This window comes from Streptomyces nojiriensis (assembly GCF_017639205.1).
GTDB lineage: Bacteria > Actinomycetota > Actinomycetes > Streptomycetales > Streptomycetaceae > Streptomyces > Streptomyces nojiriensis.
Window position 1 is genome coordinate 6801030 of sequence record NZ_CP071139.1, and the last position, 56541, is coordinate 6857570.

The window sequence follows — 56541 nt, forward strand, 5'->3', positions numbered from 1 at the left end:
AACCGCTCCGCGTGGACGCAGTTCCGTACCGTCGTCAACGCGCGCTGGTCGCACGGCAACACGGTGCTGCTCGGCGACGCCGCGCACACCGCCCACTTCTCCATCGGATCGGGGACCAAGCTGGCGGTGGAGGACGCGCTCGCGCTCGCCGAAGCGGTGGGCGCCGCACCGGACGACGTCCCGGCCGCCCTCGCCGCGTACGAGGCGGCCCGCCGCCCGGCGGTCGCCAGCACCCAGCGGGCGGCGGCCGCGAGCCGGCACTGGTTCGAGGAGATCGCCGGTTACGTCGACCAGCCCGCCCGGCAGTTCGCCTTCAACCTCCTCACCCGCAGCCGCCGCGTCACGCACGACAACCTGCGGCTGCGCGACCCACGGTTCACGCGGGCCGTGGAAGGGGACTTCGGCTGCCCGGACGGCACTCCCGCGATGTTCACGCCCTTCACCCTGCGGGGCCTGACCCTGCGCAACCGGGTCGTCGTCTCACCGATGGACATGTACTCGGCCCAGGACGGCGTGCCGGGCGACTTCCACCTCGTCCACCTGGGCGGACGGGCCCTCGGCGGGGCCGGACTGGTGATGACGGAGATGGTCTGCGTGTCCGCCGAGGGCCGCATCACCCCCGGCTGCACCGGTCTCTACACCCAGGAACAGACCGCCGTCTGGAAGCGGATCGCCGACTTCGTCCACACCTCGGCGCCCGGTACCGCCCTCGGCGTCCAGCTCGGCCACGCCGGCCGCAAGGGCTCGACCCGGGTGATGTGGGAGGGCATGGACGACCCCCTGCCCGAGGGCAACTGGCCGCTGGTGGCCGCCTCCGCACTGCCCTACCGGCCGGGCGTCTCGGCGCTGCCGCGCGCCCTGGCACGCGCGGACCTGGCCGCGCTGCGCTCCGATTTCGCGGCCGCCGCCGTCCGCGCCGCCGACGCGGGATTCGACCTGCTCGAACTGCACTGCGCCCACGGCTACCTGCTCTCCGGCTTCCTGTCGCCCCTGACCAACCACCGTGAAGACGAGTACGGCGGCTGCCTGGAGAACCGGCTGCGCTTCCCGCTGGAGGTCTTCGACGCGGTGCGTGCCGTCTGGCCCGAGGACCGCCCGATGACGGTCCGCCTCTCGGCCACCGACTGGGCCCCCGGGGGCACCTCGCCCGAGGAGGCGGTGCGGATCGCGGCCGCCTTCGCCGCCCGCGGCGCGGACGCCATCGACGTCTCGACGGGCCAGGTCGTCTCGGACGAGGCCCCCGAGTACGGGCGCTCGTACCAGACCCCGTACGCCGACCGGATCCGCAACGCGCTCGGCGTCCCCGTCATCGCCGTCGGAGCCATCTCCTCCTGGGACGACGTGAACTCCCTGCTGCTGGCCGGCCGTGCCGACCTCTGCGCCCTCGGCCGCCCCCACCTCTACGACCCCCACTGGACCCTGCACGCGGCCGCCGAGCAGTCCTACGAAGGCCCCGGCGCGCCCTGGCCGGCCCCCTACCGTGCGGGCAGCCGCACACCGCCGACGGGCCGCGGCTAGGCCGCGGCCCGTACGTGGAGCCGAGGGGCGAGCAGCGGGCGCCTACGGCTGCGGGATCGGGGTGAACAGTGCGTTGATCGTTCGGTTCGCGTTCATGGTGAGCTGGTAGCTCGGGTTGTTCCCCTCCTGCTCGATCCCGTCCACCGCCCAGGCATCGAACTGGAAGCCGGGGTTGGGGATGGCGGTGACGGTGACCTGCGTGCCGGGGTCGTACGGACCGTACTCGCTGACCCGGACCGTGCCCGCGCCCACGGGGTCGTGCAGCAGGGTGAGGGAGCGGCGGTTGGTCACGAGGGAGGCGCGGTACCCGGCCAGGGTGTCCGCGTTCTGCAGCGCGACGGCGGCGTTGTTGTTCTGGGCGTTGCCCAGGACCTGGCCGTTCCAGGTGCGATCGGGGGTGGAGTACGAGTTGACCACGTTGCACGCCTGGGGGCAGGCGCTGGAGTAGGCCATGAGCGTGCGGTGCTGGCTGTTGGGCGTGATCCAGCCGTAGTTGAACGTGCCCGCGGGGGTGGTGCCGCCCTGGCTGGTGACGGTCAGGCGGTCGTGCTTCATGCCGAAGTTGTGGCCGATCTCGTGCGCGAGGTTCTCCCAGGCCGCCACGGACCCGATGCTGGTGACCGAGAACGCGGCACTGCCGGTCGTCGCGGTCGGGCCCGGGTCGGGCAGGCTCGCCGCGCCGGAGCTGTCCTCGAAGGGCACGGAGGCGAGGAGCGCCACCAGGTCGCCGCCGTACTGGTTGCGCCGGGCGGCGGCCGTGGCGCCGAGGACCGTGTTCGCGGGGTTGCTGATCATGCCGAGCAGGGTGTTCACGTTCTCGCGGGGGAGGCCCGTGGCCGCGGTCTGGTAGGTGTGGACGACGTGCACGCTGGCCGGCACGTTGTCGGTGGCGAGCGCCCTGTTGAGCTGGTTCACACCGTAGGAGATGCGGGACAGGACCGCCTGGACACTGCCCATCACCTCGACGCTGGCCGGCGTGTAGGCGACGACGATGTCGATGGCGGCCGGGTCGTTGGGCGTGGCGGCCCGCAGCCCCGGCTTGTGCGGGTGGTGCGGCTTGTGCGGCTTCTTCGCGGGGACGTTCACCGTGTCGACACCGACCCCGCTGGGCGGCAGTTCGAGGGAGTCGATCTCCTGCAGCTCGTACCAGCCCGGGCGCTCGGCCAGCGGCTGGTACGCGTACTGGCGGAAGCCGATCGTGATGACGCCGGAGAGGGTGACCGGTCCATCGGTGCAGGCCCCGATGGCGGACACGGAGATGGTGTTCTCCGGGTTCTTCGGGTCGTGGCCGCCCCAGTACACCGTGCCGTCCGGCTCCTGGCGCTGGAAGTCCTGCACCGCGGTGAAGCCCTTGCTCCGCCCGAAGAGCGGGAACGTGCGGCGCTCGGGTCTGCCTTCCTTCTGCTCGCCGCACAGCGAACGGAACGCCTTGGCGTCCGTGCGCTGCGCGGCGGAGCGCACCACCCAGGGCTCGTGCTCGTCCCCGCCCGTCCCGGCGGAGGCGGCGAGCAGGAAACGTCGGCGCATGGGAGACGCGTGCCTGTCTGTGGGGGTTCGTCCCGCCCTGTATTCCGTGGCGGGGTCCACGCCACGCCGGTACGGCCGCCCCGCACCGCTGCCGGCCGAGGTTCACTCGAATCGGACACGGCCTACACCTTCGGGACCTGCGTGTTCTGGCAGACGGTCAGGAGCCAGCGGCCGTCGTCGCCCTTGGTCATCACGTAGGTCGGGACGCCCTCGTCCCCGGGGCCGTCGGCCGAGTGGTAGAGCTGGCTGACCTTGACGGCGGCGACGTCCGGGCGGAGGAACTGGAGGTGGGTGACGGTGTAGCTGACCTCGCCGTCCCAGCTCGCGCCGGGGAGGACCGCGCGGGTGAACTCGGAGATGGCGTCGAGGCCGATGAGGACCTTGCCGCCGCCGGTGGTCCACAGGGCGTCGGGATGGAAGAGGGAGAGGAAGGCGTCGGGGTCCTTGGCCCGCTGGGAGGCTTCCACGGCGGCCACCACCTGGTGAATGGCCTCGATGTCAGCGGTCCGGGCTGCGTTTTCGGTCGTCATGCGGATCATCATCGAACCTCGAGCACGCTTGAGGTCAAGGCCCGGTCCGTGGATCGGTCACGCCGGGACGATCTCGGCGCGGTCCTCGACCGGGGTGTAACCCAGGCGCAGGTAGACGCCGTTGCTGGTGGGGTTGGCCAGGTCCGTGAAGAGGAGGACCTCGGTGGCACCGGCCGCGTACGCCGCTTCGCTCACCGCGTGCGTGACCCCGGCGGCGTAGCCGCGGCCGCGGTGCGCGGGCGGGGTGTAGACGGGGCCGACGCGGGAGGCCGGGCCGATCGGGCGGGAGAAGCCGGCCAGCGAGACGGGAGTCCCGGCGTGCTCCCACAGCCGGATCCCGCCGTAGGAGATCCGGTCGCGCAGCACGTCCTCGGAAGGGCTGCCGGGGATGCCCGCCTCCGCCCTGAAGGCCGTGGTCCACTCCAGCAGCAGCGGGAGGTCCGCCCCGGTGGCGGGCCGGGCCCGCCCGGCCGGGGCGGGATCCGGGGCGAGGAGGCCGGCCAGCCGGTACAGGCGCAGCTCCTCGGAGATCCGGGTGGGCCGCCCCCAGGCCTCGGCCAGTGCTTCCGCGTCCGGGCGGCGGGCGTTGAACCCGTGCGCCCCGGCGAGCAGCGGTTCCCCGGCGAGCGCGGCCCCGAGCGCCCGGACCGCCTCCCCGGGCAGCACGCCGAGCACGGCCGGGAACGGCGGGGTGCACAGCAGGCCGCCGGCGACGGCGCCGTCGGCCCCCGTCCACCAGCCGAAGAACGGGGTGCCGTCGCCGTAGGCCCCTGGCCCGCGCCGCCGCAGCCCGTCGGCCGTGGTCAGCAGCAGGGTGTTGGAGACGGGCCGCGCGGCCGCGGCCGGGCCCGCGGCGGCCAGATAGGCCGTCAGGTCCGTGCTGAAGGTCCAGGTCATGCCCCATCCTGGCGCGGCGCGCGGTCCGGCCGCACCCGGATTTCTCACGCCGGCAGCCACCCCGGCCACCACGGCGGCACGTTGTCCGGCCCGCACCGCTCCAGGTTCCCGGGGTAGCCGTCCAGCGTCCCCTTCGAGGCGAAGAAGACGAGCACCACCACCGCGAGCACGAGCAGGACTGGCACGGGCCGCGACCACGGGGGCAGCCGTCGCGAGAGGAAGGCGATCAGCAGCGCGAGCATGGCGCACCCCGGCACCATCAGCACCAGCAGGAAGGTCATCTCGAACCGACCGCCCGCCTCCCAGCCCGCGTCGCAGTACGCGCGGGCGTGGGAGGCGAGTGCGACGGCTGCCCACCCGGCCACGGCCCCGACCAGCGCCGCCGTCACCAGTAGGAGAGCCGTGGCCCGCCGCCCTGGCGGCCTCGCGGGAGGAAGATCGGGATGCGTCACACCACCTCGTGACGCGGTCTCCTGCGCCTACGGTTGCGCGAACCCGGCCCCGATGTCACGCAGCCGCTCGTGCAGCTCGGCGAAGACGGCCGCCGCCCGGTCGCCCGGCCAGTCCGCCGGGAGCAGTTCCCGCGGCAGGCCCGGGTCGGCGTACGGGAGCCGGCGCCAGGTGTCCAGTGCGCGGAGGTAGTCCCGGTAGGCCTCCTCCGGGGTCGGCTCCGGGCCCGAACGGAGCGCGCGCAGGACGGGTTCGTGCAGGTCGAGGAATTGCTCGTGCTGCTTGGCCAGGGCCGCCAGGTCCCACCAGCGGGCCACCGCCTCCGCGGTCGGGGCGAAGCCGAGGTGGGCGCCGCGGAAGAGTTCCACGTACGGGGTCAGGTGCAGCCGTTCCAGGGTGTGCGCGGTCTCCTCCGACAGCCGGGCCGGGGCGATCCACACGCCCGGCGCCACCGCGCCGAAACCGAGCCGGGCCAGGCGCGAGCGCAGCAGGTGCCGCTTGTTCCGCTCCTGCTCCGGGACCGAGAACACCGCCACCAGCCACTCGTCCGACAGCTGCGGGCTGCCGTAGATCCGGCGGTCGCCGTCGTCCAGCAGCTGCCGCGCCTCCTCGGAGAGTCCGTACGCCGCCGAGCCGTCCGCCGCGCGCTCGGGCAGCAGGAAGCCGCGCCGCTTGAGCCGGGACACCGACGAGCGGACCGACGGGGCGTCCACACCGGCCGCGCCCAGCAGGCGGATCAGCGCGGCCACGGGGACCGGGCCCTCGAAGGCCCGCCCGTAGGCTCCGTAGAACGTGACGATCAGGGATCGCGGAGTGTGCTGCTCGACCACGGGTTCACTCTAGATCCTGTCGGGCGGATCGGGCCGGGCGCCGGGACCACGCAGCCGGAAGCGCTGCAGTTTGCCCGTCGCGGTACGGGGGAGGGCGGGGAGGAAGACGAAGGAGCGCGGGCACTTGTGCGGGGCCAGTTCCGCCCGCATGAAGGTGCGCAGGACCTCCTCCGTCAGCACCGCGCCGTCGCGGGCCACGGTGTACGCCACCACGATCTGCCCGCGCCGCTCGTCCGGCAGGCCCACCACCGCCGCCTCCACCACGTCCGGGTGGCGCAGCAGGGCTTCCTCCACCTCGGGGCCCGCGATGTTGTAGCCCGCCGAGACGATCATGTCGTCCGCCCGGGCGACGTAGCGGAAGTAGCCCTCCGGATCGCGCACGTAGGTGTCACCGGTCAGGTTCCACCCGCCCTGTACGTACTCCCCCTGCCGGGGATCGGCCAGGTAGCGGCAGCCGACCGGGCCGCGCACGGCCAGCAGCCCCGGCTCGTCGTCCGGGACCGGGCGGCCGGCCCGGTCCACCACCCGGGCCTCCCAGCCCGGGACGACCCGGCCCGTCGTCCCGGGCCGGATGTCCTCGTCGGCGGCGGAGATGAAGATGTGGAGCAGCTCGGTCGCCCCGATGCCGTTGATGATGCGCAGCCCGGTGCGCTCGTACCAGGCCTGCCAGGTGGCGGCCGGCAGGTTCTCCCCGGCCGAGACGCAGCGGCGCAGGGCCGACAGGTCGTACATGCCCACGTCGTACGGGCCCAGCGCGTCCAGCATCGTCCGGTACGCCGTGGGCGCGGTGAACAGCACGGTCACCCGGTGTTCCGCGAGCGCGGGCAGCAGCCGGCGCGGCACCGCCTCCTCCAGCAGCAGCGCCGAGGCCCCGGCGCGCAGCGGGAAGACGACGAGCCCGCCGAGGCCGAAGGTGAAGCCGAGCGGCGGGCTGCCCGCGAAGACGTCGTCCGGGCGGGGCCGCAGCACGCTGCGGGAGAAGGTGTCGGCGACGGCGAGCAGGTCGCGGTGGAAGTGCATGCAGCCCTTGGGCCGTCCGGTGGTCCCGGAGGTGAAGGCGATCAGGGCCACGTCGTCCGCGGAGGTCGGGGCGGCCGGGAAGGGCTCGGGATGTCTCTCGGCCAGCCGGAGCAGGTCGTCCGGTGCCGTGCCCCCGTACAGGGTGATCCGCAGTCCCGGCACCTCGGCCTTGACCAGGTCGTCCAGCACGTCCGCATGGCACAGGGCGTGCCCCACCCGGGCCATCGCGCACACCGTGGCCAGCTCCTGCGCGCGCTGCTGGGGCAGTACGGTGACGGCCACCGCGCCCGCCTTCATCACCGCGAGCCAGCAGGCGGCGAGCCAGGGGCCGGTGGGCCCGCGCAGGAGCACCCGGTTGCCGGGAACGACACCGAGGTCGGCGGTGAGCGCGTGGGCCAGCCGGTCCACGCGCTCGCGCAGGCCGCCGTACGTCCACACCTCGCCCGCCCCGCTGCGGAAGGCCGGGCGGTCGGCGCCCGCCGGACCGAACCGGGCGATGGTGGCGTCGAGCAGCTCGGCCCCGCAGTTCAGGCGGTCCGGATAGGCCAGCTCGGGCAGATCGAAGAGGAGCTCCGGCCACGTGTCCGCGGGTGGCAGATGGTCACGGGCGAAGGTGTCGGTGTGAGCGGAAGGCTTGAGGTCCAAGGCGGGTCGCCCCCCTTGCAGCGGTCCGGGGTGGGGTGGAGCCGGCCGTGCGGTGGTTCCCCCGGTCACGACCGGAGGTCCTTCCAGGAGCGTATCGTGATGGTGACGGCAGTCAACAGGACGCGATAGATGCGGGGATGTTCGGATGACCGGATTCGCGCTCGGGGTGGACCAGGAGGAGTGGTGCGGGCAGTTGCGCGCACTGGCGGTGCAGCGGCTGCGGCCACTGGCCGAGAAGGGGGAACCGGGGCGGGTGAACCGGCCGCTGCTGGCGGCGCTGGGGGAGCTGGGCCTGCTGGAGCGGGTGTTCGCCTCGGGCGCGCTGGAACTGTGCCTGCTGCGGGAATCCCTCGCCTACGGTTGCACGGAGGCCGAGACGGCGCTCGCCCTGCAGGGGCTCGGGGCGTACCCGGTCCTGCGGGCGGGGAGCGAGGAGCAGCGGGAGCGCTGGCTGCCACGGGTGCGCACCGGGCGGGCGGTGGCGGCCTTCGCGCTGAGCGAGCCGGGGGCGGGCTCGGACGCGGCGGCGCTGGCGCTGGCGGCGACCGCGGATCCGGCGGCCGCCGGGGGTGGCTGGCGGCTCAGCGGTGAGAAGTGCTGGATCTCCAACGCCCCCGAGGCGGATTTCTACACCGTGTTCGCCCGGACGGGGGAGGGACCGGGGGCGAAGGGGGTCTCGGCCTTCCTGGTCCCGGCCGACCGCCCCGGACTCTCCGGCGCCCCCCTGGACATGCTCTCCCCGCACCCCATCGGCTCCCTCGCCTTCGACGGGGTGCCGGTCGGCCCGCAGGACCTGCTCGGCGAACCCGGGCGGGGCTTCCGCGTCGCGATGGACACCCTGAACCTCTTCCGGCCGAGCGTCGGAGCCTTCGCGGTGGGCATGGCCCGGGCCGCGCTGGACGCGACGCTCGCCTACACGGCGGACCGGACCGCGTTCGGGGGAACGCTGAGCGATCTCCAGGCGGTGGCGCACCGGGTGGCCGAGATGGCCACCCGCACCGAGGCCGCCCGGCTGCTGGTGTACGCGGCGGCCGGGGCCTACGACCGGGGGGCCGGGGACGTGCCGCGCCGGGCGGCGATGGCGAAACTGCTGGCCACGGAGACGGCCCAGTACGTGGTCGACCACGCGGTCCAACTGCACGGCGCGGTCGCCCTCCAGCGCGGCCACCTGCTCGAACACCTCTACCGGGAGGTGCGGGCACCACGGATCTACGAGGGGGCGAGCGAGGTGCAGCGCACGATCATCGCGAAGGAGCTGTACGGGGCGGCGGTGGCGGGGCGATGAGCCTGGAGCGGATCAACCCGGCGGAGCTGTCGCCCGCGACGGGTTTCTCGCACGCGGTCGCGGCGACCGGTACCCGGCTGGTGTTCCTGGCGGGCCAGACCGCCCTGGACGGCGAGGGCAAGGTGGTGGGCGAGAGCCTGCCGGAGCAGTTCGAGATCGCCCTCGCCAACCTCCTCGCGGCCCTCGCCGCGGCGGGCGGCACGCCGGCTGACCTGGCCCGGGTGACGGTGTACGCGGTGGACGTGGCGGCGTACCGGACCCACGCGGCCGAACTGGGCCGCATCTGGCGGCGATCGGCCGGCCGCGACTATCCGGCGATGGCCGTCATCGGCGTGGTCCGCCTCTGGGACGACCAGGCCCTGGTGGAACTCGACGGGGTCGCGGTCCTCCCGTAACGGCCGGGCCGGAATACCGGCCTCGTCGGCGTTCGAGGCGCGGGTCCGGGCGGAGCCCCGCAGCGGTGCCGCGGGCGACCCCGTCGTGGCCAGGCCGCGGACCCGGTACTCCGTGCGGACGGCCTGAAGGATGTTGCAGAAGGCCCGGTTCGGGCAGGACAGGGTGGTGTTCGAGCTGCCGTTTCACCGTGTCATGGCGAGGTTGTGCATGGTGGTGACGGCCTGGAAGTCACCGGCAATCGTCCGCGCCCGCGAAGACCTACCCGGCGCACACCGCCATGTAGGGTGATCGTTAAGGACAGGTCGCAAGTGCACGTTGACCACGCTGACACTGCGTACCCTCTCCGCGGCTTCCGATCTCGGACCAGCTTTGGAGCCTGTGCACCTCACGGCATGGCACCGATCCAACGGGCTGACGGCTCTTTCGGTACCCGCCCCGGGCTTCAACACTGGCGGTAGACCTCGGTCGCCTGCTCAACGGGTCACGCGGAACTCGCGCGTTGACGCAACCTACTTACCCTGGGGGGCTTGTGAAGATTTTCAAGACTGCTCTGTCAGCTGCCACGGTGGCCGTACTGACTGCCGGGCTGGCCGTATCGTCCGCATCCACTGCTTCCGCCGCCTCGACCGAGTACGACGTCGTCAACCGAGGCAGCGGTAAGTGCCTCGCCGTCGACTGGGCGGCTGAGTACCACGTTCTCGGCATCCAGTGGGGCTGCAACGGCAACCCGGACCAGAAGTGGACCTTGGAGGCCAAGGGCAGCAGTGTCTGGGGCACTTTCTACGAGATCAAGAACGGTGACGGCCAGTGCCTTGGCACGATGTCGGGAGGCACCGGCAACGGCACGGACATCGTTGCGTGGGAGTGCAATGGAGCCGACGACCAGAGGTGGTTCGTCGACCCCGTCGTGAACTCACCGGAGTACCGGACGATTCGCAGTCTGGCGGCCAGGTTCGCCGGCGCCAACAAGTGCCTCGGCATCTACAAGGAAGCCACCCATGACGGCGCGTCGGCCACGCTGTGGGACTGCAACAGCCGGTGGGACCAGCAGTGGCAGCTGCAGCCCTGACCAGCGCGTGTCTCTTCGACAGGTTGGTCAGTTGATCGGATGTGCCTGTCCGATCAGTGATCGCTGATGCGATGCGGGACCGGATCGAGCCGCTGATGGCGGCCGATCCGGTCCGTGGACGAGGGTGGGCCGACCGCCGCCGCACCCTGGAAGCCATCGCCGGGAAGTACCGCACCAACTCGCCCTGGCGTGGCCTGCCGGGCGAGCTCGGTCCGTTCCGGACCGCTCACAAACGGCAGGTTGGTTGGGTGGGCGGTCCGGGATCAGGCGCGGCCGGTGACGTGGCCGCCGTCCACGCGCAGGGCGTGGCCGGTGACGAAGCCGGCGCCCGCGAGGTAGAGGACCGCCTCGGAGATCTCCGAGACCTCGCCGACCCGGCCCAGCAGGGCGAGACCGGCGAAGGAGTCCACGTCCGAGCCCGCGTGCAGCGGGGTGCGGATGATGCCGGGCGAGACGAGGTTCACGCGGATGCCGTCGGCGGCGAGTTCGGCGGCCAGGCTGGTGGTCAGCGCGTGCACCCCCGCCTTGCTGACCACCGGCGCCGAGGACGGGAAGCCCGCCAGCCCGTGGTCCACCAGGACGGTGCCGATGTTGACGATGCTGCCGCCGCGGCCCTGCGCCCGCAGCGCCCGTACGACGGCCTGGGTGGTGAGGTAGGTGCCCTTGAGGTTGCCGGTCAGGAACCCGTCGAGTTCTTCCTCGGTGACCTCGGTGAAGGGCTTGGGAGCAAAGGTGCCCGCGTTGTTGACCAGGACGTCGATGCCGCCGAACCGGTCGAGAGCGGTACGGACCAGGGCCTCGCCGGTACTCGGCTCGGCGATGGCGCCCGCTGCCCAGGCGGTCCGCCCGGGGTGGCCGAGGGCGGCCGCGGCCTTGGCGAGGCGGTCGGCGTCCCGGCCGTTCAGGACGACATTGGCGCCGCTCGCGAGGAAGGCGCGGGCGATGTCCAGGCCGATGCCGCTGGAGGAGCCGGTGATCAGAGCAGTGGTGCTGGTGCTGGTGCTGGTGTTCATGGGGCGTGCGCCTTTCGTGGCGGGTGGGTCCGTCCGGTGACACCAGAAACGTACGAACTCTCAACTCATAACACCACGACGAAAATTGGAGCATGTGATAATCCAGCGTTATGGATGTGGACCTGCGTGACCTGGAGCTCCTGGCCGCCACCGCCGAGGCCGGCTCGCTGACCGCCGCCGCCGAGCGGCTCTACGTGAGCCAGCCCGCCCTCAGCCAGCGGCTCACCCGGCTGGAGGCCCGCCTCGGCATGCCCCTCTTCGACCGCAAGGGCCGCCGCCTGCTCCCCAACGCCGCGGGCCGCCGACTGCTGGTCGCGGCCCGCCACGTCCTCGGCGAACTGGACTCGGCGGCCCGGGACCTGCGCGAGATCCGCGACGGGCGCGACCGGCGGGTCCGCTTCACCGCCCAGTGCAGTACGACCTTCCCGTGGCTGCCGCCCGTGCTCCGCGCCTTCCGCGAGCGCGCGCCGGACATCGACGTGCGCATCGAGACCGTCGCCGACGACGCGCCGATCCCGGCCCTGCTCGCCGACCTCGTCGACGTCGCGCTGGTCACCAAGCCGGACCTGCAGATGGACCGGGTGTCGCTGACCGAGCTGTTCGAGGACGAGATGATGGCGGTGGTGCCCGCCGGCCATCCGTGGGCCTCGCGCGCACACCTGACCGCCCGTGACTTCGACGGCGCCGACCTCGTCCTCTACGACTTCTACGACCAGAAGCGGATCCCGTCGATGCCGCTGCCGATCCCCGTCGGGGCGCGGCCGGCCCGGATCACCACCATGCCGGTGGTGACCGACCTGGTGATCGAGATGGTGGCCGGCGGCCAGGGCGTGACCGTGCTGCCCAACTGGGTGGCCGCCCCCTACGCGGCCTCGCACGGCCTCGCCCTCGTCCGTATCGGCGCGCGGCCCCTGACCCGTACCTGGTTCTGCGCCACCCGCACCGGAGCGCGCCCACCCCATGTGGAGGCCTTCGTCGAGGAGCTGACCGCCCGGCTCACCACCCCGCACAGCGTCTGAGCCCGGTCTTCGACCTTCCGGATACTGCGGGTGCTGCTCGCTGGAACAAATTGCGATGCGCACCGGAAGCAAGTTGGTCACACTCGCGGGCATGACTGCGAAGATCACTCGTATCAACCCCGGGCAGCTGCATGAGACGCCCGGCTACCACCACATCACCGTGGTGGAGGCCGGTCGTACGGCCTACCTGGCGGGGCAGTGCCCTCTTGACCGGAGTGGTTCCCTCGTCGGTTCCGGATCGCTCGAGGTGCAAGTCGACCAGGTTGCCGCGAACGCACTCGCTGCCTTGGCTGCGGTTGATGCCGAGCCGGAACACGTGGTGCGCTCGGTGATCTACGTGCGGAGCGACGACAGAGACGTTCTGGGCGCCGCTTGGCGTCGGCTCACCGACTCGGCTCTCGGGCCGGCGTTCACCACCGCCAGCACGCTGTTGGGTGTTTCGCAACTCGGCTTCACGGGGCAGCTCATCGAAGTGGACCTCACCGTGGCGCTGCCCGACTGAGCCTCTTCGTCTCCGGGTGCCGGGCGTCGCCTCGAACGGGGCGGCTCGCCCGGGGATTCGCCGGACGTGGGAGTGGACTTCATCCGGTCATGTGCTCCGACCAAGGTGCACATGACCACGACGAAGGCCGTCCGAGCGGTGTCTAAGGGGTCTCCAGCAGCCGGCCCATCCACTCCTCGATGCCGGACACCGTGCGCGGCAGCGCGCCCGACATCAGGCGGGCGCCGTTCGCCGTGATGACCAGGTCGTCCTCGATGCGGACGCCGATGCCCCGCAGCTCCGCCGGGAGGGTCTCGTCGTCGGGCTGGAGGTACAGGCCCGGTTCCACCGTCAGGACCTGACCCTCCTCCAGGACGCCGTCCAGGTAGGTCTCCGCCCTCGCCTTCGCGCAGTCGTGGACGTCCAGCCCCAGCATGTGGCCGCTGCTGCACAGCGTGTACCGCCGGTGCAGGTCGCCCTCCGCGTCCTTCAGGACGCCCCACTCCGCCAGCCCCTCCGCGATCACCCGCATCCCGGCCCGGTGGAAGTCCCCGAAGCTCGCCCCCGGGCGCAGCGCCGCGATGCCCGCCTCCTGGGCGGCCAGGACCAGTTCGTACACCTGGCGCTGGACGGGGGAGAAGCGGCCCGACAGCGGCAGGGTGCGGGTGATGTCCGCCGTGTAGAGGGTGTCCGTCTCCACGCCCGCGTCCAGGAGCAGCAGTTTCGTCCCGTTGAGCCGGCCGTCGTTGCGGATCCAGTGCAGGGTGCAGGCGTGGGCGCCGGACGCCGCGATCGTCTCGTACCCGGTGCCGTTGCCCTCCGCCCGGGCGCGCAGGCCGAAGACCCCCTCGATCCACCGCTCCCCGCGCGGATGCGCCAGCGCGCGCGGCAGGGCCCGTACGACGTCCTCGAAGCCCGCCGTCGTGTGGTCGACGGCCAGCTGCAGCTGCTCGACCTCCCACGCGTCCTTCGCCAGCCGCAACTCCGACAACACGGAGGCGAGTTCGGCATCGGAGGCCGCGTCGCGGCCGGCCGGTGAACCGAGCCCGTCCAGGTGTGCGCAGCGGATGCCGGTGAGGCGCTCGGCCTCCGCGAGGTCCGGCCGGCGGCCCACCCAGAACTCCCCGTACCGGCGGTCCCGGTAGAACTCCCCGTTCCCGTCCGCCCGCGGCGAGCGCGGCCGCAGGTACAGCACGGCCTCGTGGGCGTGCGGGCCCGACGGCTCCATGACCAGGACGTGGCCCGCCTGGTCCTCGCCGGTGAGGCCGGTCAGCCAGGCGTACGCGCTGTGCGGGCGGAAGCGGTGGTCGCAGTCGTTGGAGCGGACCTTCAGCTCCCCGGCCGGGACGATCAGCCGCTCGCCCGGGAAGCGGGCCGAGAGCCGTGCCCGGCGGGCCGGGGTGACGGCGTGGCCGGGGACGCGGGCGGAGTCGGGCAGCGGGGTCGCGGCCCAGTTGCCCGCCATGAACCGGGACAACTCCGGGGATACCGGGCGGTCGTGACTGCCCGTGTTGAGGCGGGCGGACGCGTCGGTCACGAGGACTCCCTCAAGAAAGATGCGAACTGGTGGGCGCACAGGTCTTGTCAGTGCAATTTCACATTACTATGTTACAGCTCACATCGCGGCACGTTAACCCCCGTCAAACGCCGTGTGACGCAGGGCAGTTCACGCACCACCCCCCACCTCACCTCTCCAATCAGGAGTTCTCGGTGCTCAAGCACAGAGCTGTGCGCTCTTCCCTCCTCGCCTCCGCCGTAGCCGTGACCCTCCTCGCCACCGCGGGACAGGCCACCACGCAGGCCGCCGAGTTCGCGGCCCCGGCCACCTTCACCGGCGCACAGGCCGCCCCGGCCGCCCCCGCCCCCGGCCCCACGGGGAACCCGTTCGACGAGGTCGACCGCCTGGCCGACCCGAAGGACAACGCCCCGGCGCCGGCCCCGGCCCCCGGCGGGCAGAACATCACCGGGCAGGTCCCCGGCGCGGCCACGGCCGCCGCCGCGCCCGCCGACGACCTGCAGAAGCGCGGCAAGGCGGTCAAGGCGGCCCCCACCGCGAAGAGCGTCGCCGCGGGCGTCCCCTGCACCCTCGACGGGATCACCGGCCTCACCCCCGAGCAGTTCGCCGACTTCCTCGGCGACCAGGCCGTCCTCGCCGACGGCTGTCTGCGCGGGCTCATCTGGACCTGGGACGCCCGCCTGGCACCGGTCATGTCGGACGCGCACGTCCAGGCCGTCTCCCGCCGGATATCCGCCCTGGCCGCCGCCCACGACGGCCGCAACTCCTCCCACTTGGAGGAGATGTTCACGTACCTGCACGCGGTCGCCTACCACGACTACTCGCGCACCGAGATCGACGTCACCGACGCCCCCACCGTCGACGCCATGCGCCGCGCCATCGCCGACTTCGGCGCCGCCGCCCACACCTTCGACGCGACCCCCGTCAACGCCCGCACCCTGCGCGAGGCCCTCTACGCGGGCAGCGCGCCCGGCCTGCGCCAGCACCAGCTCGGCCTCATCAAGAAGGTGCTGGCCACCATGGACCCGGCCCACCCGGCCACCCACCTCGACGCCGGCTGGGCGGGCGCAGCGCTGGCCGCGCTCTCCGTCACCTACCTGGGCGTCTACCCGGGCAACCAGGACGCCGCCTTCCACTCCGCGGTGGCCGCCGACGCCTCCTACCGCGACGCCTTCAAGGCCTTCTCCACCTACACGCACCTCAAGGACACGGGCAACGCCTGGGTGGTGCGCGACGCACTGAGCGAGTACGCCCGCTTCGGTCAGGTCGAGGGCCTGCGGGACCGGGTCGTCGCCGACCTCGGTGCGATGCTCGGCCCCGTCCGCTCCGCCTTCGGCGACGGCAGCGAGCCGTGGGCCAAGGTCGTCTCCTGGCTCAACTTCTACGAGGCCTGCAAGCCGTACGGGGTGTGCAAGGAGGACATCGAGAAGCAGCTGTTCCCCTACACCTACTCCTACGACAACGGCGGCATCAAGGTCCGCACCGCCCTGGACCGGGCCACCGTCGACCAGCTGTACTACGCGAGCAAGCAGGTCAAGTCCCAGTACCACCGCGTGCTCGGCACCGACCAGCCGCTCGCGGGCGACCCCAACTCCACCCTGAACATCGTGCTCTACGCCTCCCGCGCCGACTACGTGAACTACCACCCGATCCTGACCGGCTACGGCACCAACAACGGCGGCATCTACATCGAGAACGGCGCCACCTTCTACACCTACCAGCGCCGCGTCCCCCAGGACTCCTCCCTCACCCTCGAGGAGCTCTTCCGCCACGAGTACACGCACTACCTCAACGGCCGCTTCGCCGTCCCCGGCTTCTTCGGCCAGGGCCCCTGGTACGAGAGCGACCGGACGACCGCCATGGACGAGGGCACGGCCGAGTTCTTCGACGGCGCCACCCGCGACAACGGCATCGCCGTCCGCAAGTCGCTGGTCAAGAGCATCATCAGCGACACGGCCGGCGGCGGCCCGCGCATGAGCGTCGAGCAGCTGCTGAACGCCACGTACGACGGCGACGGCTTCCGCTTCTACAGCTACGCGGGCACCTTCTTCGAGTTCCTGTGGACCGAGAAGCCCACGCTGCTGCGCGAGATGTACACGCACCTGCGGGCCGACGACGTGGCGGCGTACGACGCCTGGCGCCACCGGACGGGGGCGGACACCTACCTCCAGCGCGACTACGACCGCTTCCTGGACGCGCAGATCGCCAAGGTCGACCAGCTCTACGTGCCGAACACCTCCTTCACCCCCAACGACCGGCTGCGCGACGCGGCGCTCGCCACGGTGAAGTCGTCCTTCGCCACGGCCACGTACAACACCCCGGACTGCGTGGAGAACGGCGACCCGGGCAAGCGCCGCTTCACCTGCACCGGCCGGATCACCGCGAACCTGAAGAACTGGCGCAGCGACGACCAGAACTTCAAGGACATGTCGGAGACGGTCGACTACTTCATCCTCGACCGGGCGGGCGCGGCCTCGAACAACCTCGCCGACATGAACTGTTCCTTCGGTCCGGTGGAGATCTGGACCAACAAGGTGGCGGGCACGTCCAGTTACAGCTGTGAGGGTCCCCTCCGCAGCTGACCGGCACCGGCCCGGCGCCCGGGCCGGTCCCGCATCCGAGGGGGGTGCGGGACCGGCCCGGGCATCTGGGCAGGCCCTAAAGAATGTGACATATTACTGCCGTGCTCAAGAGACACTCCCTGGACGCCGTGATCATCGGCGCCGGCGTCGTCGGGGCGGCCTGCGCCTACTACGCGGCCCGCGCCGGACTCTCCGTGGCCGTGGTCGACCGGGGCCCCGTGGCGGGCGGCACCACCGGTTCCGGCGAAGGCAACCTGCTCGTCTCCGACAAGGAGGCGGGACCCGAACTCGACCTCGCCCTGCTGTCCACCCGCCTGTGGACCGAACTCGCCGCGGTCCTCCCGCCGGACATCGAGTACGAGCCCAAGGGCGGGCTCGTCGTCGCCCCCGACGAGCGGACCGTGAAGGCCCTGCGGCACTTCGCGGAGGGCCAGCGCACGGCCGGCGTCGACGCGGCCGAGGTGGCGGCGGACGCCCTGCACGACCTGGAGCCGCACCTGGCCCCGGGCCTGGCGGGCGGCTTCCACTACCCGCAGGACGCCCAGGTCCAGCCCGCCCGGGCGGCGGCCCGGCTGCTGGCCGCGGCGCGCGCGCCGGGGGCGGCCGGAGCCCCGGCCGCCGAGGTGTACCTCGGCGAGGAGGTGACGGAGATCCTGCTGGACCGGGGCGCCGTACGCGGGGTGCGCACGCCGCGCCGCGAACTCCTCGCCCCGGCCGTGGTGAACGCGGCCGGCACCTGGGGCGGCCGCATCGCCTCGCTGGCCGGGGTCACCCTGCCCGTCCTCCCGCGCCGCGGCTTCGTCCTGGTGACCGAACCCCTGCCGAGGGTGGTCCGGCACAAGGTCTACGCCGCCGACTACATCGCGGACGTCGCCAGCGGCTCGGCCGCCCTGCAGTCCTCCGCGGTGGTCGAGGGCACCCCGTCCGGCCCGGTCCTGATCGGCGCCACCCGGGAACGGGTCGGCTTCGACCGCACCCTCTCCACGGAGGCCCTGCGCCGCCTGGCCGCCCAGGCCGCGGCGCTCTTCCCCGTCCTGGCCGACGTCCGGGTCCTGCGCACCTACCACGGCTTCCGCCCCTACCTGCCCGACCACCTCCCGGCGATCGGCCCGGACCCGCGGCGCCCCGGGCTGCTGCACGCCTGCGGCCACGAGGGCGCGGGCATCGGCCTGGCGCCCGCCACCGGAGCGCTGATCGCCGCCGCCCTGACGGGGGCCGAACCGCCGCTCCCCGCCCACCCGTTCCGTCCGGACCGCTTCGCCGCGGACCCGGGCGCCACCGACACCCCTGAGGAGCAGCACTGATGCGCAGCCCCCGCTCGCTGGTCGGCGGCAGCCCGGCAGCCGCGCACGCGATCACCTTCGACGGCCGGGAACTGCCCGCCCTGCCCGGCCAGAGCGTCGCCGCCGTGCTCTGGGGCGCGGGCATCCTCGCCTGGCGGACCACCCGCGAGGGCGGCGCCCCGCGCGGCGCGTTCTGCGGGATCGGCAGCTGCTACGACTGCCTCGTCACCGTCAACGGCCACCCGAACCAGCGCGCCTGCCTGGTCCCGGCCCGGCCGGGGGACTCCGTCACCACCCAGGAGGGAACCGGCCGTGCCGAACTCGCCGTCTGAGCCCGCCGGTCGCGCGGGCCGCGCGGATCCCCCCGCCGCGTCCGCGTCCGCCGCCGGTCCCGCGTCCGCGTCCGCCGCCGGTCCCGCGTCCGCGTCCGCGCCGGCCCGTGCCGATCTCGCGATCGTCGGGGCCGGTCCGGCCGGACTGGCCGCCGCCGTCACGGCCGCCCGCCTCGGGCTGCGGGTCACCCTCCTCGACGCGGGCGACCGCCCCGGCGGGCAGTTCTACCGCCACCCCGCCCCGGGCCTGGGCGCCGCCCGCCCCGAGGCGCTGCACCACGGCTGGGCGGAGTTCGCGACCCGCGAAGCCGCCCTGCGCGCCCACGAGTCGGCCGGCCGGATCACGTACCTCCCGCTCCACCACGTGTGGACGGTCGTCCAGGGCGAGACGCCCGGGACGGCCGGGGCCCGCCGCGGGCCTGCCGCGCCCGCCGCGGAGTGGATCCTGCACGCCGTCGCCGGTCACGCCCCCGAGGAGCGGGCCGCGACGGTCACCGCCCGGGCCGTGCTCATCGCCACCGGCGCCTTCGAGCGGCAACTGCCCTTCCCCGGCTGGACCCTGCCGGGCGTGGTCGGGGCCGGCGGGGCGCAGGCCATGCTCAAGGGCGGGCTGGTGCTGCCGGGCAAGCGGGTGGTCGTCGCCGGGAGCGGGCCGCTGCTGCTGGCCGTGGCCGGGTCGCTCGCCGCCGCCGGAGCCGCCGTGCCCGCCGTGGTGGAGGCCGCCGCCTACACCGGGTACGCGGGCCAGGTCCCCGCCCTGCTGCGCAACCCCGGCAAGCTCGTCGAGGGCGCCGGCTACGGCGGGGCGCTGGCCCGCCACCACGTCCGCCTCCTCACCCGGCACGCCGTCACCGAGGCGCACGGCACCGACCGGGTCGAGGCCGTCACCGTGGCCCGGCTCGACCGCGACTGGCGACCGCTGCCCGGCACCGCCCGCCGGATCCCCTGCGACGCCCTGGCCGTCGGGCACGGGCTGGTGCCCCAGCTGGAACTCGCCACCGGCCTCGGGTGCGCGACCCGCCCCGGCCCCGACGGCACCGTCGCCCTCGTCCTCGACGCCGGGCAGCGGACCTCCGTCCCCGGCATCTGGTCGGCGGGCGAGACCGGCGGCATCGGCGGGGCCCAACTGGCCATGACCGAGGGCGAACTGGCCGCACACTCCATCGCGGGTACGCCGCCCGGAGCCCGCCTCACCCGCCGCCGCGCCCGGCTGCGCGCCTTCGCCGACGCGATGGCCGCCGCCCACCGCCCCGGCGAGGGGTGGACCGGCTGGCTCCGGGACGACGCCGTCGTCTGCCGCTGCGAGGAGGTGCCGGCCGGACCGATCCGCGAGGCCGCCCGGGACCTCGGCGCGCGGGACGCCCGCAGCGTCAAACTCCTCACCCGGGCCGGCATGGGCTGGTGCCAGGGCCGGATGTGCGGCCCGGCCGTCGCGGCCCTGGCCGGGGAGGGGCCCGCGCCCGACAGGCGGCCGCTGTCGTGTCCGGTTCCGCTGCGCCACCTCGCCGAACTTCCTCCCTCCGAGCACTGATCGGGGCGCCGGGGCCCTTGTGGCCACGCCGCACCCGCTAGTAAAATGTCACACACCACACTAGGGAGCTCTCACATGACCCACGCGCACACCCCCGCGCCCCGCACCCGCCCCTGGCACGGAATCATGGTCGCCACCGCGCTCCCGCTGCGCGAGGACCTCACCGTCGACCACGACGCGTACGCCGAGCACGTGGCCTGGCTGATCGAGGGCGGCTGCGACGGCGTGGTCCCCAACGGCTCCCTCGGGGAGTACCAGACCCTCACCGACGAGGAGCGGGCGCGCGTCGTGCGTACCGCCGTCGAGGCGGCCGGCGACGGCGCCCGCGTCATGCCCGGCGTCGCCGCCTACGGCAGCGCCGAGGCCCGCCGCTGGGCCGACCAGGCCGCCGAGGCCGGCGCCGGGTCCGTACTCCTGCTGCCCCCCAACGCCTTCCGGGCCGACGAGGACGCCGTACGCGCCCACTACGCCGAGGTCGCCCGTGCCGGGCTGCCCGTGGTCGCGTACAACAACCCCATCGACACCAAGGTGGACCTGACCCCGGACCTGCTCGCCCGGCTGTACGCCGACGGCTCCATCGTCGCCGTCAAGGAGTTCAGCGGCGACGTGCGCCGCGCCTACGAGATCGCCGAGCTCGCCCCCGGCCTCGACCTGCTCATCGGCGCCGACGACGTCCTGCTCGAACTCGCCCTCGCGGGCGCCGTCGGCTGGATCGCCGGCTACCCCAACGCCCTGCCGCGCTCCTGCGCCCAGCTCTACCGGGCCGCCGTCGCCGGGGACCTCGACACCGCCCTGCCGCTCTACAAGTCCCTGCATTCGCTGCTGCGCTGGGACTCCAAGACCGAGTTCGTCCAGGCCATCAAGCTCTCCATGGACCTCGCCGGACGCCCCGGCGGCCCGACCCGCCCGCCGCGCTTCCCGCTCACCGGCGAGACCGAGGCCGCCGTCCGCGCCGCCACCGAGAAGGCCCTCGCCGAGGGCCTCAACTAGTCATCCGGGGGAACCGCACATGCGCACGCGCCACGTCTACCACGCGGTGGACTCGCACACCGAGGGCATGCCGACCCGGGTCGTCACCGGCGGAGTCGGGGTGGTCCCCGGCGCCACCATGGCCGAGAAGCGGCTCCACTTCATCGAGCACATGGACCACGTCCGGACCCTGCTCATGTACGAGCCGCGCGGACACTCCGCGATGAGCGGTGCCATCCTGCAGCCCCCGACCCGCCCGGACGCCGACTACGGCGTCCTCTACATCGAGGTGTCGGGCCTGCTCCCCATGTGCGGGCACGGCACCATCGGGGTCGCCACCGTCCTCGTCGAGACCGGCATGGTGCCGGTCGTCGAGCCGGTCACCACCGTCCGGCTCGACACCCCGGCCGGGCTGGTGAGCGTCGACGTCCGGGTCGAGGACGGGGCGGCGACCGCCGTCACCCTCACCAACGTGCCCTCCTTCAGCGTGGGCCTCGACCTCAAGGCCGAGGTCCCCGGTTTCGGCACGGTCACCTACGACCTGGCCTACGGCGGCAACTTCTACGCCTTCGTCGAACTCGAGGCCCTCGGACTGCCCTTCGACCGCGCCCGCAGGGACGACCTGCTCGCCGCCGGGCTCGCGGTGATGGAGGCGATCAACGCAGGCCCCGACCGGCCCGTCCACCCCGAGAACCCCTCCATCGCCGGGGTCAAGCACGTCTACCTCGCCGCCCCCGGCTCCGACGCCCACCGCTCCCGGCACGCCATGGCCATCCACCCCGGCTGGTTCGACCGCTCGCCCTGCGGTACGGGGACCAGCGCGCGGATGGCCCAGCTGCACGCCCGGGGCCTGCTGGAGCTCGGCACGGACTTCGTCAACGAGTCCTTCATCGGCACCGAGTTCACCGGCCGACTGGTCGGGGAGACCACCGTCGGCGGCCTTCCGGCCGTGGTCCCCACGATCACCGGCCGGGCCTGGATCACCGGCACCGCCCAGTACTTCCTCGACCCCACCGACCCCTTCCCCGGAGGGTTCCTCCTGTGATCACCGTCCGCACGGTGGACTACCACACCGCCGGCGAGCCCTTCCGGATCGCCGACTGCGCCCTGGACGGCATGCCGCCGGTCCCCGGGGACACCGTCGCCGAGCGCTGCGCCACCGTCATCGGCCCCGGCGGCTCCGGGACGGCCCCGCGCCGGGGCGCGCTGGACGACGTACGGCGCCTGCTCGTGCAGGAGCCGCGCGGGCACGCCGGGATGTACGGGGGGTTCGTGGTCCCGGCCGACGACGACGGCGCCCACTTCGGGGTGCTGTTCTGGCACAAGGACGGCTACTCCACCGCCTGCGGCCACGGCACCATGGCCCTCGGGGTCTGGGCCGTGGACACCGGCCGGGTCGCGGCCCCGGACGACGGGGACGCCCCGGTGCGCATCGACGTACCGTCGGGGCGGGTCACCGCCACCGTCCACCGCGGCGGGGGCCGCACCACCGGGGTCACCTTCCGCAACGTCCCGGCCCGGGTCGGCGCCCGCAAGGTGCCCGTCGCCACCTCGTTCGGGCTGGCCGAGGTGGACATCGCGCACGCCGGGGCCTGTTACGCCGCCGTCCGCGCCCGCGACCTCGGCCTGGACGTCAACCGGGCCGCGCTGCCCGCCCTGGTGCGGGCCGGGCAGGAGATCCGGGCGGCGCTGGCCACCCATCCCGCCACCTGGCACCCGGACGGCCCGCTGCTCTCCGGGGTCTACGGGGTGATCCTCCACGAGGAACGGCCCGACACCCCCTTCGGGCCGCACCAGCGCAACGTCACGGTCTTCGCCGACGGGCAGGTCGACCGCTCGCCCTGCGGCTCCGGCACCTCGGCGCGGCTCGCGCTGCTCGCCGAGGACGGGCGGCTCGGCCCGGGCGAGGACCTGCTGCACGAGTCGGTCACGGGCACGGTGTTCACCGGGCGGATGCTGGACGGCGGGGTCACCGAGGTCACCGGCACCGCCCACCGCACCGGCGAACACGCCTTCGTGGCGGACCCGCACGACGCGCTCGGCACCGGATTCCTCCTGTGACGGGCATCCCCCAGCTCGCCGCCGGACCGATGGCCGCCCTGCTCACCCCGGCGGCGGCCGCCGACGCCCTGGCCGCCGCCCTGCTCGGCGGCCTCGATCCGGAGAGCTGCCCGCCGCGTTCCGCGATCGACGTGCCCGGCGGGGGCGAACTGCTGCTGATGCCGGCCGCGTCCGGCTCGTACGCCGGGGTGAAGATCGCCGGGGTCGCGCCCGGGAACCCGGCCCGCGGGCTGCCCCGGATCACGGGCTCCTACCTCCTCCTGGACGGGCCCACCCTGCGCCCGCTGGCCCTGCTCGACGGTGCGGCGCTGACCACCCTGCGCACCCCGGCGGTCTCCGCCCTCGCGCTGCGCCACCTGGCGCCCGCCGGGCGGCCGCTGCGCCTGGTGCTCTTCGGGTCGGGGCCGCAGGCGTACGGGCATCTGGAAGCGGCCCTGTCCGTGCGGGAGTTGGCCGAGGTGGTGGTGGTCGCCCGCGACCTCGGGGGTGCGGAGCGGCTCGCCGCGTACGCACGCACCCTGGGCCCGGCCGCCCGGACCGGCACCCCGAAGGACGTGGCCGACGCCGACCTGGTGATCTGCTGCACCACGGCCCGCGAACCGCTCTTCGACGGGCACCTGGTCGGGCCGGGCGCCACCGTCGTCGCCGTCGGCTCGCACGAGCCGACGGCCCGGGAGACGGACACCGCCCTCGTGCGACGGGCGGCGGTGTACGTGGAGTCCCGGGCGGCGGCCCTGCGCGAGGCGGGGGACCTCCTGGTCCCGGAGGCCGAGGGGGCCATCGGGCCCGGTCACATCACCGGCACCCTCGCCGACCTGGTGGGCGGCCGGATGCCGGCGGGCGGGCCGCGGAGTTGTCCACAGCTCTTCAAGAGTGTGGGCATGGCCTGGGAAGATCTCGCTGTGGCGGTCGCGCTGTTCGAGGCCGCCGGAGTGTGAGCAGCGCAACGTGACATTGTACGCTGTTGCCCTCCTCGTCGGTGGTGTCGGGGGTCTCGGAGGAAAAGCAATGGGTGACCTGAAGCAGCACAGTCTCATCAAGGCCCAGGAGCGCCTCCGCGACCAGGTCGGCCACGCCCTGCGAGCCGCGCTGATAGCGGGTGAGCTGCGCCCCGGGAGCGTCTACTCCGCACCGGGCCTGGCGGCCGAACTCGGCGTCTCGGCCACCCCCGTCCGCGAGGCCATGCTCGACCTGGCCCGGGAAGGACTGGTCGAGCCGGTCCGCAACAAGGGCTTCCGGATCACCGAGGTCAGCGAACGCGACCTGGACCAGTTCACCGAACTGCGCACGATGATCGAGGTGCCGACCATCGGCCGGATCACGAAGATCGCCACAGCCGAGCAGCTGGAGGCGCTGCGCCCCGTCGCCGAGGAGATCGTCACCAGCGCGCGCGAGCACAACCTCATCGGCTATCTGGAGGCCGACCGCCGGTTCCACCTCTCCCTGTTGGCCCTCGCGGGCAACGACCGGCTGGTGGAGACGGTCGGCGACCTGCGCAAGCGGTCCCGGCTCTACGGCCTGACCGGCCTCGACGAGGCCGGCAAGCTGGTCTCCTCCGCGGAGGAGCACATCGAGCTGCTCGACCTGATGCTGAGCGGCGACGCCGAGGCGGCGCAGGAGTGCATGCTGCGCCACCTCGGCCACGTCCGCTCCCTGTGGGCCCAGGGTCGCGACGAACCGGTCGGCCGCGTCCCCGGAGGCCTCGGCTCCGGCCTTTAGATCCCCCACCTCGCAAGCCCCCTGGGTGGACGCCGCGAATTATCGGGTGTGAACTGTATCCAGGGGTGGAGGTGGATTGGATGAAAGGTCTCCCATTCCAGCTCGAAATCATTGAAGCCGACACCAACTGGATCGTGTCGTGTGCTTCCGAGTACGGTGAAGCGCTGATCCGCGTCCCGGCACCCTATTCCGAGAACGAGCTCCAGTCTGCGCTCTCCCGGGTGGAGATTTCGCTGGCCAAGTCGTACAGTCCCGTGGTCGTTCGGGGTGCGCCCGTATCGGAAAGACCCGTCAGGGAATTCGGGGAACGCCTCACCGAAGCGATATTCCGGGATGACATATTCGTCCTGTTCGACCGGTGGCGCAGCAGCGCCGCCCGCACGCAGGAAAATCCGTTGCGCATCCTGCTGCGGACCAACGGCCCGCATGTCGCCCACATCCCGTGGGAATTTCTCGTCGATCCTTCCCGGGACGACTATCTCGCGCTTCGCGTCCCCGTTGTCCGGTATTTGCGGCTGATGGACCCGGTGCCCCCGCTGCCTCTGACTCTTCCGTTGCGCGTGCTGGGAATTTCGGCACAGCCGCACGATCTGCCCGTACTCGAGGGGGCCCGGGAAGTGCAGCAGGTTTCGCAGGCGCTCCAGCGCTGCAGCTCCGAGAGTGTGGACGTCCACTGGCTTCCCGGGGATAAATGGCAAGACCTGGCGAAGGAGCTTCGATTCGGATCGTGGCACGTCCTCCACTGCGTCAGCCACGGAGGGTTCGACGAGGAAAGAAACGCGGGATACATTCAGCTCTCGGGTGCCGACGGATCGGCAAGGAAGATATATGCGAGCGACTTCGAGCGGTTGATCGCGGACAGTCCCAATCTGCGTCTCATCGTGCTGAATTCCTGTGAGTCCGCGGTCAGCGGATCCGAGGATGTGTTCGCGGGTACGGCCGCCAACCTCGTACGCGCCGGCGTGCCGGCCGTGGTCGCCATGCAGTACGAGATCACCGACAAGGCAGCCCTCGTCTTCGCCTCCTCCTTCTACGAGCGGATCGCCGAGGGAATGCCGGTCGACCGAGCGGTGACCCTGGCCCGTGAGGACGTGAAGATGGATCTGGACAGCCTGGAGTGGGCCACACCCGTGCTGTTCCTGGCATCCGACGAGACCCGGATCTTCTCGGTGCCGAAGACACCGCAGGGCCCGCAGCGTCCGCCACCGCAGACGCCCACCGTCCGGCCGCCCCCTCCGCCCGAACCGCCGCCTCCCGCTCGGCCGCCCCTCCTCTCCCAGAGCTTCCTGCTCGCCGACATCGGCCCGTGCAGCCACCTGGCACTGGGGCCCGCGAACCTCCTTGCGGCTGCCTGCCGCGACGGTGCCGTCCGGGTCCTGAACGCAGTCGACGGCGGAGTGGTCAGACAGTGCATGCCCGTGCAGCGCGAGAACCCGGTACAAGTGGCCTGGGGTCCCTGGCGGCGGAACGTGGCCAGCCGGCACAACGACGGCACCGTCGTCGTCTGGGACCTCCGGACCGAGACGCCGGCACGTGTGATGAACGTGGGCGAAGAGGGCGGTGCCCTCGCGTTCAGTGCGGACGGTCACTGGCTGGCGGTGACCGTCAAAGACCGCGTCTACGTCTACAACGCGTGGGGTGCCCGGGTGCGGGATCTGCCCGCACGGTCGGGGAAGGAGCCGAAGGTCTGGCAGCGAATGGGCGGGCGCGGCAGTCTCGGTCCCCTTGCCTTCGCGCCGGGTGACCGGCACGTCGTGGTCGCGACCGGTGACGGCATGGTGCGGCAGCTGGACGTGCGGGGAAAGCCGGTGGCGACCTGGCGGCACCCGCAGCCCGTGCGATGTCTGGCCGTCACGGCGAAGGCGCTCGCCACCGGATGCGCCGATGGCAGGGTGCGTCTGTGGTCCTGGGACGGTCGTCTCCTGCGGCAGACGGAGCACGGCCGACAGCCTTCCCACCTGGTCTTCGCCACCGACTTCCCGGCACTCGCCATGTCCGACGACGACGGCACGGTGACCCTGTGCGATCTGAAGACCGGTGAGCTGACCGTCGTGGCGGAACTGATGCACCAGCTGGCAGGGCTGGCGTTCCTCGAAGGCGGCAAGGGGCTGGTGACCGGCACCCGAGCGGGACGCATCGCGCGCTGGTCGCTGCCCCGCCGCCCGCAATAGGGAGAGAGTCATGGCAGACCCCGAGGTAGAGATCTTCTGGCCCTCATCTCTCCCCTCCGCTCCGGCGCTGGAGCAGCGGGATGCGTTGCGCGAAGCCGGAGTCACCGCCACCTGCCTGCTGCGGCCCACGCGGAGAGGGGCGGCCGATGCCGTGCTGGTGCTGCTGACGTCCGCCGTCCTGGAGCCGTTCCTCAGTGCGCTGTTCCAGCGTCTGGCGGAAGAGGCCCACAAGGGGCTGAAAGCGTTCGTGGACGGACTGCTGAGGGACGGCCGGGACGGAGCGGTGCCGCCCGAGGGCGTGGTCGTCGAATCGGCGACGGGCGGCCGGGTCACTTTCACGGCGGATCTGCCGGAGCAAGCCTATGAACAGGCTGTCGGCCTGGAGGTCTGTGGTGACCGGTGGATCTGGGATTCCCGACGAGCGATGTGGACTCCGGCCTGAGGGCCGGGTCCGGAGAGGTGTGAAGCCATGGCAGACCGACAGCAACCCCCGCCTCCCGAGGACGAGAACTGGGGCCCGGCGACTTCCTGGCAGGACCCGCTCCTCCCGCCGCAGTCCCCGCAGTCCCCGCCGTCCCCGCCGCCGTACCAGCCTCCCCAGGCCCCGCCCCCTCAGTGGCACGCAGGGCAACCGCGAGCGCCGGAGACGTACTTGACCGGCGCCATCCTCGTCACGCTCTTCTGCTTCCTGCCGACGGGAATCGCCGCCATCGTCTTCGCCTCGCAGGTCTCGGAGAAGTGGAAGGCGGGTGATGCCGTGGGTGCCGCCGAATCGGCACGGAAGGCGAGGCTCTGGGTGATCGTGAGTGTGGTCGCCGGTTGCCTCATGTGGCTGCTCCTCATCGTCATCGGCCTGGCGGCCGACACGAGCACCACCACGTAGACGGCATCGCCGTGAACAGGCTGCGCCTCCTGGCCCTCCGCCTCGTTCCGCGTGCCCCCACGCCGAAGCGCGTCCGCGACGCCTGGCTCGCCGCCGGCGTTTTCGCAGCGGTCGCCGTTGTCGTGGGACGCGCGGATCCCGCACGCCCCGGCCGGTTCCCCAGCTGCCCGTTCCGCGCTCTCACGGGCTTCGACTGCCCGGGCTGTGGCAGCCTGCGCGCTCTGTACCAGCTGCTTCACGCCCATGTGGCGGCCGCGGCGGACTACAACCTGCTGCTGGTCGCGGTACTGCCGTGCGCCGCCTCCGTGTGGCTGCGCGTCGTCACCGGCAGGGCCACTCGGCGCACTGCCCCTCCCTGGTGGGGGCCGCGTGCGATCCTCGTCGTGATCGCGCTGTGGACAGTGGTGCGAAATCTCCCCGTCCTCGGCGGAGCGCTGGCAGCCTGACGGGCGGCGTGGACGGGCGCTCCGGTGGCCTGCGGGCGGCCGGCGCCGGATCAGCAGGGCGGGCGGGCGCCGCCGCGGGCCGGCAGTGGCCGGTCCGCCGAGATGATCGCCGCCTCCGGGCGCGGTACCGGGGTCCCGTCGGGCAGGAGCAGCACCGGCGGGTCCACCACGGCGCCCACGTCGGCCGCCGCGGCGCTCGCGTTCGCCGCCGTGACCCGCCCCCTGGGCTGCGGGGCCAGCACGGCCGTCTCCCGCACGTACGCCACGAAGCTCTCGAAGTCCCGCTGGTGCCGGTACGGCTCCTGGAACTCGGAGAGGGCCGGGTACCCGTCGCTCGCGAGGAGCGTGTACGAAGGGGCCGCGAGCCGGTAGCTGCGGCCGAGGTCCAGCGGGACGCCGTCGATGATGACGTCCGCGGGATCCACCCGGTCCCCGACCGGTCCCCGGGCGTCGAAGCTGTAGCGCACGTTCCGGGATACGGCGAGGGGAGCGAAGCGCAGTTCGCCGCTCTCCGCCGTCGTCCACTGCTCCTCCAGCGCGTCGTGGATCCGCTGCCCGGTCACCCACGCGCTGACGATCGGATCGCCGAACCCGATGGCCCGCCAGGCGCTGCCGAAGGTGACGGTGCCGCCCGACGCCGCGTTGAGGACGAGGTCCCCGGCGATCACCGCCTGGCCGACCCGGGGCGCCGCGGCGACCACGGCGAGCTGGGCCGGGACGTTGGGGTGGATGTTGGCGTCGTTCTCGGGATCGGTGGGCCTGCCGCCCGCCCACAGCGCCCAGTCGGCGGCCAGGTTGCCCATGGTGCTCTCGCCCGCCGTGTTCCGGGTGCGCAGGAACGAGCCGGTCTGCCGCCCGACCGGGCTCCGGTCGCGTGCGGCCGCCTGCCCCGCCCAGTAGGTGACGACCTCCTGCAGCTCCGGATGAGGGGTGATGTCGCGGGTGTTGGGGTGGTTGGTGGACACGGTCAGCTCCCGGACCACCCGGCCGGTGAGCGGGTCGAGCCGCAGGTTGATCTCGTTGATGACCTGGCCGTAGCAGCCCGCCTCGACGAACGGGCGGGGGACGCCGTTCGGGTCGGGGACCATCATGTTGAACCGGGTGTGCCAGTGCCCGGTGACGATCGCGTCGATGTCCGGGGAGACCCGCAGCGCGAGGTCGAGGGCCGGCCCCGAGGGGTCGGCGCCGCTGTTGAAGTCGCCTCCCGCCACCGCCCCGTCGTGCAGGCTGAGCACGATCGCGTTCACGCCCTGGCTCTTGAGCAGTGCCGCGTAGCGGTCGGCGGTGGCGACCTCGTCGAGGGTGGCGAGGCCCGGCTGGTAGGAGCCGGGGAAGCGTTCGCTGCCCACGGCGGTGAGGTGGATGAACCCGATGGGCAGCTCCCGGCCGTCGGCGGTGGGCACCCGCTCGATGTTGTAGGCGGGCAGGACCGTCGTACCGTCCTGGCCCCGGACGAGGTTGGCGCTGTAGTAGCGGAAGTCGGCGCCGTGGAAGCGCAGGCCGGAGGAGTCGGTGAAGGAGGTGTCGCGGCCCTCGACCGGGAACGGGACGCCCTGCTCCATGTGGCGCCGGAGCATGGCGGGCGACTTGTCGAACTCGTGGTTGCCGGCCGTCGCGAAGTCGAGCCCCATACGGTTGAGGGCCTCGATCGTCGGCTCGTCGGCGAAGGCCGCGGCGTCGAACTCCCAGCCGGAGAAGGCGTCTCCGGGGGTGAAGAACAGGGAGTTTGGGTGCCCCTCGCGGAGCCGTTCGAGGTGCGCGGCCATGTACGCGACGCCGCCGACGGTGTAGCTGCGGCCGCCGTTGCCGACGATGACGGAGTTGCTGCCGGGTGCGCCCTGCAGATAGCCGTGCAGGTCGGTGATGTCGAGGAGCTGGACGTCGACGTACTCGGCGGCGGTGGCGGCGTCCCGGGCATCGGCGGTGGCCCGTGCGGGGACCCCGAGCGCGAAGGTGGCCGCCACGGCCCCCATCGCGGTGAGGAAGTCCCGCCGTCCCGGTTCCCGCCGGCCCGGCTGCTGCCGCCCCGGTGCGCGCCGTGAACTCCTGGTCCGCTGCGTGGCCTTGGCCTGCGTGATCACACCCGGCATGTTCCCGTCCGCCGGGCCGGCTGTCGTGCCGACGCGCCGACCGGCGCTTTGGACACGGCTGGATAACGGCGGTACCAACCCCTTGTCAGTGCAATTTCACATTACTATGTTACCGGTCACATCCTAGAGCGCGGCCCTTCACTGGAGTGACCATGACCAAGCGCACCCAACTCGCCCTCGCCACCGCCCTGGTGGCGGCTCTCGCACTCGGCGCCTCGGGCTGCTCCGACACCAAGAAGGGCAAGGACGGCGCCACCGGGGTGAACCCCGCCGCAGCCAACGACGGCAAGATCCTCGGCGGGACCCCGGTCAAGGGCGGCACCCTCACGGTCCTGTCCAACCAGGACTTCGCGCACCTCGACCCCGCCCGCAACTGGACCATGCCGACCATGGACTTCGGCACCCGGCTGCTCTACCGCACGCTCGTCACCTTCAAGGCCGAGCCCGGCAAGGCCGGCAGCGAGCTGGTCCCCGACCTCGCCACCGACCTCGGCACCCCCTCCAACGGCGGCCGCACCTGGACCTTCACCCTCAAGGAGGGCGTGAAGTACGAGGACGGCACGCCGGTCAAGGCCCAGGACGTCAAGTACAACGTCGAGCGCTCCTTCAGCCCCGACCTCACCGGCGGCCCCGACTACGCCGCCCAGTACCTGGCCGGGACCGAGGGCTACAAGGGCCCGCTCCAGGGGCAGCACCTGGACTCCGTCAAGACGCCCGACGACCGCACGATCGTCTTCGAACTGAAGCGCCCGGTCGCCGAGTTCTCCGCGACCGCCACGCTGCCGACCTTCGCCCCCGTGCCCCCGTCCCAGGAGAAGGGCACCCAGTACGACGCCCGCCCGTTCTCCTCCGGCCCGTACAAGATCGAGTCGTACGACCGGGACAAGAAGCTGGTCCTGGTCCGCAACGAGCACTGGGACCCGGGGACCGACACCGTCCGCAAGGCCTACCCGGACCGCTTCGTGGTGGTCATGGGCCTCAAGGGCGGCCAGATCGACGACCGGATCATCGCCGGCGAAGGCGCCGACGCCTCCACCGTCCAGTACGCCGACATGCGCCCCGAAAGCGCCCCCAAGGTGCTCCCCAAGCCCGACATCAAGGCCCGGCTGCTCGCCGAGTCCCAGGGCTGCACGGAAATGCTGCACCTGAACAACTCCCGCGCCCCCTTCGACGACCCGAAGGTCCGCGAGGCCATGCAGTACGCCGTCGACAAGGAGGCCGTCATCACCGCGGGCGGCGGCCCGGCCCTCAACGAGATCGCCACCGCCTACCTGCCCCCGGCCCTCTCCGGCGGCAAGCAGGCCGACGTCCTGAAGATCGCCCCGGCCGGTGACCCGGCCAAGGCCAAGGAACTCCTCAAGGCCGCCGGCAAGGAGACCCTGAAGGTGTCCCTCGCCGTCTCCACCGGCGACAAGGGCAAGGCCGAGGCCATCCAGCAGGGCCTGTCCCGCGCCGGCATCGAGGTCGTCATCGACACCGTCGACCCGGGCGCCTACTACGACGTCATCGGCGACCTCTCCACCACCCCCGACATGACCCTCACCGGCTGGTGCCCCGACTATCCCTCCGGCTCCACCTGGATCCCGTTCGTCTTCGACGGCCGCACCATCAAGGAGAAGGGCAACCAGGGCAACTACAGCCAGTTCCGCGACGAGGCGACCATGAAGCGGATCGACGAGATCAACGCCATGGCCGACGCCAAGGAGGCCAACCAGGCCTGGATCGACCTCGACGCCGCCCTGATGGCCAAGTCCCCGAACGTCCCGCTCCTCCTGGAGCGCAAGCCGCTCCTCGTCGGCACCAACATCGCTGGCGCCTTCGGCCACCCGGTGTGGACGGGCACCATCGACTACGGGACCGTCGGCCTCAAGGACCCCTCGAAGAGCCAGGGCTGAGGGCCCGAAGGATCCCCGCAGCCATGACCACCACAGCACCGGTCCCGGACGGCCGGGCCCCCCTGGCCCCCGACGGCACCGCGGCCCCGGACGCCGCCGCGGTCCGGCCCGCGGCGGCGCCCGGCAGCAGCCCCTGGCAGCTCGCCCGGCGGGAACTCCGCGGCCGCCCCGCCGTCCGCGTCAGCCTCTGCGTCGTCCTCCTCTTCGTCCTCATGGCCGTGAGCGCCCCCTGGCTGGGCGCCCTCGGCGGCTGGTCCCCGAACGAGTTCGACAAGACCGCCATCGACCCCTACCTCGGGGGACAGCCGCTCGGCACCCTCGGCGGGATCAGCCCCGAGCACTGGCTCGGAGTCGAACCCGTCACCGGCCGCGACCTGTTCGCCCGCGTGATCAACGGCGCGCAGGTCTCCCTCCTGATCGCCTTCGCCGCCACCGCCATCGTGGTGGTCGCCGGCACCGCCGCCGGGATCGCCGCCGGCTACTTCGGCGGCCGCACCGACACGATCCTGTCCCGGCTCATGGACCTGACCATGTCCTTCCCCTCGCTGATCTTCATGATCGCGATGCTGTCCGTGGCCAAGGACGTCAACCGGATCGCCCTGATGACCACCGTCATCGGGGTCTTCGGCTGGCCCGGCGTCGCCCGCGTGGTCCGCGGCCAGACCCTCTCCCTCAAACACCGCGAGTACGTCGACGCCGCCCGCGTGGGCGGCTCCGGCCCCTGGCGGATCCTGACCCGCGACATCCTCCCGGGCGTCTCGGGCCCGGTCATCGCCTACACCACCCTGCTGATCCCCGGAATGATCAGCACCGAGGCCGCCCTCAGCTACCTCGGCGTCGGCGTCCGCCCGCCCACCCCCTCCTGGGGCCAGATGATCGCCGAGTCCGTGGCCTACTACGAGACCGACCCCATGTACTTCGTCATCCCCAGCGTCTTCCTCTTCCTCGCCGTACTCGCCTTCACCCTGCTCGGCGACGCCCTGCGCGACATCCTCGACCCGAGGGGCGGCCGCAGTTGATCCTCTACCTCGGCCGCCGGCTGCTCGCCCTCGCCGGCGTGCTCCTCGCCATCGCCGCCGTCACCTTCCTCATCTTCTACGTCCTGCCCGCCGACCCGGCCGCGGCCGCCTGCGGCAAGACCTGCAGCGCCGAACGCCTGGCCGACGTACGCACGTACCTGGGCCTCGACCAGCCCCTGTGGCGGCAGTTCACCGACTTCCTCACCGGCATCTTCACCGGCCGCACCCTGGGCACCGGCCAGTACGCCGTCGCCTGCGACTTCCCCTGCCTCGGCTACAGCTACGAGAACTCGCTGCCCGTGTGGGACCTGCTGATGGACCGGCTCCCGGTCTCCGCCTCCCTCGCCGTCGGCGCCGCCGCGCTGTGGCTGCTCCTCGGCCTCGGCGCCGGGGTCACCGCCGCCCTGCGCAAGGACACCGCCACCGACAAGGCCCTGATGGTCGGCGCCGTCGCCGCCGCCTCCCTGCCCGTGTACTTCACCTCCGTGATGCTCATCTACGGCGTCATCCGCGTCGCCGGCCTCCTGCCCTACCCCACCTACCAGGCCTTCACCGACGACCCGCTCGCCTGGGCCTCGAACCTGACCCTGCCCTGGATCGCGCTCGCCCTGCTCTACGCCGCCATGTACGCGCGCCAGAGCCGCGGCTCGATGATCGAGGCGATGGCCGAGCCGTACATCCGTACCGCCCGCGCCAAGGGCATGCCCGAGCGCACGGTCGTCGTCAAACACGGGCTGCGCTCCGGCATGACCCCGATCCTCACCATCTTCGGCATGGACCTCGGCGGACTGCTCGCCGGAGCCGTCATCACCGAGTCCATCTTCGGACTCCCCGGCATCGGGCGGCTGTTCTACGGCGCCCTGGTCAACTCCGACCAGCCCGTGGTCCTCGGCGTCACCCTGCTCGCCGCCTTCTTCATCGTCGTCGCCAACCTCCTCGTCGACCTCCTGTACGCCGTCATCGACCCGAGAGTGAGGTACTGATGGCCGAGGCCGCTCCGCTTCTCGCCGTACGCGACCTGCGCGTCACCTTCACCACCGGGCGCGGGACCGTCCGGGCCGTCGACTCGATCGGCTTCACCGTCGAGGCCGGACGCACTCTCGGCATCGTCGGCGAGTCCGGCTCCGGCAAGTCCGTCACCTCGCTCGCCGTCATGGGCCTGCACCGCGGCCCGGTCGAGGTCGGCGGATCCGTCGCCCTCGCCGGACGGGAGCTGACCGGGCTGCCGGAACGGGAACTGGCCAAGGTCCGGGGCCGCCGGATGGCCATGATCTTCCAGGACCCGCTCTCCAGCCTCCACCCCTACTACACGGTCGGCGAGCAGATCGCCGAGCACTACCGCGTGCACTTCAAGGCCGGCCGGGCCGCCGCCCGCAAACGCGCCGTCGACATGCTCGGCGAGGTCGGCATCCCGGAGCCGGGCCGGCGCGCCGGGGAGTACCCGCACCAGTTCTCCGGCGGCATGCGCCAGCGCGCCATGATCGCCATGGCCCTGGCCTGCGAGCCCGACCTGCTGATCGCCGACGAGCCGACCACCGCCCTGGACGTCACCGTGCAGGCGCAGATCCTGGAACTGATCGCCCGGCTCCAGCAGGACCGCGGACTCGGCGTCGTGATGATCACCCACGATCTGGGCGTCGTCGCCCGCGTCGCCCACGAGGTGCTCGTCATGTACGGCGGCCGGGCCGCCGAACAGGCCCCGGCGGACGAGCTGTTCGCCGACCCCGCCCACCCCTACACCCGGGGCCTGCTCGACTCGCTGCCCCGCCTCGACACCGCCGACGACGTCCCCCTGCCCTTCATCCCCGGCTCCCCGCCCTCCCTGCTCGCGCCCGCCCCCGGCTGCGCCTTCGCCCCGCGCTGCCCCGTGGCCGCCGCCGGCCCGGACGACCGCAGGGCGCGCTGCTCGGGCGAGCGGCCCGAACCCGCCCCGTACGGAACGCGGGGGCGGCTGGCCGCGTGCCATTTCGCGGGATCCGCCGCGACCTCACCGGGCGGCTCCGCGCCCGGGTTCCCTTCGACCGCCCCGGGGGTGTCCCGATGACCGTCGGAGCCGATCCTTCCGCGAACGCCGCAGCCCAGGGCGCGGCCCGGGCCGCAGCCGGGGCCACCGCAGGGCCCGACCCGGCCGCACCGCTGCTGTCCGTACAGGACCTCACCATGACCTTCCCCGGCCGACGATCCGTGACCGGGCGCCGGGGGGCGCCCGTGCGCGCCGTGGACGGGGTGTCCTTCGACCTGGCCGCCGGCCGGACCCTGGGCCTGGTCGGGGAGTCGGGCTGCGGGAAGTCCACCACCGGCCGGATGCTGGTGCGGCTGCTGGAGCCCACCTCGGGCCGGGTCGCCTTCGAGGGCAGGGACATCAGCCGCCTCTCCCCGTCCGCCATGCGCCCGCTGCGCAAGCACATCCAGATGGTCTTCCAGGACCCGCACTCGTCCCTCAACCCCCGCCAGACCGTGGCCCGGATCATCTCGGACCCGCTGCTGGTGCAGGGCTGGAGCGCGGGGGACGCACGCCGCCGCGCCGCCGAGCTGATGGAGCTCGTCGGCCTGATCCCCGAGCACGTCGACCGCTACCCGCACGAGTTCTCCGGCGGCCAGGCCCAGCGCATCGGCATCGCCCGCGCGCTGTCCACCAGCCCCCGGCTGATCGTCGCCGACGAACCGGTCTCCGCGCTGGACGTCTCCGTCCAGGCCCAGATCGTCAACCTGATGGAACGGCTGCGCGCGGAGCTCGGCCTCGCCTACGTGTTCATCGCGCACGACCTGTCGGTGGTCAAACGGGTCAGCGACCGGGTCGCCGTCATGTACCTCGGCAGGATCGTCGAGATCGGGGACAAGAAGTCCCTCTACGAGGACCCGCAGCACCCGTACACCCGGGCGCTGCTGTCCGCCGTACCGCTGCCCGACCCGGCGGCGGAGCGGCGGCGGGAGCGGATCGTGCTGCTCGGCGACCCGCCGAGCCCGGCCGCTCCACCTCCGGGCTGCACCTTCCACCCGCGCTGCCCCAAGGCGCAGCAGATCTGCCGCACCGACCGCCCGCTGCTGCGACCCGCCGCCTCCCGCGAGGTGGCCTGCCACTTCCCTGGTGACTGACGGGGACCCACGGGAAGAAGAGGAGGGGCCCGGCGCCGACGCCATCGGTGCCGGGTCCGTCCGTTTCCCGGGTGTTCGCGCAGCGTCCCGTAACATCATTCACCGCAAATGATCTAGGGGCGGACATGACATCGAGTAGCGACGGATATGTGGCGAACGCCGCATCCATCAACGGAAGTTCGCATCTCCTCGTGGAACTGGCGGGGCTCTTGTACGCGGGGCGGCCCGACGGCGAGATGACGGTCATGGCCCGGGTGCCCCGCTCGCACCAGGAGGTGTCCACGGCTCTGGACTCTTTCGCGCGGTTCGGCAACGACCAGTACCTGGACACCGTTTCGCTCCTGGCCGCGCTGGCCACCAAGCTGAAGGTGGCGGGCGGCGACTACGCGCAGACCGACCTCGCCACGGAAGGCGCGTTCCGCGCGGTTCTCGACAACGGCCGGTTCATACCGGCCGAGGACAGGTGACCGGCATGACCTACCGCACCGACGTCGAGTTCCTCGAACTGTGCAGTCCTCCCCTGATCGAACGCACCGCCCAGGAGTACCGCAGGCTCCACCTGCTGCTGGACTCCGCCGACTCGGCCTTCCTGAAGGCGACGCGCACCCAGTGGGTGAGTGAAGCCGAAGAGCTCTACGTCAAGCGGCTGGGCGAGGCCGAGAAGCTGGCCACCGCCCTGTCGGGTGCCTTCCGCAGTGTCCACGCCGCGCTTGTGGACTACGCCGAGGCGGTAGGGCGGGCCAAGGGGCGCTACGAGAGCGGTCTGTCGTGCGAGCGTGCCCTGTCCAGGGTCATGGCGCGGGTGGCCAGTCCGGTGACCGAAACCGCGCAGCGGGCCGAGCCGATGAGGCAGTGGGAGGACCTCCGCAAGCGCACCGGAGTCCTCGACTGGCTGGCGGAGATCACGGTCGACGTCGACGAGATCCGTGAAGAGGCGGAGCAGCAGTACAACGGGGCGAAGAACGCCTTCGGCGACGCCGAACGCATCGAGCACGAGGCGCGCAGCACGTGCGTGGCCCAACTCGGCAAGGCCCAGCGCGACTTGCCCGACTTCCGGGGTGACCTGCCCCACCCATCCGTGCTCCTCGCCGGGATGCCCGCGCTGAGGCAGGAGGTGGGAGAGGCCGCACACGACCCCAACGCCGCGCTTCCCGGCGCCGGCCCCCGGGTCGACGGCATCGCCCCGAACGTCGGCAGCGAGACGGTGTCCCCCAAGCTCCGGGAGATCCGGTCCCGGCTGGACGGACTGCCCCCCGCCATGGACCAGAACAAGTGGCTGCCGTCGAATTCGGACGAGGACCGGCGCGAGTGGATCCGCGCCAACCGCGCGCACATCCGCGACGCGGCCGCGTACACGGGCCTGCCCGCCGACATGGTCGCCGGCATCGCCTGGCAGGAGGTGCAGGGCGACCCCAAGTGGGCCGACAACATGGCGGTGAACTACCGGCGGAGCCAATACGAGGTCTGGCCCGAGTTCCAGTGGATGGCGGAGCAGGTCGGACTGCCGGGTGAGGCGGACCAGACGTCCATGGGGCCGATCGCCATCCAGCTGCGTCGCTCCGCGGAGGTCCTCGGCTACGATCCCGAGAACCTCACGCGGGACCAGCGGGACGAGATCCAGAAGGCCACGCAGAACCCGTCGACGAACATCTACATCGCTTCCGAGTACCTCGCCCAGCTCAAGGCGGAGAGCTCGTTCGCGAACGTACCCGCCGACCAGATGACCCCCGCGCAGTACCAGGAACTGGCGGCCCGGTACAACGGCGGCCCGGGCTGGCGTACGGACGACGCCCAGGCCTACGGTCGTGGCTTCGGCATGAACATCGAGGACGCGAGGCGGGCCCTGAATGACTGAGCAGCAGGTACCGGAGCTCACCCGCGGCCATCGGGTGGCGACGGCCGCGGGGGCTGCCGTCCTGCTGGTGCTGCACGCCCTGGCGGGCTTCTTCGTTCTCAATGCGCTGCTCACCGAGTCCGAGGGGCCCTGGGACCGGTCGGTGACGCAGACCGCCCGTCTGATGGCCGGGCTCGGCGTGACGGTGGAGCTCCTGGCCGTCGCGGTCACGGCGGTCTGCGTGAACACGGGCCGGCTGAGCCGCTGGTGGTACGCGCCCGCGACGGCTCTGGTCCTCACCGCCCTGATCCGGATGGTCTTCGCCCCCCGGCCCTGACCGCCCGGCCGGGGCGCGCCCCGCCGGCGGCGGGGCCGGCGGGGCGCAGGGGGCAGTGCTCAGGCCAGTTCCCGGCGGAAGAACTCCAGCTCCAGCGCCATGAGCTTCTCCCGGGTGCCGCCCGGGGTCATGTGGGTGACACCGGGGAGGGCCAGCAGCTGGTGCGGGCGGCCCGCGTCCGTCAGTGCCCGGGACAGGCGCAGGGTGTGGGACGGGTGGACGTTGTCGTCGGCCAGGCCCGTGATCAGCAGCAGCGGGCGGGAGAGTTTCGGGGCATCGGGGATGAGGGAGTCCCGCTCGTACACCTCCGGGTGGTCCTGGGGGAGGCCCAGGTACCGCTCGGTGTACGCCGTGTCGTAGTGCCGGAAGTCGGTCGGCGCGGCCCCGGCGGCCGCCGCGTGGAAGACGTCCGGGCGGCGCAGCACCGCCAGGGCCGACAGGTAGCCGCCGTACGACCAGCCGCGCACCCCGACCCGGCCGAGGTCGAGGTCGCGGTGGCGGGCGGCGAGCGCGTGGAGCGCCGCGACCTGGTCGTCGAGGGTGACGTCGGAGAAGCCGCGGTACATGGCGTGCGTGTAGGCGGGGGAGACGTACGGGGTCCCGCGGTTGTCGATGGTGACCACCGCGAAGCCCTGGTCGGCCCACCACTGGCGGTGCTGGCGGCGGCGCTGGTCGGCGGTGACGTCCTGCATGCCGGGGCCGCCGTAGCCGTCGACCAGGACGGGCAGCCGCCGGCCGGGCACGTGGTCGCGGGGCAGTACCAGGGCGGTGGGGATGCCGCGCTCGGTGACCCGCTCCAGGAGCGCTTCCACCCGGTAGGGCAGCGGCTCGGACAGGTCGGCGGGGGCGAACTCCCGCCCGTCGGGGGTGCGTACGGTGCGCCGCACCCCGTCGGCGTCGGCGGTGGTCAGCAGCAGGGTCCCGGCGGACGCGGACACGGTGTGCACGCCGGGCCCGTCGGCGAGCGGGGTCAGTTCCCCGGTGGCCGGGTCCAGCAGCAGCACCTGCTGCTCGGACGGGTCGCGCAGACCTGCCTCGATCAGCAGCCTGCCCTCGTGGACCCCGGCCACGGCGCGGACCTGGATCGCGTCCCCGGTGAGCAGTTCGCCGTCCACCGCGAGGGCGCGGGCGCCGCCGCCCGGGGTGTCGGCGGAGGTCAGCATCCGCCCGTCCGCGAGGCGGGCCGGGGTGCCGGGGACCAGCGGGTCCACCCACTGGGGGTGCGTGGTGCGGGACAGCTCGCGGGTGCGGCCGGTGGCCGGGTCGGCGGAGAGCAGCAGGACGCATTGCTGGAGCCGGTCCTGGACGGTCAGCAGGATCTCGTCGGCCGACTCCCAGCCCGCGTCGGAGACGTACGGGTAGCTGGCGGCGTCCCAGTCGAGCCGTATCCGGGTGCCGCCGGCGCCGAGCACCCACAGCTGGACGTCGGCGTTGGGCCCGCCCGCCTCGGGGTAGGCGAAGTCCTCGGCCGGCAGCTCCGGGTGCGCCGGGTCGGCGAACCAGCGCCGCTGGAGGGCGGACTCGTCGACGCGGGCGGCCAGCAGGGTGACCCCGTCCGGGGACCACCAGTGGCCCCGGGGGCGGCCCAGCTCCTCGGCGGCGGCGAATTCGGCGAGGCCCCAGCGGGCCCCGTCGTCCGGGCTGATCCGGCCGCCCGGGGCGACGTACAGGACGTCGTCGGCGACGTACGCGGTGCGCGAGCCGTCGGCGTTCGGCCGCGGGTCCAGCGCGGGGCCGGCGGCCGGGATCTCCTCGGGGGTTCCGGCGCCGCCGGCGGAGACCTCGAAGAGCCGCCCGTACAGCGCGAAGACGGCGTGCCGGCCGTCGCCGGAGAGGGCGTACGAGCCGATTCCGGCGGCGACGAGCCGGGTCCGCTCGCGCAGTCGGCGCTCGGCCGCGGGGAGGGGGCCGGGCTCAGGGCACAGTTCGCGGGGATCGGCGAGCCGGGTCTCGGTGCCGGTGGTGGTGTCGAGCACCCAGAGCGAGTCGAAGGCGTCGGTGGGGCCCGTCGACCGGAGGAACCACAGCAGCCGGCCGTCGTCTCCGAAGGAGAAGGCGCGCGGGGCGCCGTAGGTGAAGCGGGCCGTGCTCGCGGAGAGCCTGAGGAAGTCATCCATGATCGTAGTGTGACATGTGAAATGTCACCATTACTAGGCTGTTCGAGTGGTGACCCCGCAGGCGCGGGCTTAGCGTCGAAAAGGTGGATCCGAACGCATCGCCGAGCAACAGCGGGACCGGAGGCAAGGTCCGGGGAAGCGGCAGCGGACTCGCCCTGTTCGTCATCGCCTCCTGCCAGCTCATGGTCGTCCTCGACATCACGATCGTGAACATCGCGCTGCCGCACATCCAGACCGCCCTCGGCTTCTCGACCGAGAGCCTTTCCTGGGTCGTCAACGCCTACACCCTCGCTTTCGGCGGACTGCTGCTCCTCGGCGGCCGCACCGGCGACATCCTCGGCCGCAAACGCGTCTTCATCTTCGGCGTCCTGCTCTTCGGGCTCGCCTCGCTCCTCGGCGGACTCGCCCAGAACGAGGGCCAGCTGATGGCCGCACGCGCCCTCCAGGGCGTCGGCGGCGCCATCGCCTCCCCGACCTCCCTCGCGCTGATCACCACCACCTTCCGCGAAGGCCCGGCCCGCAACCGGGCGTTCGGCGTGTTCGCGGGCGTCTCGGCCGCCGGCGGCGCGATCGGACTCCTCGCGGGCGGCATCCTCGTCGAATGGCTCGACTGGCGCTGGGTGCTCTTCGTCAACGTCCCCATCGCCATCGTGATCGCGGTGCTGGCCACGAAGGTCCTGCACGAGTCCGAACGCCACCCGGGACACTTCGACTTCGCGGGCGCGCTGCTGTCCACCCTGGGCATGGTCTCGCTCGTCTACGGCTTCATCAGGGCATCCCAGGAGGGCTGGCGCGACCCGGTCACCCTCGGCTCCTTCGGCGCCGCCGTGGTCCTGCTGACCCTGTTCATCCTCAACGAACGGCGCTCGCCGCAGCCGATCACCCCGCTGCACATGTTCGCCGACCGCAACCGGGCCGGGACCTACGGCATCATGCTCATGCTCGCCTGCGCGATCTTCGGCATGTTCTTCTTCCTGACCCTCTTCGTGCAGATCGTGCTGGGCTTCAGCCCGATCCAGGCCGGCCTCGCCTTCCTGCCGGTCAGCGCGGTGATCGCGGTGGCCGCCGCGACCACCGCGAAACTGCTGCCGAAGTTCGGCCCCAAGCCCTTCATGGTCACCGGCGCGCTGTCCTCGGCGGCCGGACTCGCCTGGCTGACCCAGACCGACGTCGACTCGACGTACCTCGGCAGCATCCTGGGACCGATGCTGCTCTTCGCCCTCGGCATGGGCCTGCAGTTCGTCTCGCTGACGCTGATGGCCCTGTCCAACGTCCCCGACCGGGAGTCGGGAGCGGCGTCCGGACTGTTGAACACGATGCAGCAGGTGGGCGGCTCGCTGGGGCTGTCGATCCTGGTGACCGTCTACGGCACGGCGAGCCGCAACGAGGCCAAGCAGCAGGTACCGGAGTTCCTCAGCACCGCCGGCCCGGTGCAGAAGGCCCTCTTCCAGCGCACCGGGCAGCTCCCGAAACCGTGGAGCGACCAGATCCTCACCTCGGGCATCAGCTCGGCCTTCGTCGTGGCGTCGCTGTTCACCCTGGTCGGAGCGCTGATCGCGCTGTTCGTCATCCAGGTCCGTCCCTCGGACCTCGCACGGCTGCAGGGCAACCACCAGCCGACGGCCGACCGGACCTGAGGTCCGGGGGCCTTGTGACCCTGCTACGCCGCGGTGACGCGGGCCGCGAAGGCGTCCAGGTTGTCGGACATCCGGGCGAGCCGCTCGTCCAGCGTCAGCGACTCCTCGTACCGCCCGGCGCGCAGCTTCGGCTGCCGCTTGCCGCGCACGTACAGGGGGCAGGCGAGGTCCGCGCAGATGTACGTGCCGACCGTGTTGCCCTCGCGGCCGCGGGCGCCCGCCAGCGGCGCGGCGAGCAGGGTGACCCCGGAGGAGGCGTGACCCGTCAGGCAGATCTGGCACAGGCTGGACTTCACCACGCTGGTGCGGCCGACGGCCGGTACGCGCAGCGAAATCCCCAGCGGACCGTCACCGTCCGCCCGGGGCAGCACGAGATGGGCCCGCAGGGGCGCTCCCGGGTCCACCCACCCCAGGAAGTCGAGGTCCTGCCAGGGCAGTTCGGCGAAGTCGAGCGGCAGGCGCAGCCGGGCCGCCTCGCCCTTGGTGCAGTTCACGAAGGATGAACGGATCTGTTTCTCGGTGAGTGGCTCCACGGGCATCGACCCTATTACCTGCCCTGACCTGCCCGCATCCCGTATATCCGTGACAAGACACCCCGCTAGGGGGTGTCCAGGCGACGGATCCGGCAGCGCGCCGGGCCCCTCGTCCGCAGGGTGATCCCGGCGCCGACCGGGACCTCGGTGTCCACGGCCTCGAACGAGTAGGCCCGCAGGACCATCGCCAGTGCGATCACCGACTCCAGCATCGAGAAGTGCTGCCCGATGCAGGCGCGCGGACCCCCGCCGAAGGGGAACCAGGCGTAGCGCGGCCGGCCCGCCTCCGCCTCGGGCGTGAAGCGGTCGGGGTCGAAGCGGTCCGGATCCGGCCAGTAGTCGGGGTGGCGGTGCGTCACCCAGGGGGCCAGGATCACGTCCGCGCCCGCGGGGACGGTGTGCTCGCCGATCCGGGTGGCGGCGACGGCCTTGCGCCCGATGACCGGCGCGGCCGGATACAGCCGCATGGCCTCCTTGAGGACCTGGGTCAGGTACGGAAGCCGGTCCAGGTCGGCGGCGCCGGGCGTACGGTCGCCCAGCACGCGGGAGACCTCCTCGCGGGCCCGGTCCTGCTCCTCCGGGTGGCGGGCCAGGAGGTGCAGGGCGAAGCAGAGGGAGGTGGCGGTCGTCTCGTGCCCGGCGAGCAGGAAGATCAGCACCTGGTCGCGCAGCTCGGAGGCGTCGAACTCCCCGTCGTCCGAACTCCGGGCGGCGGCGAGCAGCGTCAGCAGATCCTCGCCGGGAGCACCGGCGTCGGCACCGGCACCGGCACCGGCGCTCCGGCGCTGCGCGATGATCCGGTCGCAGACCCCGTACAGCTCGTCCAGCGCCGCGGCCGCCCGCCGGTTGCCGGGGGTGGGCCAGTGCCGCGGGACGTTGGCGGGGGAGTAGCCGCGGCGCAGCACGTAGTCGGTGATCACCGGGAAGCACTCGGCCACGACGCCGGCGGTGGCCTCGACGTCGGTGCCGAACAGGATGCGGGCGACGGCGCGCAGGGCGAGGTGCATCATCTCGTCGGAAACGTCGACGACGCCGCCCGGGGCCGCGCCCCAGGAGGCGATGACCGCATCGGTCTCGGCGGCTACCGCCTCCGCGTAGCCGTCCACCCGGCGCCGGGTGAACAGCGGCTGCACGAGCCGGCGCTGGCGCAGGTAGTCCTCGTCCTGACTGGTCAGCAGCCCGTTGCCGAAGGACTCCCGGACCTCCTGGTAGAAGTGGTTGTCCTTGCGGAAGCGGGCCGCGTCGGAGGCGAGCACCTGCTGGGCGCCCGCGGGGGAGAAGACGCAGTACAGCTCGGCACGCATCCCGGGCGGACCGGCGGTGATCCGTACCAGGTCACCGTGCCGGTGCTGGGCCCGCAGGTAGGTACCGAGGGAGTCGGACTTCAGGTCGAACAGCGATCCGAGCAACGGCACCCCGGCAAGCGCGGGCACCTCCTTCCCCGTGTCCGCTCCGGAGTTCGTTCCCACTGCCATGGCCGCTCCTTCGTCCTACGGAAGCCCGATTCTGCCGCGCCCGACCGCACCTGGCGAGGAGGGCGTCCCATCAGGCCGAAGAGTGGCCTGATGAGCACCTCGCCACCGGCGGCCCGACCCGTTCCGCGTGGCGGTGGGCAGGGGGCGCGGCCACAATGGAGGGGTTATCTGCGTTGCACCCCCGAGGTGATGGCTCATGTGCCGATGGCTCGCGTATTCGGGAACACCCCTGCTGCTCGAAACCATCCTCTACAAACCGGCCCACTCGCTGATCGACCAGAGCCTGCACTCCAGGCTGGGCGTGGAGACGACGAACGGCGACGGATTCGGCGTTGGGTGGTACACCCAGGAGGCCACGGCCACGCCGGCGACCTTCAGGGACATCGGCCCCGCCTGGAACAACCGCAACCTGCGGGAGATCGCGGACCACGTCCGCTCCCCGCTGTTCTTCGCCCACATCCGGGCATCGACCGGCACGGCGGTGCAGCAGACCAACTGCCACCCGTTCCGGTACGGCCGCTGGCTGTTCATGCACAACGGGGCCATCACCGACTTCCACCGGATGCGGCGGGACCTCACCCTGCTCGTCGACCCCGCGCTGTACCCCGACGTGGAGGGGACGACGGACTCCGAGGTGATGTTCCACCTGGCGCTCACCTTCGGCCTGGAGGCGGACCCGCCGGGTGCGGTGGCCCGGATGGCGGGCGTGGTGGAACGCGTCGGCCGCGAGCACGGGGTGGAGCACCCGCTCCAGATGACCCTCGCCATCAGCGACGGCGAACGCCTCTGGGCCTTCCGCTACTCCAGCCAGGGCGCGTCGAGGACGCTGTTCTACAGCAGCCGGGTGGACGCGCTGCGCAGGCTCCACCCCGACATGGAGTTCCTCCAGGAAGTCTCCGACGACACCCGCCTGGTGGTCTCCGAACCCCTCGGCAACCTCCCCGGCGCCTGGAACGAAGTCCCGGAGAGCACCTTCGGCATCGTCGAACCGGGCAGGGACTCCCTCCACCCCTTCACCCCGCAGGCGGCGTAGGCGGCGTAGGCCGAGGCCGTGTCAGCCGACGGCGCCGAGGATCGGTGCCCAGGCGGCACCGGTGAGTGCGGCCACCACCCGCTGTTCGGAGAGCGGGGGAGCGGTACGGGTCGGTTTCGGGGTGTCCGCGCCGCTGCCGCCGCCGGTGCTGTTCCACTGCACCATCTGGAGCTGTGCGCCGGTCGACTTCAGGGTCACCGTCACCGTCCAGCGGTGGGCGGTGTCGCCACGCACCGGGTGTTCGGCCGCGTTCCTCTCCGACATCACCACGGCCCCGCCGGGAACCGCGGCACTGCTCGGCAGCTCGCTCAGCGTGCAGGTGTCACCTTCGGCACGGGCGGGCGTGCGCTCGCAGCTCAGCCCGTCGCCGTCCCTGAGCGGCAGTTTGAGCCGCACGGCCGAGACACCGACCAGGGCGGCTCCGTGCCCGTCGTCGACGACGAGTTGACCGTTGGCGACGTACCCGCCGGACGGATCGGAGGGGTTGTTGCTCTGCCCGGTCATCTGACTGAACGTGCCCCCGGGGAGCGTCTCCTTCAGCGCGTCGACCATCTGGGTGCCGGTGATCGCGGAGCGGGGCACCGCCAGCGCCACCGTCTCGATGTCGGAGCCCGAAGGGCGGGCCCCGGCGAGCGCGCCGGGGATCACCAGGCCGGCCACGGCCACCACGGTGCAGGCGCCGACCCCGGCGATGACGGCGGCGCTGCGCCGGCGCCGGCGGCTCCGTCCGCGCTCGACGGCTCCGCCGAGGAGGGCGGTGAGATCGGGTTCGAGGGAGTCGGCCGTGCGGTCCAGGGCATGTGAGAGGTCTGCTTCGAACGGCATGCTGGTGTCACCTGTTCTGTCGTCGACGGATTCTTCGGGGCGGGTCCGGGGCGGCCGCGCCGGTGCTCAGTGCGGAACCAGGTCGGCCAGGCTGTCGCCGAGCAGCGCACGCAGCCTGCCGAGCGCCCGGGTGCCCTGGGAGCGGACCGCACTGCTGCTCAGCCGGAGCATCTGGGCGGTCTCCTCGATGCTGCGGTCCTCCCAGTAGCGCAGCAGCAGTACCGCCCGGTCGCGGGGCGGAAGTTGGGCGAGCGCGTCCAGCAGGGCGAGCCGCAGGGCGGTGTCCGGGCCGGACGTCGCACGGTCGGGCACCATCCCGAGGGGGCGCTCGCCGGTGCTCCGCCGACGCCGCAGGCTGAGGAAGGTGCGGACCAGCACGGTCTGGGCATAGGCCACCGGGTTGTCCGCCCGGGCCACCCGCTTCCAGTGCACGTACATCCGGCCGAGGGTCTCCTGGACCAGGTCCTCGGCAAGATGCGTATCGCCGGCCGCGAGTACGTACGCCGAGCGGTACATGGCCTTGGCCCTCGCGGTCACGAACTCCAGATACGCGTCCTCCTGTGCTGATTTCACTCGGCCCCCGCCTGTTCTCTCGTCCTGTGATCCCCGTGCATACCTCTCACGACTACGCGAGACGCCAGGGTGTCGCGCGCCGGAGGCACCTTCTTTCCCGGAGGTCGCTTCGCCGGGCAGCCCCAGCGGCTCGCCGGCCGGGCGGTACGGGCGGTCTAGGATGCGCTGATGCAGCACTTCGCGCCGCCGCGGATACCGGCGAACGACCTCCGGCCCGGTCGTCATTGGTATGCCACAGCAGCTTCGATCGCCGTCGTACTGATCGTGCTGGGCGTGGTCATCGGTGTGTACCGGTTCTCCAACGTGATCGACGCGGTGGACACCGACCATCACTTCGCCAACGGTGAGACCGTCACTCTGCGGCTGGAGCCGGAGAGCGAGAAGACGATCTGGATCAGGGACCAGGAATTCGATCAGTCGGCCGCCCCGGAGTGCAGCATCACCGGGCCGGGCGCCCCCGGTCTTACCGATCCGGGAACCGACGTGTTCCTCACCCGGGACGAGACCTGGAACCCGCTTTACACCATCGACGTGCAACGAGCGGGCGACTACGAGGTCACCTGTTCGTCCCACGCACTCTCCAAGTACGCCATCGGGGACTCCGGAGGCATTTTCGCGTTTGCGGGCTGGCTGGTACCGGCCGTCGCTCTCCCCGTTCTCGGAATCGGCATCGGCGCTGTCATCGTCCTCGTCACCGCCGTCCGCCGCAGTCGCCACCGCAAGCGGCTGCTCGCCGAACGCCACGGCTCCGGTGACGGCCACCCCGCGACCCCCAGTCCGGTCCCGTCCGACGGATGAACGCCGCCCAGAGCTCCGAAGGCTGCCGTGATCACTGATCAAAGATCCGCCGGGCAGGATCTGGACGTGAGGCGTCACGATGGCGGGCTCGCCACTGCTCTTGGAGTCCGGGGGCGGGGTTGAGGACGGCGGGCGGGCCGGTTTCCACGATGCGGGAGCCCTGACGGAGAAGCCCCCTGGCCGGTGAAACCGGTCGGGGGGCTTCGTGCCTACGGCCACTTCGCGCGGGCCACGCGGCGGCAGGCCACTTCGTAGGCGGTGCGCTCGGCCTTCTCGGGGCGGCCGTGGCCCCGTTCTTCTCGCCGGCTACCCGGGCTATTCGCAGCCCACGCCGTCACCGTCCCTGTCGAGATGGCGGCCGTAGCCGGGGTCGTTGCGCCTGATCGGATCGGCTCCGGCGGCCCGGACAGCCGTGCAGTTCTTGTAGTAGACGCTGCCGCCGGTACCACCGCTGGACGATCCGCCCGAGGAGGAGTTGCCGGAGTCGTCGCTGTCTTTCGGCACCACGGGGTCCGGGTGCAGCTTGGTGTGTTCCGCTGTCGGACACGCGGTGCCGGGAGCTGCGACCGTGAGGCGGGCGGTCTCGGTCTTCGGGGCCTTGAACTCCTTGCCCTCGGCGGGGTCTTGGAAGCAGACGGTCCAGTCGTCCACGGTGGCCGGGAGCGTGACGTCGGTGTAGGCGCTTTGCGGTTCGATCGCCTTGAGTCCGATGGGCTTGAGGGTCTCGGACGCCTTGGAGAAGGTGAGGGTCACGACCTTCGGCATCTTCGGGTACGGCAGCGGGTCGCCGTCCTTCGCCGGGCACGGCGCCTCGTTGCGGACCACACCGAAGTCGAGCGTGGGCATCTTCCCGACAGGATGGTCGGCCTGGGTCTGGAAGCAGACTTTCCAGTTGTCGTCGTCCCACTGGCCGGCGTTGTCGGGGGACGCGTCGTGCGAGGTCGCGTCGTAACCGGCCGCGTGCGCCACGGCTTTGGCGTCCTTGAGGACCTTCCCGACGTAGCTCGGCGGTGCGCTCTGAGAGGGCGCGGTCGTGGCGGCGGGTATGTTCGCGGCCGCCGCCGCTTGCGGGGCGGGCTTCGCGTCGGCCTGAGTCTTCTTCGGGGGGTCCCCGAGGAAGGGAGCCAGGAACCAGAGGCCGGCGAGCACGGTGGCGATGATCTTCTGTGCCTGGTTCCACCGACTCACCCAGGCCAGCGCGATGCCGGCCGGGGGGAGGACGACGAGGGCGACGATGATCAGTGCCGGGTGCTGCCACCAGCGCCGTACGGGCGAGTGCGGGTGAGGGTACGGCGGAGCGTAGGTCACGTGGCGTCCTTCTGGCATACGTGGGTGGGACCGGCGAGACTACATAAGATTGAATGTTGTACCGGTCGGTACGAAGAATGGGCCTCCGACCGGCACTCGCCGCCCTCGTGGAGTGCGATCACCGTTGTCAGACCCCCTTGTTGATGTCGCGAACTTCGCGAACCCGAAACGATCGAGGGTGGTCTTGATGAGCGACAACGACGTGCGGCAGTTCGGCATCCACATCTACGACCAGTGGACGGCGATGTGGAACGGCGAGCTGGGCCTCGCCGAGAAGATCATGGCGCCGGAATTCGTCCTGCGTTATGCCCAGGCAGGCACCGAGGCCTTCGACGACGCCCGCACTCCGCAGCAGCTCGCCGACCTCATCGCGGCCTGGCATCAAGAGCGCCGCGGGCTTCGCTTCGCGGCCGAGGGCCCGGCAGTCGTGGACCTCGCGCTTGTCGACGGCGCACCGACCGGCCTGGTCGCCCGCCCCTATCTCGCCTCCGTCACCGGCGAAGACGCCCGGACCGTCGCCAGGAGCGGGACCGACACCCTGAGGATCACCAACGGTTTGATCAGCGAGGTATGGTCCGTCTCCTCCGGCTCCGCCGGCCGGACCTTCTACCGCTAGCGGACTGCGGGTCGGCCCACGGACGGCCCAAGTGGTCGTGTCCGCAACAGCATTCGGATAACCGACCTGCGGGACTGGTGGGTTCAGGGGCGGGGCTTGCGGTGGCGGCCGGTGCCCGGAGCCAAGGGGTTGTGTCCGGTGGTGGGGCCGGTCGCCTCGGGCCGGTCGGCGGGCGCGGGTTCGGGCGTGGGGCTGAGGGCGCGGCACGCAGCCGCGTAGTCCTCCACCGTCGTCAACGCCTGCCAGGCGAAGCCGTCCCACTCCAGGATCAGACGCGGGGCCTCGGGGTTGAGGTGGGCGGCGCGTTGCGGGCCGGTGCTGAGGGTGATGGCCTTCTTCTCGCCGGGCTTGCGCAGGCGGCCTTGGCGGCGTGCGGCCCAACGGTCCAGGGGTTCGTCGTCCATGGGTCAGGCGCGATCGGCGAGAAACAGGGCGAGCGGGCCGCCCTGAAGGAGGAACCTGCCTTCGGTCGCAGCAGTGATGGCATCCTGCACAGGCCACCAGGTGAGCTTGAAGTCCTGTTCGTCGTCGGCGAGCTGCTGCGGGCCGAGCGTCAGGCCCGTGGCCTCGAAGAGGTGGATGCGGGCCGCGGAGCGGGAGGTGATCGCGTAGGAGCCGAGGGGGCGCCACACAGTGGCGGTGATACCGGCCTCCTCCAGGAGTTCCCGCCGGGCGCATTCCTCGGCGGTCTCCCCGTCCTCTCGCCGACCGCCGGGCAGGAACAGGTAGTCGTCGCCGTGGCGGGGGAAGCGGGCGGTCAGGATCGCGACCAGGCCGTGGACGTCGCGGGCGACGATGACGGAGGCATCCCGCTCGGGCTGTGTGTCGGTCATGGGCCGAGCGTAGGACGCTGCCCGAGGACCGTGCAGGCGAACGGCGCGGTGGTCACCGTCGGGTGGGCCATGCCGCGTCCGTGGTAGACGTCTGCACCGAAGGCGTGGCCGTGGTCCGCCCAGACAATGACGAGCCAGCACTTCGTGCTGGTGACCCCGCCGACGCACACGGTGCGGTAGCCGTGTTGGACGAGTCCGGCCAGGAGGCTCGGGGCGTCGAAGACGAACGTGCCGGGGGAGCGGTTCACTCGGACGCGTGAGCATGGGATGCACGCCTTATGGCACTTCCACACGTGCGTGCTGCTGGACGCAGGGGAGAACGCCAAGGCCCTGTCGGAACACCTCGGGCATGGCGACCGGGAGTTCGGGCGTGAGCGCGAAGGGCCGTCGTCGGTGCCTCCGCGGGGGCGGAGGCACCGACGACGGCCCATGGACGGCCCAGGAGGACGGGAAACCGTCCTGGCCTGCGGCGTACTTAAATGTCGCGGAAGATCTCGATCTGGGCGCCCACCGAGTTGAGGCGTTCGGCCAGTTCCTCGTAGCCGCGGTTGATCACGTAGACGTTGCGGAGCACCGAGGTGCCTTCGGCCGCCATCATCGCCAGGAGGACGACCACCGCCGGGCGCAGGGCCGGCGGGCACATCATTTCCGCCGCGCGCCAGCGCGTGGGGCCCTCGACCAGGACGCGGTGGGGGTCGAGGAGCTGGAGGCGGCCGCCGAGGCGGTTCAGGTCCGTCAGGTAGATGGCCCGGTTGTCGTACACCCAGTCGTGGATCAGGGTCTGACCCTGTGCCACGGCGGCGATGGCCGCGAAGAAGGGGACGTTGTCGATGTTCAGCCCGGGGAACGGCATGGGGTGGATCTTGTCGATCGGGGCTTCGAGCTTCGAGGGGCGGACCGTGAGGTCGACCAGGCGGGTGCGGCCGTTGTCGGCCGTGTACTCCGCCGAGCGGTCGTGGTCCAGGCCCATCTCCTCCAGGACCGCGAGCTCGATCTCCATGAACTCGATCGGCACCCGGCGGATGGTGAGTTCCGACTCCGTGACCACCGCTGCGGCGAGCAGGCTCATCGCCTCGACCGGGTCCTCGGAGGGGGAGTAGTCCACGTCCACGTCGATGCTCGGCACGCCGTGGACGGTGAGCGTGGTGGTGCCGACGCCGTCGACCCGGACGCCCAGGGCCTCCAGGAAGAAGCACAGGTCCTGGACCATGTAGTTGGAGGAGGCGTTGCGGATGACGGTCACGCCGTCGTGCCGGGCCGCGGCCAGCAGCGCGTTCTCGGTGACGGTGTCCCCGCGCTCGGTCAGCACGATCGGGCGGTCCGGGGAGATCCCGGGTACGACCTTCGCGTGGTAGATGCCCTCGGTCGCGGTGATGTCCAGGCCGAAGCGGCGCAGGGCGATCATGTGCGGCTCGATGGTGCGGGTGCCGAGGTCGCAGCCGCCCGCGTAGGGCAGGCGGAAGGTCTCCATCCGGTGCAGCAGGGGGCCCAGGAACATGATGATGCTCCGGGTCCGGCGGGCCGCGTCCGCGTCCATGGCCTCCATGTCGAGGCGGGCCGGCGGGATCAGCTCCAGGTCCACGCCGTCGTTGATCCAGCGGGTGCGCACGCCGATGGAGTTCAGGACTTCCAGGAGGCGGTAGACCTCCTCGATGCGGGCCACCCGCCGCAGCACCGTACGGCCCTTGTTGAGCAGCGAGGCGCAGAGCAGGGCGACGCACGCGTTCTTGCTCGTCTTGACGTCGATGGCGCCGGACAGCCGGCGGCCGCCCACCACGCGCAGGTGCATCGGGCCGGCGTAGCCCAGGGAGACGATCTCGCTGTCGAGCGCTTCACCGATTCGCGCGATCATCTCAAGGCTGATGTTCTGGTTGCCGCGCTCGATCCGGTTCACTGCGCTCTGGCTGGTGCCGAGGGCGTCGGCGAGCTGACTCTGTGTCCAGCCCCGGTGCTGCCGGGCGTCACGGATGAGCTTGCCGATGCGTACGAGGTAGTCGTCTGCCATGGGTGCACGCTATCTCAGATATGAGATGCCCCTTGCGCTGGGTGCGGCAAATGGGTGAATTGAGAGGAAGTTACCGGCCATCAGATCCCATGACGGGGTCTCCGTGGGCGTGATGGTCGACGATGCGGCCCAGCAGGCGGACGAGCTGCTCCCGCTCCTGGGTGGACAGCGGGGCCAGCAGTTCCTCCTGGGCCGCGGCGAGGATCTGTTCCAGTTCGCGCAGTTGCCGCCGGCCGGGCGGTGTGAGCGTGATGACGTTGCGCCTGCGGTCCTCGGGGTCGGGCGTCCGCTCCACCAGTTCGCGTGCGGCGAGTTCGTTGATGACGGCGACCAGGTCGCTGCGGTGGATGCCGGTGCGGGCGCTGAGGGCGGCCTGGCTCGCCGGGCCGGACTCCTCCAGGGCGACCAGGGCCGCGTAGTGCCATTTGCGGGCATCTGCCCCGCTCAGTCCCTCGGTCACGAGTCGCTGCGCATGGGTGGAGGCCTGTCCCAGCAGCCGGCTGGGCAGCTCGCGCAGCCGCGCGGGGACGGCGAGGGGGCCGTTCTCTTCCGTGGTCATGGGGTGATGCTACCCATTGCGTTAGTGACACTAACGATATAACTTCGTTGGTGTCGCAAACGTTAGTCAGTCCAACGATTCTTGGAAGGGGTCTCCCATGCCCACGATCGACGTACTCGACTCGACGATGTACTACGAGGACCACGGTGACGCCCGCGCCCGCTCCGGCGGCGTCCCCTTCGTGTTCCTGCACGGCAACCCGACCTCCTCCCACCTCTGGCGGGGCGTCCTGCCCCGGATCGGGGGCGGGGTCCGCGTCCTGGCCCCGGACCTCATCGGGATGGGCCGCTCCGGGAAGCCGGGCGGGGAGTACCGCTTCGAGGACCACGCCCGCTACCTGGACGCCTGGTTCGACGCCCTCGGGCTCGACGAGGCGGTGCTGGTCGGTCAGGACTGGGGCGGGGCGCTCGCCTTCGACCGGGCCGCCCGCCACCCCGGACGGGTCCGCGGCATCGCCTTCATGGAGACGATCGTGCGGCCGCTGAGCTGGGCGCAGTACCCGCCCACCGCGCGGGCCCGGTTCGCGGCGATCCGCACCCCGGGCGTGGGGGAGGAGATGGTCCTGGACCGGAACATCTTCATCGAGGACAGCATCCGGCAGACGGTGCTGAACCCGATGAGCGAGGCGGACCACGCCGCCTACGCCGCCCCCTACCCGACCCGCGAGAGCCGGCTGCCCATGCTGCGCTGGGCCCGCTCGCTGCCGATCGACGGCGATCCGGCCGATGTGCACGCCGTCGTCGAGAAGTACGACGCCTGGCTGGCCGACAGCCCGGAGGTGCCCAAGCTGCTGCTCACCTTCGACGGCTCACCGGCCCTGATGGTCGGCCCCGACACGGTCGCCTGGTGCGAGGAGAACGTGTCCGCGCTGGAGACCGAGTACTGCGGCCCGGCCGCCCACCTGTGCCCCGAGGACCGGCCCGCGGAGATCGCCGCCGCCGTCAACTCCTGGGCCGCCCGCCACGGCCTCGCGGCGGTCTGAGCCGGGGCGAGGCCGACGCGAGCCCGGGGGCCGAGCCCGGTGCCGACGCGAGCCCGGGGCCGGGCCGGCCCGGGGCAGAGCCCGGGCCGGCCCCGGCCGCCCCGCTCAGTGCTTGCAGGCGTGGTGGCGCCCCCCGGCGTGCACCGCCGCGTACGAGGCCGGGCGCGGGCCCGAGGCGGCGCCCGCCACCCGCGCCGAGGCGGCCCTGCCCGACGCCGAATCCGCGTCGTGCACCACGCGGCCGCCGACCAGGGTCATCCGTACCCCCGTCCCGCTGATGTCGGCGACCGGGCAGCGCATCACGTCCCGGTCCAGCACCACCAGGTCCGCCGCCCTGCCCGGCTCCACCGTGCCCGTCAGCTCCTCCTGGCGCAGCTGCCACGCCGTCCCCGACGTGTGCATCCGCAGGACCGCCTCCCGGCCGAGCCCTTCCAGTTCGCGGTACAGCGGGCCCGCCCCGAAAGCGCCCTGGCGGTCGATCGCCGTCCGCAGCTGGTTCCACACCTGCAGGGCGTCCACCGGCCAGTCGGAGCCGCCCGACAGCCGGGCCCCCGCCTTCTCCAAGCTCCGTGCCGGGTACATCCACCGGTGCCGCCCGGGTCCGATGTAGGGAAGGAGCGCCTCCATCGTCCAGGTGTCCTTCGCCGCCCACTGGAGCTGCATGCACGCCGTGACCCCCAGCTGCGCGAAACGCCGCAGGTCCGCCGGGTCCACGAGCTGCAGGTGCGCCACGGCGTTGCGGGCGTCCCGCAGGCCCGTCACCCGCTTGGCGTACGCGTACCCGTCCAGGGCGGTGCGCACCGCGCGGTCGCCGAGTCCGTGCGCGTGCATCTGCCAGCCCGCCTTGTTGAAGGCGGCGCTGAGCCGGCCGTAGTCCGCCGCCGAGGTGTACAGCTCACCCCGGTTGCCGGTCGGCCTGCCCTGCCCGTCGAGATAGGGCTCCAGCAGTGCGGCGGTCTGCGCCGGGTACTCGATGACCCCGTCCAGGAACACCTTGACCATCCCGAACCGCAGCCCCCGCACACCCGCGAACTCCCGCCGCAGGCCCCGCGCGTACGCCAGCGAGCCCGCCGGGTCCTTGGTCTGCTCCGCCTCCAGCCGGATCGCCGGGACGATCCGCTGCGGCAGCTTCCCCGCCGCCGACAGCGCCTGGTACAGCTCCAGTTCGTGCCGTCCCACCAGCGCGTCCATCATCGTCGTGACCCCGGACGCGGCCGCAAGCTCCAGCACCTTGGCGCACGCCGCGACCAGGTCGGCCCGGGTGGGCTCCGGTATGTGCCGCCGCACCAGGCCCTGGGCGTCGTCCTTGAGGACGCCCGTCGGCCGTCCGTCCGCGCCCTTGACCACCCTGCCGCCGACCGGGTCGGGGGTGGCCGCCGTGATCCCGGCGATGTCCAGGGCCCGCTGGTTGGCCCACAGGTTGTGCCCGTCACCGCCGACGAGGGCGATCGGCCGCCGGGTCGGGAGCGCGTCCAGCATCGTGTGGTGGGGGTTGGTGCCCGTGGGGAGCAGCCCGACCGGGTTCCAGTCCTCGACCACCAGCCAGCCGTCGGGCTCCGCCCCCGCGCCGCCCGTGTCGGCGAGGAAGCCGGTCAGGATCTCCTGGAGCTCGGCCAGGGTGGTCTCCGCGCCCTCCAGCGAGGGGGACAGCGAACGCTCGCCCGCGCCGAGCGGGTGGACGTGGCCGTCGTGGATGCCGCTCATGACCGTGTTGCCCCGGGCGTCCACGACCTCGGTGTCCCGGCCCGCGTAGCGGCGCAGCGCCGCGTTCGTCCCGGTGGCCAGGATCGTGCCGTCCCGGCCGACCGCGACGGCCTGGACGGCCGCCCGGCCGCCGGTCCCGGTGAACACCGCGGCGTTGTGGACCACCAGGGCCGCCGAACCGCGCCCGGTGGCGGAAGCGGCCGAGGGCGCCGGCGCGGCCGCGGCCGGAGCGGCCCCCAGCAGGCCCGCGGCCCCGGCGACCCCGGTGATCCCCGCGGCGGCGAGGAGTCCCCGGCGGGAAAGGTGCGAAGAAGACGTCATGCCCACTCCAAATGTCGGTGTGGCCAGGACACTGTTTGATTAACCGCTTAACCAGAAGCCGCCTCCGGCGACGAAATCCGTACGATGGCCGCGTGCCAGAGCACCCACCCGCGCCGGGACCGACCCTCGCCGACATCGCGCGCGCCGCCGAGGTCTCCACCGCGACCGTCTCGCACGCGCTCAACGGCACCGGCCGCCTCGGCGACTCCACCCGGCGACGGGTCCGCGAGGTGGCGGGCGCGCTCGGCTACGGAGCCCGCCGCGGCCCGCGTACCCGCACCCTCGGCGTCGCGGTGACCACGTACGCGGGGGACGCCTGGGACTTCGTGCGGATCGCCTACTTCTCCCGCTGGCTCACCGCCGCGACCTCGGCCGCGCACGCGCACGGGTACGCGCTGACGACCCTGCCCGCCGACCGGGGCGCCGAGCCGCTGTGGCACACCCTCGCCGTGGACGGGATGCTGCTGCTCGACAGCCCGGCCGGCGACCCGGTGCTGCGGGCCCTGCGGGCGCGCGGACTGCCGGTGGTCTTCGACGGGCGGCCGCCCGACCCCTGGCCGGGGGACGTGTGGGTGGACAACGACCACACCGCCACCACCCGGGAGGTGCTCGACCACCTCGCGGCGTCCGGGGCCCGGCGGATCGCACTGCACTCGGGCTACGGCCGGGAGTTCTACACCGGGGCCGTCACCTCGGCCTACGAACAGTGGTGCGCGGAGCGCGGCCTGGCTCCCCTCCTGGTCCCCTTCGACCCGGACGACGCGGCGGGGCACGCCTT

54 protein-coding genes and 1 pseudogene (2 of these 55 running past the window's edge) are annotated in these 56541 nt (G+C 72.3%); 34 read left to right on the forward strand and 21 right to left on the reverse strand.

Features of this window, described 5'->3' with window-relative positions; genetic code table 11:
• A protein-coding gene (locus JYK04_RS31575) for a bifunctional salicylyl-CoA 5-hydroxylase/oxidoreductase (RefSeq protein ID WP_189739145.1) crosses the window boundary here: on the forward strand, nt 1-1518 show its 3' portion. Its footprint begins 732 nt before the window's first position; only the last 1518 of its 2250 coding nucleotides appear in the window; its start codon lies beyond the left edge, outside the window; its stop codon occupies nt 1516-1518.
• Between the two features lie 42 nt (nt 1519-1560).
• Here the strand turns inward: JYK04_RS31575 and JYK04_RS31580 are convergent, their stop codons facing one another.
• The 6 genes from JYK04_RS31580 to JYK04_RS31605 all read right to left on the reverse strand — a co-directional run bounded on the left by JYK04_RS31580 (nt 1561) and on the right by JYK04_RS31605 (nt 7417).
• On the reverse strand, nt 1561-3045 hold the full coding sequence (locus JYK04_RS31580) for a M12 family metallo-peptidase (protein WP_189739149.1): 1485 nt from the start codon (nt 3043-3045) through the stop codon (nt 1561-1563).
• A 122-nt stretch (nt 3046-3167) separates the two neighbouring features.
• On the reverse strand, nt 3168-3584 hold the full coding sequence (locus tag JYK04_RS31585) for an SgcJ/EcaC family oxidoreductase (RefSeq protein ID WP_189739152.1): 417 nt from the start codon (nt 3582-3584) through the stop codon (nt 3168-3170).
• A 48-nt stretch (nt 3585-3632) separates the two neighbouring features.
• Entirely contained in the window at nt 3633-4472 is an 840-nt protein-coding gene (locus JYK04_RS31590) for a GNAT family N-acetyltransferase (protein WP_189739155.1), read from the reverse strand.
• 44 nt (nt 4473-4516) lie between these two features.
• Complete coding sequence (locus JYK04_RS31595; RefSeq protein WP_189739158.1) at nt 4517-4861, reverse strand: hypothetical protein; 345 nt, start codon at nt 4859-4861, stop codon at nt 4517-4519.
• Between the two features lie 90 nt (nt 4862-4951).
• Nucleotides 4952-5752 carry a PaaX family transcriptional regulator gene (locus JYK04_RS31600; protein WP_189739161.1) on the reverse strand — a complete coding sequence of 267 codons (801 nt, stop codon included), beginning with the start codon at nt 5750-5752 and terminating at the stop codon, nt 4952-4954.
• 9 nt (nt 5753-5761) lie between these two features.
• Nucleotides 5762-7417, reverse strand: coding sequence for an AMP-binding protein (locus tag JYK04_RS31605; protein ID WP_189739164.1), 1656 nt, complete (start codon nt 7415-7417; stop codon nt 5762-5764).
• Between the two features lie 145 nt (nt 7418-7562).
• Between JYK04_RS31605 and JYK04_RS31610 the strand changes: the two genes are divergently transcribed.
• The 4 genes and pseudogenes from JYK04_RS31610 to JYK04_RS41510 form a co-directional block, all read left to right on the forward strand.
• The gene (locus tag JYK04_RS31610) at nt 7563-8702 is read left to right on the forward strand and encodes an acyl-CoA dehydrogenase family protein (protein WP_189739167.1); all 1140 of its coding nucleotides are present in this window, start codon (nt 7563-7565) and stop codon (nt 8700-8702) included.
• Nucleotides 8699-9097: a RidA family protein gene (locus JYK04_RS31615; protein ID WP_189739170.1), complete on the forward strand. Its 399-nt coding sequence runs from the start codon at nt 8699-8701 to the stop codon at nt 9095-9097. Before JYK04_RS31610 ends, JYK04_RS31615 begins: the two co-directional genes overlap by 4 nt.
• Nucleotides 9098-9627: 530 nt before the next feature.
• Complete coding sequence (locus JYK04_RS31620) at nt 9628-10167, forward strand: RICIN domain-containing protein (RefSeq protein WP_189739173.1); 540 nt, start codon at nt 9628-9630, stop codon at nt 10165-10167.
• Between the two features lie 71 nt (nt 10168-10238).
• Nucleotides 10239-10493 (forward strand): annotated as a pseudogene (locus tag JYK04_RS41510) (transposase); the annotation flags it as partial.
• On the opposite strand, the gene JYK04_RS31630 reads toward JYK04_RS41510, so the two are convergent.
• Complete coding sequence (locus JYK04_RS31630) at nt 10431-11180, reverse strand: SDR family NAD(P)-dependent oxidoreductase (RefSeq protein WP_189739176.1); 750 nt, start codon at nt 11178-11180, stop codon at nt 10431-10433. The pseudogene JYK04_RS41510 and the gene JYK04_RS31630 overlap by 63 nt on opposite strands.
• Before the next feature lie 110 nt (nt 11181-11290).
• On the opposite strand from JYK04_RS31630, the gene JYK04_RS31635 reads away from it, so the two are divergent.
• Together JYK04_RS31635 and JYK04_RS31640 are read left to right on the forward strand one after the other, a co-directional pair.
• The gene (locus tag JYK04_RS31635; protein WP_189739179.1) at nt 11291-12199 is read left to right on the forward strand and encodes a LysR family transcriptional regulator; all 909 of its coding nucleotides are present in this window, start codon (nt 11291-11293) and stop codon (nt 12197-12199) included.
• Nucleotides 12200-12290: 91 nt separating this feature from the next.
• Nucleotides 12291-12701 (forward strand): RidA family protein, encoded by a 411-nt coding sequence (locus JYK04_RS31640; RefSeq protein WP_189739183.1) that lies wholly within the window; start codon nt 12291-12293, stop codon nt 12699-12701.
• 142 nt (nt 12702-12843) lie between these two features.
• On the opposite strand, the gene JYK04_RS31645 is transcribed toward JYK04_RS31640, so the two are convergent.
• Nucleotides 12844-14217, reverse strand: coding sequence for an aminopeptidase P family protein (locus tag JYK04_RS31645; protein WP_229875544.1), 1374 nt, complete (start codon nt 14215-14217; stop codon nt 12844-12846).
• Nucleotides 14218-14390: 173 nt separating this feature from the next.
• Between JYK04_RS31645 and JYK04_RS31650 the strand changes: the two genes are divergently transcribed.
• The 13 genes from JYK04_RS31650 (at nt 14391) to JYK04_RS31710 (ending at nt 28173) form a co-directional block, all read left to right on the forward strand.
• A complete protein-coding gene (locus JYK04_RS31650; RefSeq protein ID WP_189739186.1) occupies nt 14391-16778 on the forward strand; it encodes a collagenase in 2388 nt (795 codons plus the stop codon).
• 101 nt (nt 16779-16879) lie between these two features.
• On the forward strand, nt 16880-18082 hold the full coding sequence (locus JYK04_RS31655; protein WP_189739189.1) for an NAD(P)/FAD-dependent oxidoreductase: 1203 nt from the start codon (nt 16880-16882) through the stop codon (nt 18080-18082).
• A complete protein-coding gene (locus tag JYK04_RS31660) occupies nt 18082-18393 on the forward strand; it encodes a (2Fe-2S)-binding protein (RefSeq protein ID WP_189739192.1) in 312 nt (103 codons plus the stop codon). Before JYK04_RS31655 ends, JYK04_RS31660 begins: the two co-directional genes overlap by 1 nt.
• A 121-nt stretch (nt 18394-18514) precedes the next feature.
• Nucleotides 18515-19924 carry an NAD(P)/FAD-dependent oxidoreductase gene (locus JYK04_RS31665; RefSeq protein ID WP_229875640.1) on the forward strand — a complete coding sequence of 470 codons (1410 nt, stop codon included), beginning with the start codon at nt 18515-18517 and terminating at the stop codon, nt 19922-19924.
• Between the two features lie 75 nt (nt 19925-19999).
• Nucleotides 20000-20914 carry a dihydrodipicolinate synthase family protein gene (locus JYK04_RS31670; protein ID WP_189739198.1) on the forward strand — a complete coding sequence of 305 codons (915 nt, stop codon included), beginning with the start codon at nt 20000-20002 and terminating at the stop codon, nt 20912-20914.
• Between the two features lie 19 nt (nt 20915-20933).
• Nucleotides 20934-21938, forward strand: a complete 1005-nt coding sequence (locus tag JYK04_RS31675; protein WP_189739201.1) for a proline racemase family protein — start codon at nt 20934-20936, stop codon at nt 21936-21938.
• Entirely contained in the window at nt 21935-22954 is a 1020-nt protein-coding gene (locus tag JYK04_RS31680) for a proline racemase family protein (RefSeq protein ID WP_229875545.1), read from the forward strand. Before JYK04_RS31675 ends, JYK04_RS31680 begins: the two co-directional genes overlap by 4 nt.
• A 29-nt stretch (nt 22955-22983) precedes the next feature.
• Nucleotides 22984-23892 carry an ornithine cyclodeaminase family protein gene (locus tag JYK04_RS31685; protein WP_189739584.1) on the forward strand — a complete coding sequence of 303 codons (909 nt, stop codon included), beginning with the start codon at nt 22984-22986 and terminating at the stop codon, nt 23890-23892.
• Between the two features lie 70 nt (nt 23893-23962).
• The gene (locus JYK04_RS31690) at nt 23963-24673 is read left to right on the forward strand and encodes a GntR family transcriptional regulator (protein WP_189739203.1); all 711 of its coding nucleotides are present in this window, start codon (nt 23963-23965) and stop codon (nt 24671-24673) included.
• Between the two features lie 80 nt (nt 24674-24753).
• Nucleotides 24754-26844 (forward strand): CHAT domain-containing protein, encoded by a 2091-nt coding sequence (locus JYK04_RS31695; protein ID WP_189739206.1) that lies wholly within the window; start codon nt 24754-24756, stop codon nt 26842-26844.
• A gap of 10 nt (nt 26845-26854) precedes the next feature.
• Nucleotides 26855-27286 carry a hypothetical protein gene (locus tag JYK04_RS31700; protein WP_189739209.1) on the forward strand — a complete coding sequence of 144 codons (432 nt, stop codon included), beginning with the start codon at nt 26855-26857 and terminating at the stop codon, nt 27284-27286.
• 210 nt (nt 27287-27496) lie between these two features.
• Nucleotides 27497-27727 carry a CD225/dispanin family protein gene (locus tag JYK04_RS31705; protein WP_189739212.1) on the forward strand — a complete coding sequence of 77 codons (231 nt, stop codon included), beginning with the start codon at nt 27497-27499 and terminating at the stop codon, nt 27725-27727.
• A gap of 11 nt (nt 27728-27738) precedes the next feature.
• Entirely contained in the window at nt 27739-28173 is a 435-nt protein-coding gene (locus tag JYK04_RS31710) for a DUF2752 domain-containing protein (protein ID WP_202185922.1), read from the forward strand.
• 50 nt (nt 28174-28223) lie between these two features.
• On the opposite strand, the gene JYK04_RS31715 is transcribed toward JYK04_RS31710, so the two are convergent.
• Nucleotides 28224-30146 (reverse strand): bifunctional metallophosphatase/5'-nucleotidase, encoded by a 1923-nt coding sequence (locus JYK04_RS31715; protein WP_189739590.1) that lies wholly within the window; start codon nt 30144-30146, stop codon nt 28224-28226.
• A gap of 269 nt (nt 30147-30415) precedes the next feature.
• Between JYK04_RS31715 and JYK04_RS31720 the strand changes: the two genes are divergently transcribed.
• The 8 genes from JYK04_RS31720 to JYK04_RS31755 all read left to right on the forward strand — a co-directional run bounded on the left by JYK04_RS31720 (nt 30416) and on the right by JYK04_RS31755 (nt 38444).
• On the forward strand, nt 30416-32158 hold the full coding sequence (locus tag JYK04_RS31720) for an ABC transporter substrate-binding protein (protein WP_189739215.1): 1743 nt from the start codon (nt 30416-30418) through the stop codon (nt 32156-32158).
• A 23-nt stretch (nt 32159-32181) separates the two neighbouring features.
• Nucleotides 32182-33177 carry an ABC transporter permease gene (locus JYK04_RS31725; RefSeq protein ID WP_229875548.1) on the forward strand — a complete coding sequence of 332 codons (996 nt, stop codon included), beginning with the start codon at nt 32182-32184 and terminating at the stop codon, nt 33175-33177.
• Nucleotides 33174-34160, forward strand: a complete 987-nt coding sequence (locus JYK04_RS31730) for an ABC transporter permease (RefSeq protein WP_189739217.1) — start codon at nt 33174-33176, stop codon at nt 34158-34160. The genes JYK04_RS31725 and JYK04_RS31730 overlap by 4 nt, the downstream gene beginning before the upstream one ends.
• Nucleotides 34160-35221, forward strand: a complete 1062-nt coding sequence (locus JYK04_RS31735; RefSeq protein WP_189739220.1) for an ABC transporter ATP-binding protein — start codon at nt 34160-34162, stop codon at nt 35219-35221. The genes JYK04_RS31730 and JYK04_RS31735 overlap by 1 nt, the downstream gene beginning before the upstream one ends.
• A gap of 116 nt (nt 35222-35337) precedes the next feature.
• Entirely contained in the window at nt 35338-36273 is a 936-nt protein-coding gene (locus JYK04_RS31740; RefSeq protein WP_189739596.1) for an ABC transporter ATP-binding protein, read from the forward strand.
• Between the two features lie 125 nt (nt 36274-36398).
• Nucleotides 36399-36740 (forward strand): hypothetical protein, encoded by a 342-nt coding sequence (locus JYK04_RS31745; RefSeq protein ID WP_189739222.1) that lies wholly within the window; start codon nt 36399-36401, stop codon nt 36738-36740.
• A gap of 5 nt (nt 36741-36745) precedes the next feature.
• Nucleotides 36746-38128, forward strand: coding sequence for a hypothetical protein (locus tag JYK04_RS31750; protein ID WP_189739224.1), 1383 nt, complete (start codon nt 36746-36748; stop codon nt 38126-38128).
• Entirely contained in the window at nt 38121-38444 is a 324-nt protein-coding gene (locus tag JYK04_RS31755) for a hypothetical protein (RefSeq protein WP_189739227.1), read from the forward strand. Before JYK04_RS31750 ends, JYK04_RS31755 begins: the two co-directional genes overlap by 8 nt.
• Nucleotides 38445-38503: 59 nt before the next feature.
• Here JYK04_RS31755 and JYK04_RS31760 read toward each other — a convergent pair whose 3' ends face one another.
• Nucleotides 38504-40561 (reverse strand): S9 family peptidase, encoded by a 2058-nt coding sequence (locus JYK04_RS31760; protein ID WP_189739229.1) that lies wholly within the window; start codon nt 40559-40561, stop codon nt 38504-38506.
• A gap of 83 nt (nt 40562-40644) precedes the next feature.
• Here JYK04_RS31760 and JYK04_RS31765 point away from each other — a divergent pair, with 83 nt between their 5' ends.
• Nucleotides 40645-42198, forward strand: a complete 1554-nt coding sequence (locus JYK04_RS31765) for an MFS transporter (RefSeq protein WP_189739232.1) — start codon at nt 40645-40647, stop codon at nt 42196-42198.
• 23 nt (nt 42199-42221) lie between these two features.
• Here JYK04_RS31765 and JYK04_RS31770 read toward each other — a convergent pair whose 3' ends face one another.
• Complete coding sequence (locus JYK04_RS31770) at nt 42222-42731, reverse strand: FBP domain-containing protein (RefSeq protein WP_189739235.1); 510 nt, start codon at nt 42729-42731, stop codon at nt 42222-42224.
• Nucleotides 42732-42796: 65 nt separating this feature from the next.
• Nucleotides 42797-44206: a cytochrome P450 gene (locus JYK04_RS31775; RefSeq protein ID WP_189739238.1), complete on the reverse strand. Its 1410-nt coding sequence runs from the start codon at nt 44204-44206 to the stop codon at nt 42797-42799.
• 196 nt (nt 44207-44402) lie between these two features.
• Between JYK04_RS31775 and JYK04_RS31780 the strand changes: the two genes are divergently transcribed.
• On the forward strand, nt 44403-45239 hold the full coding sequence (locus JYK04_RS31780) for a class II glutamine amidotransferase (protein ID WP_189739241.1): 837 nt from the start codon (nt 44403-44405) through the stop codon (nt 45237-45239).
• 21 nt (nt 45240-45260) lie between these two features.
• Here JYK04_RS31780 and JYK04_RS31785 read toward each other — a convergent pair whose 3' ends face one another.
• Together JYK04_RS31785 and JYK04_RS31790 are read right to left on the reverse strand one after the other, a co-directional pair.
• Nucleotides 45261-46064 carry a hypothetical protein gene (locus tag JYK04_RS31785; protein WP_189739244.1) on the reverse strand — a complete coding sequence of 268 codons (804 nt, stop codon included), beginning with the start codon at nt 46062-46064 and terminating at the stop codon, nt 45261-45263.
• A 66-nt stretch (nt 46065-46130) separates the two neighbouring features.
• Entirely contained in the window at nt 46131-46637 is a 507-nt protein-coding gene (locus JYK04_RS31790; RefSeq protein ID WP_189739247.1) for a SigE family RNA polymerase sigma factor, read from the reverse strand.
• 168 nt (nt 46638-46805) lie between these two features.
• Here JYK04_RS31790 and JYK04_RS31795 point away from each other — a divergent pair, with 168 nt between their 5' ends.
• A complete protein-coding gene (locus tag JYK04_RS31795; protein WP_189739250.1) occupies nt 46806-47435 on the forward strand; it encodes a hypothetical protein in 630 nt (209 codons plus the stop codon).
• A 315-nt stretch (nt 47436-47750) separates the two neighbouring features.
• Here the strand turns inward: JYK04_RS31795 and JYK04_RS42435 are convergent, their stop codons facing one another.
• Complete coding sequence (locus JYK04_RS42435) at nt 47751-48743, reverse strand: excalibur calcium-binding domain-containing protein (RefSeq protein ID WP_373297449.1); 993 nt, start codon at nt 48741-48743, stop codon at nt 47751-47753.
• Nucleotides 48744-48930: 187 nt separating this feature from the next.
• Between JYK04_RS42435 and JYK04_RS31805 the strand changes: the two genes are divergently transcribed.
• Nucleotides 48931-49359 carry a nuclear transport factor 2 family protein gene (locus tag JYK04_RS31805; protein ID WP_189739253.1) on the forward strand — a complete coding sequence of 143 codons (429 nt, stop codon included), beginning with the start codon at nt 48931-48933 and terminating at the stop codon, nt 49357-49359.
• Nucleotides 49360-49442: 83 nt separating this feature from the next.
• On the opposite strand, the gene JYK04_RS31810 is transcribed toward JYK04_RS31805, so the two are convergent.
• The 5 genes from JYK04_RS31810 to JYK04_RS31830 all read right to left on the reverse strand — a co-directional run bounded on the left by JYK04_RS31810 (nt 49443) and on the right by JYK04_RS31830 (nt 52756).
• On the reverse strand, nt 49443-49763 hold the full coding sequence (locus tag JYK04_RS31810; RefSeq protein WP_189739256.1) for a DUF6087 family protein: 321 nt from the start codon (nt 49761-49763) through the stop codon (nt 49443-49445).
• Nucleotides 49764-49766: 3 nt separating this feature from the next.
• The gene (locus JYK04_RS31815) at nt 49767-50192 is read right to left on the reverse strand and encodes an NUDIX hydrolase (protein ID WP_189739259.1); all 426 of its coding nucleotides are present in this window, start codon (nt 50190-50192) and stop codon (nt 49767-49769) included.
• Nucleotides 50189-50440, reverse strand: coding sequence for a hypothetical protein (locus JYK04_RS31820; protein ID WP_189739262.1), 252 nt, complete (start codon nt 50438-50440; stop codon nt 50189-50191). Before JYK04_RS31820 ends, JYK04_RS31815 begins: the two co-directional genes overlap by 4 nt.
• A gap of 227 nt (nt 50441-50667) precedes the next feature.
• Nucleotides 50668-52197 carry a helix-turn-helix domain-containing protein gene (locus tag JYK04_RS31825; protein WP_030008959.1) on the reverse strand — a complete coding sequence of 510 codons (1530 nt, stop codon included), beginning with the start codon at nt 52195-52197 and terminating at the stop codon, nt 50668-50670.
• Nucleotides 52198-52267: 70 nt separating this feature from the next.
• Nucleotides 52268-52756 carry a MarR family winged helix-turn-helix transcriptional regulator gene (locus JYK04_RS31830; RefSeq protein WP_189739265.1) on the reverse strand — a complete coding sequence of 163 codons (489 nt, stop codon included), beginning with the start codon at nt 52754-52756 and terminating at the stop codon, nt 52268-52270.
• Between the two features lie 97 nt (nt 52757-52853).
• On the opposite strand from JYK04_RS31830, the gene JYK04_RS31835 reads away from it, so the two are divergent.
• The gene (locus tag JYK04_RS31835; RefSeq protein ID WP_189739268.1) at nt 52854-53738 is read left to right on the forward strand and encodes a haloalkane dehalogenase; all 885 of its coding nucleotides are present in this window, start codon (nt 52854-52856) and stop codon (nt 53736-53738) included.
• Between the two features lie 105 nt (nt 53739-53843).
• Here JYK04_RS31835 and JYK04_RS31840 read toward each other — a convergent pair whose 3' ends face one another.
• Nucleotides 53844-55763 (reverse strand): amidohydrolase, encoded by a 1920-nt coding sequence (locus JYK04_RS31840; protein ID WP_189739271.1) that lies wholly within the window; start codon nt 55761-55763, stop codon nt 53844-53846.
• A 92-nt stretch (nt 55764-55855) separates the two neighbouring features.
• Here JYK04_RS31840 and JYK04_RS31845 point away from each other — a divergent pair, with 92 nt between their 5' ends.
• A protein-coding gene (locus JYK04_RS31845; protein WP_229875552.1) for a LacI family DNA-binding transcriptional regulator crosses the window boundary here: on the forward strand, nt 55856-56541 show its 5' portion. The gene runs 415 nt beyond the window's last position; the window shows 686 of its 1101 coding nt (coding positions 1-686); it begins with the start codon at nt 55856-55858; the stop codon falls past the right edge of the window.

Bases quoted from the DNA above. Each gene is read 5' to 3' on its own strand.
- JYK04_RS31660 (WP_189739192.1), top strand. From the start codon at position 18,082: ATGCGCAGCCCCCGCTCGCTGGTCGGCGGCAGCCCGGCAGCCGCGCAC.
- JYK04_RS31830 (WP_189739265.1), bottom strand. From the start codon at position 52,756: ATGACCACGGAAGAGAACGGCCCCCTCGCCGTCCCCGCGCGGCTGCGC.
- JYK04_RS31630 (WP_189739176.1), bottom strand. From the start codon at position 11,180: ATGAACACCAGCACCAGCACCAGCACCACTGCTCTGATCACCGGCTCC.
- JYK04_RS31580 (WP_189739149.1), bottom strand. From the start codon at position 3,045: ATGCGCCGACGTTTCCTGCTCGCCGCCTCCGCCGGGACGGGCGGGGAC.
- JYK04_RS31590 (WP_189739155.1), bottom strand. From the start codon at position 4,472: ATGACCTGGACCTTCAGCACGGACCTGACGGCCTATCTGGCCGCCGCG.
- JYK04_RS31780 (WP_189739241.1), top strand. From the start codon at position 44,403: ATGTGCCGATGGCTCGCGTATTCGGGAACACCCCTGCTGCTCGAAACC.
- JYK04_RS31690 (WP_189739203.1), top strand. From the start codon at position 23,963: ATGGGTGACCTGAAGCAGCACAGTCTCATCAAGGCCCAGGAGCGCCTC.
- JYK04_RS31805 (WP_189739253.1), top strand. From the start codon at position 48,931: ATGAGCGACAACGACGTGCGGCAGTTCGGCATCCACATCTACGACCAG.
- JYK04_RS31640 (WP_189739183.1), top strand. From the start codon at position 12,291: ATGACTGCGAAGATCACTCGTATCAACCCCGGGCAGCTGCATGAGACG.
- JYK04_RS31670 (WP_189739198.1), top strand. From the start codon at position 20,000: ATGACCCACGCGCACACCCCCGCGCCCCGCACCCGCCCCTGGCACGGA.
- JYK04_RS31615 (WP_189739170.1), top strand. From the start codon at position 8,699: ATGAGCCTGGAGCGGATCAACCCGGCGGAGCTGTCGCCCGCGACGGGT.
- JYK04_RS31810 (WP_189739256.1), bottom strand. From the start codon at position 49,763: ATGGACGACGAACCCCTGGACCGTTGGGCCGCACGCCGCCAAGGCCGC.
- JYK04_RS31720 (WP_189739215.1), top strand. From the start codon at position 30,416: ATGACCAAGCGCACCCAACTCGCCCTCGCCACCGCCCTGGTGGCGGCT.
- JYK04_RS31745 (WP_189739222.1), top strand. From the start codon at position 36,399: ATGACATCGAGTAGCGACGGATATGTGGCGAACGCCGCATCCATCAAC.
- JYK04_RS31795 (WP_189739250.1), top strand. From the start codon at position 46,806: ATGCAGCACTTCGCGCCGCCGCGGATACCGGCGAACGACCTCCGGCCC.
- JYK04_RS31585 (WP_189739152.1), bottom strand. From the start codon at position 3,584: ATGATCCGCATGACGACCGAAAACGCAGCCCGGACCGCTGACATCGAG.
- JYK04_RS31635 (WP_189739179.1), top strand. From the start codon at position 11,291: ATGGATGTGGACCTGCGTGACCTGGAGCTCCTGGCCGCCACCGCCGAG.
- JYK04_RS31835 (WP_189739268.1), top strand. From the start codon at position 52,854: ATGCCCACGATCGACGTACTCGACTCGACGATGTACTACGAGGACCAC.
- JYK04_RS31750 (WP_189739224.1), top strand. From the start codon at position 36,746: ATGACCTACCGCACCGACGTCGAGTTCCTCGAACTGTGCAGTCCTCCC.
- JYK04_RS31675 (WP_189739201.1), top strand. From the start codon at position 20,934: ATGCGCACGCGCCACGTCTACCACGCGGTGGACTCGCACACCGAGGGC.
- JYK04_RS31755 (WP_189739227.1), top strand. From the start codon at position 38,121: ATGACTGAGCAGCAGGTACCGGAGCTCACCCGCGGCCATCGGGTGGCG.
- JYK04_RS31840 (WP_189739271.1), bottom strand. From the start codon at position 55,763: ATGACGTCTTCTTCGCACCTTTCCCGCCGGGGACTCCTCGCCGCCGCG.
- JYK04_RS31700 (WP_189739209.1), top strand. From the start codon at position 26,855: ATGGCAGACCCCGAGGTAGAGATCTTCTGGCCCTCATCTCTCCCCTCC.
- JYK04_RS31685 (WP_189739584.1), top strand. From the start codon at position 22,984: ATGGCCGCCCTGCTCACCCCGGCGGCGGCCGCCGACGCCCTGGCCGCC.
- JYK04_RS31695 (WP_189739206.1), top strand. From the start codon at position 24,754: ATGAAAGGTCTCCCATTCCAGCTCGAAATCATTGAAGCCGACACCAAC.
- JYK04_RS31775 (WP_189739238.1), bottom strand. From the start codon at position 44,206: ATGGCAGTGGGAACGAACTCCGGAGCGGACACGGGGAAGGAGGTGCCC.
- JYK04_RS31760 (WP_189739229.1), bottom strand. From the start codon at position 40,561: ATGGATGACTTCCTCAGGCTCTCCGCGAGCACGGCCCGCTTCACCTAC.
- JYK04_RS31725 (WP_229875548.1), top strand. From the start codon at position 32,182: ATGACCACCACAGCACCGGTCCCGGACGGCCGGGCCCCCCTGGCCCCC.
- JYK04_RS31825 (WP_030008959.1), bottom strand. From the start codon at position 52,197: ATGGCAGACGACTACCTCGTACGCATCGGCAAGCTCATCCGTGACGCC.
- JYK04_RS31740 (WP_189739596.1), top strand. From the start codon at position 35,338: ATGACCTTCCCCGGCCGACGATCCGTGACCGGGCGCCGGGGGGCGCCC.
- JYK04_RS31735 (WP_189739220.1), top strand. From the start codon at position 34,160: ATGGCCGAGGCCGCTCCGCTTCTCGCCGTACGCGACCTGCGCGTCACC.
- JYK04_RS31610 (WP_189739167.1), top strand. From the start codon at position 7,563: ATGACCGGATTCGCGCTCGGGGTGGACCAGGAGGAGTGGTGCGGGCAG.
- JYK04_RS31785 (WP_189739244.1), bottom strand. From the start codon at position 46,064: ATGCCGTTCGAAGCAGACCTCTCACATGCCCTGGACCGCACGGCCGAC.
- JYK04_RS31715 (WP_189739590.1), bottom strand. From the start codon at position 30,146: ATGGGGGCCGTGGCGGCCACCTTCGCGCTCGGGGTCCCCGCACGGGCC.
- JYK04_RS31815 (WP_189739259.1), bottom strand. From the start codon at position 50,192: ATGACCGACACACAGCCCGAGCGGGATGCCTCCGTCATCGTCGCCCGC.